The sequence below is a fragment of the Candidatus Omnitrophota bacterium genome, from assembly GCA_018894435.1.
Taxonomy (GTDB): domain Bacteria; phylum Omnitrophota; class Gorgyraeia; order JAHIPI01; family JAHIPI01; genus JAHIPI01.
The window spans coordinates 1-48,660 of the sequence record JAHIPI010000056.1; the positions used below are offsets into that span (position 1 = coordinate 1).

The following is a 48,660-nucleotide window of genomic DNA, read 5'->3' on the forward strand; positions in this document are numbered from 1 at the left end:
ACTCCGTAAGTTGTGGGCTCATTTAGGAGCTAACAAAAATGGAAACAATTCAGCTTAATGCAGAAATAAGAGAGGCCGTAGGAAAAAAATCGACTAAGCAGGCGAGGAATGCGGGATTGATCCCTGCCGTGGTATACAAAGAAGGCAAGGATACCGTGCACCTGAAGATCAATTCAAAGGAACTCATGACCGCCCTTAAGACGAAGGCGGGGGCAAACGTCCTTGTCAATCTTAAAATCGGCGGCGCGGCAAAGGAAAAGCGAAATGAGCGAACCGTGCTGATAAAAGAGATCCAGATCCATCCCTTAAAAGACAAGATCCTGCACGTTGATTTTCAGGAAATATCATTGAGTGAAAAGATGACATTTGATGTGCCGCTTGTGACGAAGGGCGAGGCGGAAGGCGTAGTCAAAGACGAAGGCGTCCTTGAACACGTTCTTTGGGAACTTAAGATAGAATGTCTGCCTACCGCAATACCCGCAAAGATAGAAGTAGATGTCACGTCTCTTAAAATAGGCGATTCGATACTCGTAAAGGATATAGTGGTTTCGCCGGATGTTAAGATATTGAATGCGCCTGACCAGACGGTCATAACGGTCAAGATGCCGCATGTTGAGGAGACCAAAGAAGAGGGTGTGGAAGAAGTCAGCGAACCCGAGCTTATCAGGGAAAAGAAGGAAAAAGAAGAAGCTGAGGGCGAGGAAGAGGCCGCCGGCGAAGAGAAAAAAGAAGATAAGAAGGAAGAGAAGAAATAAAGTTAAGCTATCAGTCATCAGCTATCAGCTATCAGCGAAGAAGCTGAAGACTGAAGGCTGAAAGCTGAAAGCTGAAAAATGAAACTTATAATCGGACTGGGCAATCCGGGGGAAAAGTACAGAGACACAAGGCATAACATAGGCGCAAAAGTAGTGAAAGCGCTGGCGGGCAAAAACGCTATAAACTTAAGAAGAAAAAAGTACTTTTCCAGTTTTGGCGAAGGCAAGATAGGTGATGAAACCGTTCAGCTTATCCTGCCGATGACATATATGAATCTATCCGGAGAGGCCGTTATATCTATTGTAAAGGATAAGGGTATAGCGCTTTCCGATATTTTAGTAGTCTGCGATGACGCGGACCTCGAATTTGGCAGTATAAGGATGAGGCCTTTCGGCTCTGACGGAGGGCACAAGGGGTTGCGGTCCATAATAGAAAGAGTAGGGACGGCTTCATTCGCGAGGCTGCGCATAGGAATAGGATCCGCCAGAGGCTGGTCCCCGCCACAAGGCGTAGGCGGGCACGGCGCCTCGGGCGGGAAAAGTAGAGTCCTTAAAGACTATGTTCTCAGGCCTTTTAACAGAGATGAGGCCAAAAAGATCGTAAAGGTCCAAGAGAAAGCGCTTCTTGCGGTACTATGCTGGATCAAAGACGGCATAGATAAGGCGATGAATAAATATAACGCCAATAGCCCAAAATGATGCCTATTTTAGTATTGCCTTGAATAGTGCGGTGTGATAAGATAAAGAACGAAGACAGCGACCTCAACCATATTAGGAGGAAGTTACATTGAATAAGTACGATGGTATATTCATATTCAAGCCGGATCTGTCGGAGAAGGACGTGGAGAGCGAGTACTCCAAAGCCGAAGAAATGATCCAAAAACACGGCGGGAAGGTAGAGAAAACCGAAAAATGGGGCAAGAAGAGGACGGCGTACGCCGTAAAGAAATTCCATGACGGATTTTTCCTTTACATCTTTTTTGAGGCCCCGCCCGAATCTATAAATGTCTTAACAGAACTCTTTAAACTGAACGTCAATATTTTAAGAGTGCAGTTTGTGAAGAAAGACGATTAAAGAGCTTGCGGCGATACGGTATACAAAGGAGCTACAATGGCTAATCTGAATAAAGTATTTCTGATAGGTAATCTGACGCGAGACCCTGAATTGAGATATGTCCCCTCGGGAACAGCGGTGGCCAGCTTCGGGCTGGCGACCAATAGGACCTATACTGCAGCGTCGGGAGAAAAGAAGCAGGAGGTGTGTTTCGTAAGGATAGTCGTTTGGGGAAGGACAGCGGAGATATGCGGAGAGTATCTTTCTAAGGGAAGCCCCGCATTCATCGAAGGCAGGCTCCAGTACCGCGCATGGGATTCCCAAAACGGCGAAAAGAGAAGCACCCTGGAAGTAAGGGCGGAAAGGGTACAGTTTTTAGGTCGGAAAGAAAAAACGGGCGAAGCGCAGGCCGGGCAGGGTATTCCGGAAGAAGTAGAAAATATAAATCTGGATTCGGAAATAGCAGAGCCCAATATGGACACAGGATCAAAAACGAATAAGAGGAAAGACGAAGTTCCTTTTTAAATTTTGGGAGAGAAAGACATGCCAGGAAGAATGATGATGAGGAGAGATTCCGAAGGACCGCCGAGAAGGCGCAAAGATTTCAAAAAGAGAGAGGGCACTTTTTTCAGGAAGAAGGTATGCAGGTTCTGCGGTGATAAACAAAAAGACATAGATTACAAAAATGTTTTACGCTTGCAGAAATTTCTGACCGAGAAAGGCAAGATAATACCTTCCAGGATATCCGGTAACTGCGCGAAGCACCAGCGCCGTTTGGCACGCTCCATAAAAAGGGCGCGCGCTATAGCGCTATTACCTTACGTAGCGGAATAAATAGTGTTTTAGAGAGGGCCAAAATGAAGCTCATATTGATTAGCGACGTAGACAAACTCGGCAAAATGGGCGACGTGGTAAATGTTGCGGACGGTTTTGCCCAGAATTACCTTTTGCCCAAGAATCTGGCGATAAAAGAGACAAAAGACTCACTCAGGGTGCTGGAAGAGAAAAAAAGAAAATATGCCAAGGAAATTCAGAAAGAAAAGGCAAAATTCGAGGAGATGGCAAAAAAGATAAGCGCCGCCTCTTTCACGATATCTGTAGCATGCGGCGAAGAGGATAAACTTTTTGGCTCTGTTACGGCAGAAGATATCGCGGATGCCTTTTCTTTGGAAAATATTCAAATAGACAAAAAACAGCTTAATCTAAAAGAGCCGATAAAAAAACTGGGCGTTTACCAGGTTGAAGTAAAACTACATCCCGAAATAGTGATAGCAGCTAAGATCTGGGTAGTAAAGAAGTAGTATATGGCAGAAAATAATATAACAACTCAAAAGTTCCATTTAGAGAAGATTCCGCCGCAGAACGTAGAAGCAGAAATGGCCGTTCTCGGCTCTATGCTTATAGAAGAATCTGCCGTAGGCAACGCCATTGAGCTTATAGATGTAGAATCTTTCTACAAAGAATCCCACCGTATAATATACCGCGTTATAATCGACCTTTTTAGCAGAAATTCCGCGATAGATCTGATAACCGTGATAGAAGAGCTGCGCAAAAGAGGCGAGCTTGACTCCGCCTCCGGCGCGGCGTATATTACTTCTCTGACATCATCCATTCCTACCGCCGCGAATATCGGATACTACGCCAAGATAGTGAAAGAGAAGGCCATTCTCAGGAACCTCATAAATAATGCCACCGAAATAGTACAGGACTGCTACGAATCCACGAGCGACGCCGACGGCATACTGGATAAAGCGGAAAGGCTTATCTTTGATGTAAGTTCCAAAAAGATAGAACAGAAGACGGTCCTCTTAAAAGATATCATAAAAGACAGCATCGAGACCATAGATAACCTTTATCAGAGAAAAGAAAACATAACGGGTATACCGACGGGTTATCACGAGTTTGATATAAGGACCGCGGGGTTACAGCCTTCAGACCTGATCGTTATAGCGGGAAGGCCGTCAATGGGCAAGAGCGCCTTTGCCACCTGTATCGCGGAATATGCCGGTGTAGTAGAAAAGATACCGGTTGCTTTTTTCAGCTTGGAAATGTCAAAGGAGCAGCTTGTGCAGAGAATGCTCTGTTCGCACGCAAGAGTCAATGCCCACAATGTGAGGACGGGGTTTTTATCGCAGGCCGATTGGCCGAGACTCGTTACAGCCGCGAGCAGGTTATCGGAAGCGCCCATTTATATAGACGATACGCCGTCAATAAGCGTTCTGGAATTAAAAGCGAAGGCGCGGCGCTTAAAGGCCCAGCACGACATTAAACTGGTGGTTCTCGACTATATGCAGCTTATGAACGGCCCGGCAAAGTCGGAAAACAGGCAGCAGGAGATCTCCGAAATATCGAGGGCGTTAAAGGCCCTTGCGAGAGAGCTGGATGTCCCGATTATAGCGATAAGCCAGCTCTCCAGAGCGGTAGAGCAAAGGCAGGATCACCGTCCGCAGCTTTCCGACCTGAGAGAGTCCGGCGCCATTGAGCAGGACGCGGATCTGGTAGTGCTTTTATTGAGAGAGGAATACTATACTCCAAACGCCGAGGATAAAAAGGGCCTCGCGGAGATTATAATAGCCAAACAGCGCAATGGTCCCGTAGGGACAGTAAACCTCACTTTCATAAGCGAATACACGCGCTTTGAAAACAGGTTTAAAGGAGAAGAAGAATAATGCGCGTAAAAATTTATTTATCTTTATTTCTCATATCTTTTTTTATGCTGCTATGCCAGAATGTTTTACTTGCCGAGGCAGAAACGCCCGCCGAGAATGAGACAGCCGCTGCCGCAGTTTCCGAGAAAGTGGTTGTCGAAAATATAAAAGAGGTGAAGATAATAAACAATAAGATCGTCTCTACCCCCACTATTCGCTCAAAACTGAGGACTACCGAAAGCGCGCTCTTTTCGCAGGAAATATTGAACGAAGACCTGAAGAGGCTTTACGAAATGGGATTTTTTGAGGATATAGCCATAGATGTCAAAGAAGAACCCGATGGATATATCGTCAGTTTTATAGTTTTGGAAAAACCTCTGGTCGAGGGCGTATTCTTTAAAGGCAATAAAGCCATGCCCGAGGCAAAATTAAAGACAGAAATAAGCACCAAGGCAGACGACATGCTTGACCTTTCAAAATTGAACCGCGACCTTACGGTCATAAGAAAATTATACGAAAGCCAGGGGTATCAGCTGGCGAACGTGGATTATACGATACAGAAGGACGAGGAATTAAACAGGGCCACGGTGACCTTTAACGTAAACGAAAAGCAGCGTATAAGGGTAAAAAGTATAACGTTCGCCGGTAATTATTCCGTAAAGCCGGAAGAGCTTTCCAAGTTGATGGTCACGAAAACGGAATTTTTGTTTTTTATCCAGCCGGGTTATTTTAAGACCGAAGAATTTGAAAACGACATGGAGACTTTAAGGGCCTATTATCAGAGTATGGGATATCTTGACGTCGGGGTAGAGCCCGAATTTGATTATAATGCCGACGGGACCCAGATGTATATAACGGTCAAGATAGACGAAGGCAAGAAATACGTTGTCGGCGATATCGCAATAACCGGCGCCGAAAAATTTCCGGAATTTGACATAAGAAATACCCTCAGGATGACGCCCGGTAAGCCATATAGCGAATTGGCAATGCGCGAGGATATTGTGGGCATACAGCAGTTCTATTATGATAAGGGATACATGAGCTGCGATATTACTCCGGATGCGCTTTTAGATGCGGCGACAGGGAATATAAATATCAGCTACGCCATAACCGAGGGAGAGCTGATTTACGTAGATAAGGTGAGGATACTGGGCAATACGAAGACCAGGGATATCGTAATAAGAAGGGAACTGCGCGCTTATCCGGGCGAGCCTTTCAACGGCTCTCAGATACGCAGGAGCAAAGAGAGGCTCTATAATCTCGGTTATTTCGAAGATGTTGTGTTTAATACGGAATCCGGCAGCGCGCCGGATAAAAAAGACCTTAACGTAAGCGTTAAAGAGACCAAGACCGGTGAATTCTCGTTCGGCGGCGGCTATAGCTCCATAGACAGGCTGATAGGTTTTGTCCAGATAGAGCAGAGAAATTTCGACCTGCTTAATTTCCCTACCTTTACCGGCGGAGGGCAGAACCTAAACGTCAGGGCCGAATTAGGTATGGTCAGGCAGAATTATGTGGTCAGCTGGACGGATCCATGGATATTGGGGTTTCCGTATCTTTTTGGATTTGATTTTTACAGGACGGAGCACGCGAGGACGACAGACCTCGGATATCTTTTTGACGAAGCGCGGACAGGCGGCGACTTCCGGCTTGGCAAGGAATTTACCGAACACTTAAGAGCCGACGCTATGTATAAGCTGGAGCTGGTCGACATATCCAATGTCCACGAAGATGCCGCTCAGGATATAAAAAACGAAGACGGCAAGAACTGGTTAAGCAGGCTGTTTGGCGGCATAAGATACGATACGCGCGACAATGTTTACGTGCCCACAAGAGGATTTCTTTTGGGCGGTTCGCTTGAAAATGTAGGCGGATTTCTTGGAGGCGACAAGAACTTTTTAAAATACGGCGCGGATGGCGAAATATATTTCAATTTCTTTGAAAAGCGCATTGTACTTATGTTTGTAACCAGCCTGGATTTGATCCAGAAATACGGCGATACCTCCGAGGTTCCGATATACGAAAGGTTTTACGCCGGCGGCGCGACCACGATAAGAGGCTATAAGGAAAGATATGTAACCCCCAGAGACTCGGCGACGAACGAACCGCTGGGAGGCAACGCGCGCTTTTTGGCTACTCTAGAGGCGACTTTCCCGGTCTTTGAAGACTTAATAAAAGGAGCGCTCTTTGCCGATTCGGGAAATGTCTGGAAAGGTTTTTCGGATCTTGACGCGAAACTCCGATATAGCATAGGGGCGGGCGTGAGGATCAAGACGCCGTTAGGGCCGGTAAAGCTTGATTACGGCTGGCCTCTTACCGAGAATTACGGAGACGCGAAGAGAGGGCGTTTCTACTTTTCGATGGCACATGGATTCTAACGAAAAAGGAGAAGGATAATGAAGGCATTAAAAGTATTTTTGGCGGTGGTTCTTTTATCGGCGTTCATATTTTTTCAAGCAGCGCCGGTGCTTGCGAAAGATATCAAAATAGGCTATGTCTCACTCGGCAAGGCCTTTGATGAGTATGGAAAAACAAAAGAGGCGGATGCGGTGCTGGAAAAGAAGAGCAATGAAAAAGAAAAAGAGCGCGAGAAGATGGTAAATGAGATAAGCAAGCTCCGGGACGAACTGGAACTTTTGAACGAAAAATCCAAAAAGGATAAACAGGTAGTTATAGACGATAAACTGAAGAAATTGCAGGAGTTTGTCAACGCGACGAGAGAAGAGCTGGCGAAAGAGCGCGACGAAATGGTCAAGGATATAGTTCGGGAAATAGACAAAGTCATACAGGATTACGGAAAAGCAAACGGTTATACGGTCATACTGAATGACAGGGTCCTCGTCTACGGCGAAGATGCCCTTGACGTTACTCAGGATATCGTAGATATATTGAATAAAAGTGCAGGTAAGCGCAGGTAGGAAAATTATAATGGCGATTACAGTTAAAGAGATAGCCGAACTTATAAAAGGCGAACTGGTGGGCGACGGCTCTCTTGAGATCACTGGCGTTTCGGGTGTAGAAGATGCCGCAAAGGGCGAGATAACTTTCATAGAAAGCCCCAAGTTCAAAGACCGCGTCCTCAAGACGAACGCATCATGCATAATCGCGTCGTTTGACTTAGAAGGCGTTGATAAGCCGGTCATAAAATGCAAAAATCCCTCTTTAGCCGTAACAAAAATAATAGAATCACACTTTCCACAAAAGATAAACCATCCGCGCGGCATAGCCAAAAGCGCAGTTATCGGTAAAAACGTGAAACTTGCGAAGGATGCCGCCATTGGGGCAAATGCTGTCATAGAAGATAACGCATCTATAGGAGACAAAAGCGTTATCTATCCTTTGGCGTATATCGGCGAAGGCGTGACTATAGGTAAAAATACCGTCATATACCCCAATGTCACCATACGCGAGCGAGTCACGGTCGGAGATAATGTCATTATACACGGAGGCGCGGTCATAGGGGCGGACGGTTTCGGTTTTACAAAAGATGGAGCTACGCTTCGCAAGATACCGCAGACGGGCACAGTCGAGATACAGGACAATGTTGAAATAGGCGCATGCGTTACTATAGACAGGGCGAGATTCGGGAAGACCGTTATAGGTAAAGGATCCAAAATAGACAACCTTGTTCAGATAGCGCACAATGTGAAGATCGGAGAGAGCAGCATTATTGTCGCTCAGGTCGGAGTGTCCGGAAGCGTGAATATAGGCAACAATGTCATGCTGGGCGGTCAGGTCGGCATAACAGACCATGTAGATATAGGTGACAACGTAATGGTAGCGGCAAAAGGTGGTGTCACCAAATCGATCCCCCCAAATACCATAATGAGCGGTATGCCCGCAAGGCCTCATCATCTGACGAAGAGGCTTATTGCATACATAGACAATCTGCCCAAGACGGCCGAGCGGCTGGATGAAATAGAAGAGAAGCTCAAGGGCCTTCTTAATAAATAAAGCACTTACATTATGAGGCTTCAAAGGACGATAAAAAATCCCGTAACTTTGGAAGGAAGGGGCATCCATACAGGCTCCAAGGTAAAAATCACAATAAAAAGCGCCCCTCCCGATGAGGGCATACACTTTGTAAGAAAAGACCTTAAGACTTCTTCCCGCCTTTTGGCAGATGTGTCGAACCTGCGCGATTATTCAAATAAGTTGAGATGCACATCTTTAGGAAAGGGCAGCGCGGGCGTTCATACAATAGAGCACCTCTTGGCCGCCCTTTATGGTTTGAGCGTAGATAACGCGGATATCGAAATAGATAACGCGGAGCCGCCGGCCCTTGACGGGAGCGCTTCAGAGTATGCCGCGGCTATAAAAATGGCTGGCAGCGTAGAGCAGGATAGAAAAAGAAAAGAACTTTTACTAAAAGATATTGTTTGGGAAGAAATGAGGGGTTCTTTTTTAATAGCTCTTCCGTACGCGGGTTTTAAGATATCATATTTGCTTCATTATAGCGGCGCCAATTTGTCGTCGGAATACGCCGAATTTTCATTTGATTCCGAAAAAGAGAAAGAAAAGATATTTTTAGATGAAATAGCTCCCGCCAGGACATTCTGTCTTTATAAGGAAGTTTTTTTAATAAAGGCGTTGGGGCTCGCGAAAGGGGTGGGGCTGGGGAACGCGCTTGTTATAAAAGACGGCAAGCCGATAAAAAATAAATTTCGCCTAAAGGATGAGCCGGCGCGCCATAAGATATTGGACCTTTTGGGCGACCTCGCGCTTTTAAACAAAGACATAAAGGCGCATATAATTGGGATTAAAAGCGGCCATTCGCTGAATAGAAAATTATTAAAAAAGCTGGAAAGGGGTATTTGATGGAAAAGACCAGAAACGCTGGGCTAAGAGTAAAGGAATTCATCGAACCGAAAAATGGTGAGCTTGATATAAACGGCATCATGAAGATACTTCCGCACAGGTATCCTTTTTTAATGGTGGATAAAATAGTCGAGTGGGAAAGCACGAAAAGAATCGTGGGCGTCAAGAACGTGACTATAAACGAGGAGTTTTTTAAAGGCCACTTTCCGGACAATCCCATTATGCCGGGTGTTTTGATACTTGAAGGCCTGGCGCAGGTAGGGGGAATACTGGCGTTCAGCACCAAAGAAACCCTCGGCAAATCCATATATTTTGTAGGCATTAATGACGTCAAGTTTAGAAAGGCCGTTATCCCCGGCGACATACTTAAGCTGGAAGCTACTATTAAAAATTTGAGAAGCCGCCTCGCGATACTGCGCGGCGTAGCGACAGTGGATTCGGAGATAGTCGCCGAAGCGGACATTATGTTCGGCATAACAGGATGATTATATGAAGAGATTAGAAAAGATAGGGCTTTTTGCCGGCGGGGGCGAGCTGCCCCTTGTCTTCGGAGACGAAGTAAGAAAGGGCGGCACAAAAGTCGTAGCCTTCGCAGCCAATGGGATAACCTCAAAGGATCTGGACGGGCACGTCGATAAGATCTATTGGCTCGAACTTACGGAAACGGCAAAACTTCCGTTCATATTTTTAAGCGAGCGCTTAAAAAACTTTGTCATGCTGGGCAAGATCCCGAAGACGATCCTGTTTAAAAAGGACTTATCCAGGAGCAAGGAGATAAGTTCTGTATTAAGTGACGCGAAAGACCATCTTGACGATAACTTGATGAGGGAGATAGCCAATAAAGCGAAGAAATTCGGGATCAACTTTTTAAACCCTGCCGATTTTTTGCAGAATCTCCTGCCGGAAAAAGGCGTCCTTACCAAAAGAAAACCCACGCGCGATGAATTGCAGGATATAGAGTTCGGAAGAAAAATCGCAGCGGCGATAGGTAATCTCGATATAGGCCAGGCAGTAGCGGTGAAAAACAAAGATGTCGTGGCTGTTGAAGCGCTGGAGGGGACAGACGAGATGATAAAACGCGCAGGCAAATTGGCCGGTAACGGCGTTGTCTTTGTAAAAATGATCAAGCCGAAGCAGGATCCGCGCTTCGATATGCCGACGGTGGGCGTAACGACGATAGATTCCCTGATAGAAGCAAAGGCGGCCGTTCTTGCTATTGAAGCGGGTAAGACATTTTTTGTCAACAAAAACGAGGCGGTGAAGAGGGCTGATTCGCACGGCATCAGCATAGTGGCGATCTGACATGCAAAAGAGTAAAAACGAATTAATAAAATTCATAAAAGAGACAGTGCAAAAATCCGGCGCGAAAAAGCTGATACTCGGCCTTTCCGGCGGGGTGGACTCTGCCGCAACCGCTTATCTTTCAGTTTTGGCGCTGGGACGCGAAAATGTCATAGCGGTACTTATGCACTACAAAGATTTTGATAAAGAAGGCGCCGAATTGGCAGACTTAATGGTGAAGAATCTCGGGATAAAGTCGTACAATGTAGATATAGCGCCCGGCGTGGACGCGTATTTTAAGAATTTTCCCGACGCCGATGATATAAGGCGCGGCAACAAAATGGCGCGCGAGAGGATGTCGGTTTTGTACGACCTTTCAAAGAAAGAGGAAGCGCTTGTGATCGGCAGTGGCAATAAGACCGAGATATCACTCGGCTATTGCACCCTGCACGGCGATACTGCCTGCGCGCTGAACCCTTTGGCAAGACTTTATAAGACGGATATTCTTAAGCTGGCAGAGGAATTGGGCGTGCCCGAGAGTGTAATAAAACGGAAACCCACGGCGGGACTCTGGAAGGGCCAGACCGACGAAGAAGAGCTGGGTTATTCTTATAAAGAGATGGACCGGCTTTTGTCTTTAATGTTGGATTCGAAAAAGACGTATGACGAACTTAAAAAAGAAGGCTTCAGCGAAAAATTTATACGCGATATAAGAGAACGCATTACGATGAGCGATTTTAAAAGAAGACCTACTTCTATACCCGAGGCTTAAATTCGAGGAGAGATATAATGAAAACAAAAAAAGAGGTAATAAGTTTCGTAAAAAAACACAAGATCACCAATATACAGCTTTGGTTTACCGATATCCTCGGCGGCTTAAAATGCTGTGTTATCTCTGACAACGAATTGGAAGGCGCGCTTGACCACGGCAAGGGCTTTGACGGCTCAAGCGTCGCCGGTTACGCTGAGGCAGAGGAGAGCGATATTCTTGCTATGCCCGACATCTCTACATTTAAGATCGTCCCCTGGGAGAGTAAAAAAGAGCCTGTCGCGAGGATGTTCTGCGACATACTTACGCCTGAGAAAAAGCCTTATCCCGGAGACCCGCGATATGCGCTTAAAAGGAACCTTGCAAAGGCAAAAAAGATGGGTTTCGATTTCTATGTCGGGCCGGAATTGGAATATTTCTATTTTAAGCGTAATGACAAACCGGAGATACTTGACGAAGGCGGATATTTTGACCTTGTTCCCAATGACGTAGCGAATGAACTGAGAAAAGACACTGTGAAGATGCTTGATGCTATTGGGATAAATGTAGAAACGAGCCACCACGAGTGCGCTCCTTCGCAGCATGAGATAGACCTGCGCTATGCCGATGCTTTGACGATGGCAGATACCGTTATGACGTACAAGATGGTCGTAAAGGAAGTGGCGCAGAGGCGAGGATACCACGCCACGTTTATGCCGAAACCGATATTCGGAGTGGCCGGAAGCGGTATGCATACGCACCAGTCCTTATTCTCCGCCTCCGGCGGAACCAAGGGGAAAAACGCATTTTTCGACAAAAAAGACAAGCATCATCTTTCCAAAATAGCGAAGCATTTTATCGCCGGCGAGCTGAAACACGCCAGAGAAATATGTGCCATAACCGCCCAGTGGGTAAATTCTTATAAGAGATTGGTACCGGGATATGAAGCACCTGTTTATATTTCGTGGGCGACGAAGAATAGAACGGCGCTTATAAGAGTGCCTGTTTACCGTCCAGGAAACGAAAAAGCGACGAGGGCGGAATTACGCTGCCCGGATCCGGCGTGTAACCCGTATCTGGCGTTCAGTGTTATGCTGGCGGCGGGACTCGAAGGCATAGAGAAAAAATATAAACTCCCCGAACCCATAGAGCCCAATCTCTACAAAATGGAGATGGAGGAGCGCGACAGAAAAGGCGTGAAGTCGTTGCCCATCGATCTATTTGAGGCGATAAAGGAGACGGAAAAAAGCAGGCTGGTAAAGGATGCGCTCGGCGAGCATATCTTCAAGAGATTTCTCCACAATAAGATCAAGGAGTGGGAGGAGTACCGCATTCAGGTTACCTCGCAGGAAATAAAGAAGTATTTGCCGATATTATAGGGACGTGTCACAAAGGGACAGACAACCCCAAACATAAAAAAATTTAAAAATAATTGAAAGAAAAGTACCTCCTCATACGTATATATTAGTGAAAGGAGGTATTTTTATGCCTAGAACCAAGAGAATTTTATATGATGGAGCAATTTATCACATAGTAAACAGGGGACACAATAAGCAGGTTTTATTTAAAAATCACGAAGATTATATAAGGTTTAAAAGCATGGTATCTATCTACTTAGAACGGTATGCTTTTAAAATCTTCAATTACTGCCTTATGATCAATCATTTCCATTTTCTTATGCAAATAGGTAAAGCAGCTGATTTACCGCTTATTATGAAAGGAGTTTCGCAAACTTATGCGAATTATTATAAGCGAAAATACGGAACCATAGGATACCTGTTTCAGAATAGGTACAAAAGCATTCTTATCGAGAAGGATGCACATCTATTGGTGTGCGCTCGATATATAGAACGGAATCCTTTGAGAGCAAGCCTTGTAAGCGAATTGTCAGAATATCCATGGTCAAGTTACCATTACTACGCAACAGGTAAGAAAGATGATATCATCACGCCAAATATTTTATATGATAATTTTGGTAACTCCTCGGAAGAAAAGAGGCGGAATTATATTGAATATATATCCGAGGAACAGCCCTATGAATTGTTATTAGATGAGGCAATAGCAAAAATGAAATAGTGGAGTGTCCCAAAGCGACACGTCCCCTATTCACTACTTTAATCAGTGGAACTGGAGGTGCCGTTCGGATCTGATATTACCGGTTTTGTAGTATTCGGGTTGTAAAGTTCAAAATCATTCATTCGGAAAGGTCCTGCTACGTGTCCGTCCACAAAAAGTACCATAACAGGTGTTGTACTACCCACGTTCCCCCTTCCTCCGTGACCCGGTATATTATCGTCGTTATCACGTTCCAGCCAGACTTTATTGCGCGGTGAAGTTATCGTGGAAAGCGGCCTTGTGCTGTAGATGTTTGTGGTGTATAGAAAAACACGTGGGTTGCCATAGTATGAATTGCCTATAGCTTCAAAAATCGTAGTTTTTTCAAAATTCGGAGCCACATACTCTGTCCATGAAACGGGCCTTGCGTCATCGAGGCAGTGAAAAACTTCTGTATTTGGGCTCTCGAAATCCGTAATTTGCAAATAAGGATTTAGCGGGCGGGAGCCCTGCGGTACCTTGCCGCCGAAGTAGAACTCCATCGACCCACCCATTGATGGCGGAAAACAATCATTATGATCATCCAAATATAAATACCACGCAATCCCGTGCTGCCTGAGATTATTTATGCACATTGCCCGCCGCGCGGCTTCTCTTGCCTTGCCAAAAACAGGCAAAAGTATAGCCGCAAGAAGCCCGACGATGACTATTACCACGAGAAGTTCGATTAGGGTAAAGGCTTTTTTATTCATATTCATAATTATGGGGTCAGACCCTCGTTATGTTAACTACAATAATCAGGGTCTGACCCCAATGAGTTTAATCACTGCCTTTGCCGCGCGGCGGGAGGCGCCTTCAGAGCCGAGTGACCTTCTGAGCGCGTCAAGATCTTTTCTTATAGCACCGCTTACCGACGGGTTTGTGAGTATTTTAAGCGCTTCCTCATAAATCTTATTCGGCGTGGCGTCGAATTGGATCAGTTCGGGGACGATCTTCTTTTTGGGAAGTATGTTTACAAGCCCGATGTGGGGAACTCTTATAAAGGGCTTCATCAAAATAGCGTTAAGTAACGATATCTTATATACGATCACCATCGGTACATCCATTATTGCGCACTCAAGCGTTGCGGTCCCCGAACTAACCAGAGCCAGATCCGCAATAGATAAATAATCGTAAAGTTCAGTACCTCTATTTTCCGCTATGCGGCAGGGAAGGTCAAACCCCCTTAAATGCGTGTCAAATATCTCCGGCGCTATGGCTTGCGAACGCACAAGTATTACCTGTATATCCTCGCGCAAGTTGTGAATTTTTAGAGCGGCCGATAACATCATGGGAAGGAGCGCATTTATCTCGCTTTCGCGTGAGCCGGGGAGAAGGATTATGGTCTTCTTTTCCGGGTTGAAGTGCAACTCTTCAAAAACCGCGTCTTTTCCTATGGACGGCTTTGCTATATCCAGAAGCGGGTGCCCCACGCACTCGACGGGAACCCCGTATTTTTTATAAAGTTCGCCTTCAAAGTCGAAGAAGACAAGCATTTTATCGACGTATTTCTTTATTGTGTAAATGCGGTTTTTGCCCCAAGCCCACAACTGCGGGCTTATGTAGTAGATTATCTTCACTTTCCGTTTTTTTAATTCTTTCAAAAGCCGCAGATTGAATCCCGGGTAATCGACCAGTATTACAATATCGGGTTTTTCCTTATCGACCTCTTTTAAAAATAAAAAAAACATCTCTTTTATTTTCTTGAAATGTTTAAAGATGTCCCAGACGCCCACTATGGCAAGCTCGTCCGCCCTGTAAAAGACGCGCACGCCGGCAAGCGACATATTTTGGCCGCCTATGCCCATAAATACGACCGACGGCTCACACGACTTTATCTCTCTCACAAGCCGCGATGCGTGCAGATCGCCGGAGGCCTCGCCGGCGACTATGAATATCTTCTTCATGTCAATTTCGCTTTTATCTCTTCGGTTATGTCTATGGCCACTTTGAGGGCCTTGCGCGCTTCCTCGCCCGAAACGATGGGCCGTTTTCCGTTAAGCGCGCATTCCACGAATGACTCAAGCTCTTTTCTGAGGGGCTCTTCTTTCCTGATTTTGATGTTCTTTTTTTTCATTATATCGCGGTGTCTTCGGTATAAAGTGGCGGATTGCGTGAGGTAGTTTAAAAGGATGTACGAATCTTCCTGAAATATCTTTATGGTGCGCACTGGTTTTTTTGTTACGCGGCTCGCCGTAAGGTCGCACACGGTCTTGTTGGCAAATACCATGCGCACGTTTGCGGTGTCCTCATGCTGTGACACTATCCTTACGCCGACTGATTCTATGGACTCTACGGAACTTTTTATGAGCCCCAATATTATATCTATGTCGTGTATCATGAGGTCGAGTACCACTCCTATATCGGCCGCGCGCGCGACAAAAGGGCCGGAGCGGGTGCATTCTATGAATTTCGGCTCTTTTATATAGGGCTCTATGGCTCGGACCGCTGAATTGAAGCGCTCTATGTGGCCCACCTGGATGATGACATTCTTCTTTTTTGCAATCTCCAGGAGTTCGTCCGCCTCTTTAAGGGTCTTTGTGATGGGTTTTTCTATTAAAACATGGATGCCGTTATTTATGAAATCCTTGGCTATTTTGTAATGGAGAAATGTCGGGACCGATATGCTTACCGCCTGGACCTTGTCGAATAGGTCCCGGTAATCGGCATAGTAAGCCGTACGGTACTTTTTGGCTATCTTTTTGCCGTGGTCCGCGTTTATATCGCACACACCTACAAGGTGGATGCCTTTTAGCCTGGAATACACTTTGGCGTGTTTGGAGCCCAGGTGCCCCGCGCCTATTACCGCTACATATAGCCTGCTCATGAGACTCCTTATAAATTAGTAAAATTATATCATTAAGTGCCGCTTCGGGCAAGGAAAAATTGCTTGTTAAATGAGGCCCAAGCTTACGGAACAAAGTGAACGTAAGCTTGGCAGGCCGAATTTAATCCCGCCAACGGCGGGGCGATGCGAGTCCCACAAATGACTTGTAGGGATACCTCAAATATGCTATAATATCCAGACATATGAAAGACTATTTAAGGCTTTTAAAGTTTCTAAAACCGCATATATGGATCCTGTGCCTCGCCATCATATTTATAGCGCTTTTCAGCCTCTTTGAAAAGGCGTCGCTTGGGACCATCATACCGGTCGTCGATAGCATCATAGCCGGCAAAGAAATAGTCATGCCCGGTGAAAAATACGCGCCCGAGTTCATAGTGGGGCTCGTCAATAAGATCAATATCCTCGCGATGGGTCCCCAGGATTTCAGGCTTAAACTTCTTTTTTGGGTGGTGGGGATAGGCGCCCTTTTCCTGCTTTTGCGGGAGATATTCTCGTTCTTCAAGACCTATTTTATGCGCGACCTTAGCGAGCGCGTAGACAGAGACGTCAAAAACGCCATCTACACAAAATTCCTTTCTTTATCGCTTGATTTTTACAGCCGAAACCCGACGGGGAAAATGGTATCCCACATAACGTACGACGCCACGCTGGTGCGCGATTCTATTACAAGCGGGCTCACCGACCTTCTGGAACAGCCGATGCAGATCTTTATGGGCCTCGTGGTGATAATAGCGCTGAAATTCTATTTTGATATCTCCTGGAGCCTCATAGGCATCAACCTGCTCTTGATACCGACAATATTATATCCGGTCAGGATACTGGCCAAGCGCCTGAAGAAACTGAGCACGCAGAGCCAGGAGAAAATGGGCGACATAAACGTTACGCTCTACGAGACGATATCGGGCATAAAGATCGTCAAGGCCTTTTCAATGGAGCCTTATGAAATACAAAAGTTCGAAAATAACACAAACCAGTTTTATACATTGAGCATGAAGACGGTAAAAAGGCTGGAAATAATAAGCCCGCTTGGCGAATGCGCGATGATATTCTGCATAATGGCGGTCGGCCTGATGGCCGGGAACGAGATATTGAAAGGCTCGCTTTCGCCCGGAGCTTTTGCGGCGTTCGCGGCGGCGATAATGCTTTTGGCCAAGCCCTTAAAGAGGCTGGCAAAGGTTTACGGCGTCATGCAGACCGCGCTCGCGGCCGGAAAGAGGATATTTGATGTCCTCGACGAAAAACCCAATGTCAGCGAGAAGCCGGGCGCAAAAACACTGCCGCATTTCGCGAAAGAAGTCTCCTTTGATAAAGTCGGCTTCAGGTACGGAGCCGCGGATAGCGCCGAAGTGCTTAAGGATGTATCGCTAAAGATCAAAAAAGGCGACATACTCGCCATAGTGGGCCCGAGCGGAGTAGGCAAGACTACGCTCGTAAACCTGATACCCCGTTTTTATGACGCCGCGTCCGGCGCAGTCCGCATAGACGGAATCGACATAAAGGACGTCACCCTAAAATCGCTTATGGACAATATAGGGATAGTCACGCAGGAGACAGTTCTTTTTAATGATACCGCGGCCGCCAACATAAGCTACGGCAATAACACAGTCAACAAAGAGAGCGTAATAAACGCGGCCAAAATCGCCAACGCGCACGACTTTATAATGAAGATGCCGCAGGGCTACGACACCGTAATAGGTGAACGCGGCTTCCGGCTCTCGGGCGGGGAGAAGCAGCGGCTCTCCATAGCAAGGGCCGTATTTAAAAACCCCCCTATTTTAATACTTGATGAAGCCACTTCCCAGCTTGATACCGAGTCAGAGATGCTCGTTCAGGGCGCAATAGACCGGCTGATGAAGGGTAGGACTGTCTTTGTCATAGCTCACAGGCTCAGTACTATAAAGAATGCTACCAGGATAATCGTCCTAGACAGGGCCGGTATAGCCGAAGAGGGTACCCACGAGGCGCTAATGGCTAAAAGCGGCCTTTATAAGCGGCTTTACGAAATGCAGTTCTCTGCCGCCGAAGGCAGATCCGCCCGAAATGGCGGAAGAGACGCAGAAGGCGGATTCGCCCGAAATGGCGGAAGAGACGCAGAAAATGCTTGCAAATAGGCGGGATTTTGGTATAATACTCGCCACTTTTGGCAAAGCCAAAAAATAGGCAAAAACACAAAAAACAACATGGAGGCGACAATTTGGAAGCAAATACCCAAACACTCATAAAACAACTTCTTGAAGCAGGGGTACATTTCGGCCATCAAAAGAACAAATGGAATCCCAAGATGAAGGAGTATATATTTGCCGAGAAAAACGGTATATATATAATAGACCTGCAGAAGAGCGTGGGCTACCTGGCAGCGGCGTGCGAATTTATCAGAGGCATGGCGGCCCAGGGCAAGAATATCCTTTTTGTGGGCACGAAAAAGCAGGCGCAGATCATCATAAAAGAGGCCGCGGAGAAATGCGGCATGTTTTATGTATCGAACAGATGGCTCGGCGGGTGCCTGACCAATTTTGACACTGTGAAAAAGAGTATCACCCATTACGAGAACATAGAAAAGATGAAAGAGGACGGATCCATCGACAAGCTTTCCAAGAAAGAGGCGTCCCAGATAAACAAAGAATATATGAAGATGAGAAAGAACCTGGAAGGCATAAGGGCCATGAAACGTCTTCCGGCGGCGCTCTTCATAATAGACCCGAGCAAAGAGATCATTGCCGTAAAAGAGGCGCGCAAACTCAAGATCCCCATAGTGGCGCTTGTTGACACCAATTGCGATCCGGACCTCATCGATTATATCATCCCGGGTAACGACGACGCCCTAAGGTCTATAAAACTCATGACAGAGATAATTACAGAGAGCGTCATTAACGGCAAAAATGAATTTATGGCGGGAAAGGCCGCCGTGGCAAAGGAAGAAGAGGAGCTGGCGGCTCAGGAAGCGGCGCGCGTGGGAGATGGCGACGAGCTGGTTGAGAGCGCGGAGACCCTGGAACAGCGGGCCAGGCGCGGCAGGAAAGAAGAGAAGATAGAAGAAGATAAGACCATAAAACACAAGCCGGCAAGCAAGCCGATTAACAAATCGATCAAGAATAAGGAATAATAAACATGGTAGATGCAAAGACAGTCCAGAAATTAAGAGAAAAGACAGGCGTTGGCATGATGGTCTGCAAAGAAGCCCTGCGCGAAGCCGGCGGTGATATAGAAAAAGCCGTCGAGATACTGAGAAAAAAAGGCGCGGCCAAGGCCGTGAAACACTCCGGAAGAAGCGCGAAAGAAGGCGTGGTGGACAGCTATATACATCTGGGAGGCAAGATAGGCGTGCTCCTCGAGATGAGCTGCGAGACCGATTTTGCGGCAAAGAGCAAAGACTTTAAGGAATTGGCAAAAGATATCTGCATGCATATAGCGGCGTCAAACCCGCTTTATATAAAACGGGAAGATGTTCCGAACGAACTGATAGCCAAGGAAAAAGAGATATTCAAGGCGCAGGTCCAAAACAAGCCCGCGGCCGCCATCGATAAGATAGTGGAAGGCAAGCTCGAGAAATTTTACGAGGACACGTGCCTTCTTGAGCAGCCGTTCGTAAAGAACCCCGACATGACAATAAAAGAATATATAGTTTCGCACGTCGCCAAAATAGGCGAGAATATCGTCATAAGAAGATTCTCGCGCTACCAGCTCGGAGAAGAAGCTTAGAGTAAACCCAATGAAAAAACCCGCCTTCAAGCGCGTAGTCCTCAAACTAAGCGGAGAAGCCCTGCAGGGGAAATCCGGTTACGGCATAGATTTTGATGTCACCGCTGCCATCGCGAAGCGGATAAAAGAGGTCCACTCCCTCGGCGTTCAAATAGCCATTGTAATAGGCGGCGGCAATATCATAAGAGGCGCGTCAGTCGCAGGAAAAGGCGTGGACCGCTCCACAGCCGATTATATGGGCATGCTAGCCACTGTGATAAACGGCATGGCGCTTCAGGACGAGCTGGAAAAACAAGGCGTTTTTACGCGCGTGATGTCGGCAGTAGAGATGCGGGAAGTGGCCGAGCCCTATATAAGGCGCAGGGCGATGAGGCATCTTGAAAAGCGAAGGATCGTGGTCTTTGTGGCGGGCACGGGCAATCCATATTTTACCACCGATACCACCGCGGCGCTGAGAGCCATAGAGATAGGCGCTGAAGTCATATTAAAAGCGACAAAAGTGGACGGCGTATATTCAAAAGACCCCAAGAAATTCAAAGACGCCAAACGCTTCAAAGAATTGAAATACATCGACGTCCTCAATAAAGGCCTTAAGGTGATGGACGCTACGGCAGTAAGCCTTTGCATGGACAATAACCTCCCCATAATAGTATTTGACCTTTTCAAAGAGGGCAATATCAAAAGGGCAATAATGGGGGAAAATATAGGCACAGTAGTAAAGAGGTGATATATGAACCCCGCTACACCTAAGAATAGGTATGGCGGGTTTAAAGGAGGTGTGGCGGGGTGAATATCGTTATGAATAATGTTAGAGATGTTTTGCACGACGTAGAATCAAAGATGAAGAAGACCGTTGAGGCGACAAGGCGCGAATTCTCAACCATAAGGACGGGCCACGCCTCCACCGCCATTGTGGAGGGCATAAGGGTGGACTATTACGGCACGGACGTGCCGCTAAGACAGCTGGCCGGCATATCGACGCCCGACGCAAAACTGATACTTATACAGCCATGGGACCCGAAGTCTTTGGGCGAAATAGAAAGAGCGATTCTGAAGTCTGATGTCGGCATAACGCCTACAAACGACGGCAAGGTCATACGCCTGAGCGTTCCGCCGCTCACCATAGAAAGGCGCGAGGAGCTCATAAAGATAGTGAAGAAGATGGAAGAGGACGGCAAGGTTTCCATCCGCTCGGCGCGCCACTCCGGCATCGAGGTCGTGGATAAGCTGGAAAAAGATAAGAAGATCCCCGAAGACGAAAAGTTCAAAGGCCACAAAGACATCCAGAATCTTACCGACAAGTACGGCAAAGAAATAGATACGCTTTTCAAAGCAAAAGAAAAAGAAATTACAGGTTAATATCCCATATGCGCAACTGGCAGGCCTACCACAATTTTGAAGAGAAAGAAAAGGCATCTCTTTTAAGAAAGATGTCGGAGAAAGACTCTACAAATATTTTGCGCCAGCTTTATAAATTTGCCGACGGTATGAAAAGAGAACCATATTTCACCCAATCGGACGAAGATAAAATAAAAAGTCTTATAAGAGTGCACCGCATGTTCGGAAAGATAAAGAAATGATTTCGCTGGATTTGCAGTTGAAATCCCTGGCGCAGTGCCTATCGGCGCAAAAGATAAAATATGCGGTTATCGGCGGAATAGCGGTGTTTGTTTACGGCGAGCCTCGTTTCACGGCCGATATAGACGTTAACATAATCCTCGAAAGCCGAAAAATAGAAGATTTTCTTAAGCAGGCCAAGAAATACGGATTTTTACCGCGCTCGCCGAGAGTTAGAAGGATAGCCCAAAAAGACGGCGTTATTCCTCTATTTTTTAAAAAGAGCGGACTAATAGGAAGAATCGATATTATTTTAGCGGAAAATCCGCTCGAATATTCGGGGATCAATAGAGCAGAGACTAGGAAAGTAAGTGCAGTTAAAGTAAAACTGGTGACTCCGGAAGATCTGATCCTGCATAAGATAACGAGCCAAAGGCCGCGGGACAAAGAAGATATAAGAGGCATCCTTATCAGACAAAAAGGCCGGCTGGACTTACGATATATAAGGTCTTGGCTTGTAAAGATAGACAAGGCAAATTCAACGAAGCTCCTCAGTCGTTTCAACGGTTTGCTAAAAAAGATTATTTAAGACATATAAATTTTTGATATGATATTTTGTGTGGGCCGCTAGCTAATGAGCACATAACTTACGGAGCTATCAAACCCGTGTTTGCGACGTAAGTTATAAGTGCGAATTAATCCCGCCACACGAAGTATGGCGGGACTCATCTGGTATGGCATTGTAAGTTTTTTTAATATGGTATTTTGTGTGGGCCGCTAGCTCATCTGGTAGAGCACCGCTCTTTTAAGGCGGGCGTGGAAGGTTCAAGTCCTTCGCGGCTCACCATTTTTTTTCGAAGAAAAAAAATGACCCTGAGCAAGGCCGCCTTCGGCGGCCGCGTCGAAGGGCCATAATTCGACGCGAGGACTTATGTGGTACCTATATATCCTCAGATGCAAAGACGGCAACTTATACACCGGTGTCACAATCGACATTCCTCATCGCATAGCTCGCCATAATGCCAAAAAAGCCTCAAAATATACAAGGGTTCGCACGCCTGTAGCCTTGGCTTATAAAGAAGTTTATAGGACAAAATCAAAAGCGCTCATTCGTGAGGCCCAGATTAAGCGCTGGACCAAGAAGAAAAAACTCGCCTTAGTAACCCACGACAAATCCCAACTTATCGAACTTAGCAAATCCCGCGATTAATCAACTCCCGCCCCTCCAAGCTCGCCCTAATAAGCCGCTGAATCCTATTGCTCAAACAAAATTTTACTTGACAAATGCTATAGCATGTGCTATACTCCTTTTTAGAAATGAGCGATAAGCTAATAGGGGACATCAAGTACTATTTACAGCGCGAGAAGATTAGCCAGGAAGATTTTGCTCATAAGATCGGCGTTTCGTTTTCAACGCTAAACAGGTGGCTTAATAAGAAAACGAAACCGAAATCTAAAGCAATAATCGAAGCAGTAAAAAGAGCAATTGGCTAAGACATATTTTTTTAACCTAAAATATAGCATATGCTATAGCAGGTGAGATAATGGATTTGAGAAAAGTGATCATATTCTCTACTTTGATAAGCCTGAATATTGTAATCTGGCATGAAATACTGGGTACAGAGTTTTTACACCTTGTGTTAGCAGTGATTTTGTTACTACTTTTTATCGTCGGAGAGAAATAGCTATTGGTGGCAGTACGCCAAAAATGAAAATATTTTAAAAAAGTTTGAAAGAAAATAGCTACCCCATACGTATATATAGGTGAGAGATAGAAAGCCAATAAGAATTTTAGCCTTGTAACATATTCGTATATTTATATGTAGAAAATATATGCTATAATACTATATGATGAGGACAAATATGGAACTACTTACTAATACCAGTGAGAAAATGCTAACTCTAAAAGACGTTGCTATTTTGACTGATAAATCCGAAGGCTTTATTAAATCAAAAATAGCGAAAGATGAACTAAAAAAATATGACAAATGGGGTAAACCTCTAGAAGATCCGGTTAAATACAAAGGATATTTCAAGCTCTGTGATATAAAATATGTATTTCATATAGAACCTGATTTAAAACGATTGGCAATTCCTCATTATAATAACAATACTCATTATGAAGATAAAGACGTTCATCCAAAAGAAGTAGTTAGAATTTTTCCTCCGAACGTTTATAAGAAAATAGAGAATGTCAGAACCAATCGATTTGATGTTTGTATAATGACAGCCAAGATTGCAACTAGCGAGCTTCTAGTTCCTTTTAAGTATGAGAACAATCAAAGCATCAACAACAATCTTAAGGAGACTTTTAGGATTATAGAAAGAGCGAGTGGCTTACTTACAGATAACGGTTCACTTTTAATATATGACATTCCTAGATGGTTGCCTTATTATGCCGTTCATTTAGCCGAGAAATTAGTATTCAAATATTGGATTGCCATTCGTACATTTGATATTTATGAGAAGAAAATGTTTGACCCTGTATCATTAGGAGTTTTATTTATGGTAAAGAAGAACGAACGTTTTGTTATTAATACTGTAAGAGAGCCTCATAAATATTGTAAGTATTGCAAAGAAATTCTGAAAGATTATGGAGGGAAAAAACACCTGATGCATCAAAAAGGTGCAGCGCTTTCGGACGTTTGGAAATTTATGAAAACCGACCATCACAATATTAGCCAGTTAAATGAAATACCACGCCCCGTACTCAGGAGACTCATTAACTTAACTTGTACAGATAAAAACCGTTTACTGATGCTGAAATTAGATTGAGAATTCAGACCATGAAAAATGTGGAATTAAATAGAGTATATATAGAAGACTGCATAGAGTTTATGAAGAAAATGCCCGCAGAATCGGTAGACTTAACATTTGCAGATCCTCCCTATAATCTGCAAAAAAGTTATTCACGCTATAAAGATGATAAAACTAGTCATGAGTATATTGCTTGGTGTAATCTTTGGCTTGAACAGATGGCAAGAATACTTAAAAAAACAGGATCGTTATATGTTTTAAATCTACCAAAATGGGCTGTCTATCATGCTGTCTTTCTTGATAGGCTTCTCTGTAGACAGAACTGGATAGTTTGGGATGCTCTGTCAACCCCTCTTGGAAAACTAATGCCCGCACACTATGCCTTACTCTTTTATACAAAACAAAGAAAAGATTACGTTTTTAATCCTCAAACCACGGTCAATGATTATGATTCATGCTATAGAGAAAAATGTGTCAGAATGAGAAAAGATATAGAGGGCCGCCCGGTATCTGATATTTGGTTCGACCTTCATAGGATAAGACATAGTAGAAAACGCGATAAACACCCCTGCCAACTACCATTGAAATTATTAGAGAGGATTATTTTGGCATCAACGAATATGGGCGGTATAGTATTCGATCCGTTTATGGGAGTGGGAACAACCGCTGTAGTTGCAAAGTTATTAAATAGAAATTTTATAGGTTGCGAAATAGACAATAAGTATGAAAAAATTATCAGTGATAAGGTAGAAGATTATAATAACTATAGGAGGGAGCTCAGTACGATAGCAGATTTGGAAAGGTCAGGAAAGTTCTTTTAAGAATTTTTTTCTATCTTTTTTAGGAATATGTTTTATATGTTTCTTTATAATTCTTCTTGATCTATAAACATCTGTTCCACTGCGTAAATCCTCAAATTGTTCCAATGTTGTAATAGGCGAATCAGCATAAAAATCTTTTGGCCTCAAGTTTCCATCCTTCTCTCTATAACGTAACGCCCCATCTTTATTCAAGGCTAAGAATTTATAAAATAAATCAATTTGCACTTCCACAATCTTTTTTATGGTATCATCAAAGTGATATATAACGAAGAGATAGTATATATTATCGCCACCAAACTGTTTTAATTTTTTCTCCCACATATTTAACGTACCCATATCATTTTCACTATTTTTACATTTTATCCATTTCTTATCTTTTAGTTCAACGACATTACCACATTTATATTCAATGGCTAGCTCCGGGGAAGTTTTTAATGTAAAATCTGGAAATTGGTTTTTATCTTTTGCAATGGCATAATTTATAAGCCCCTGCTTTTTGAAATGATCAGCTAAAAATGCTGAAATATAAGGTTGGATTTCTGTACCAAAACTTACGTAATTGAAATCTCTAGTTTGGAGAGTCTTTTGAAGATGATCTTTAAGTGGCTTATGACAGGTCTTCAGAACTTGTTTTGCTTTTTTCAAGTCACCCATATTATCTAGCCTTTTCATCAGTTTATAGAATACTCCATATAAAAGAGGTTGTCAATAGTAGAGGAGCAATATATAATCACTAATAGTCATTTACGATCAATAGGAAGTATGGCATAATTACATTATGGGACGAAAATGGTCTAAACAAGAACTGGATTATCTTACAAAGAAAAAAGGCCGGATGACCTATAGGAATATTGCAAGAGTTTTACACAGATCAGTTCGGTCCATAAAAATGACAACCATTCGTATTGACATAGCTAATCCTAAACCACGTTGGACAGAAAAAGAAGAAATTAAATTAAGAAAATTATTGCAACAATATCTATCTTATACAAATATAGGACGCTTAATGCATAGAAGCAGATTTAGCATTGCTTCAAAAGCAAGGCGTTTGGACTAAAAATAAAGTAAACCATAATCGTTTGGCGCGCAAATCCCAAGCAAATTCTGCTTGGGATTTGGTGTTTTTGGGGGTATAATTTGGGGTAGAAAAGCGCCACCCTGCGAAAAAGTGACCGGTAAAGTCGTATTTAGATACTATGGGTTTCCCTGAAGGGGTAGATACGGTTTCGCTATTTGAGCAGCAGCTCCAAAAAGGTAAGAATTTTGTTCCTATTAGCATCTTAAAAAAGCAAGCCAGGGAGCAAAGAGAACGGCTAGAAACAATCTTCTTGGAAATGATTTATAAAATCCTTGGCAACACAAAGGGAACAGAAAACGCAATTTATTATCCTGTAGCAGAATTTGTATCGAATATATTCGATCATAGTAAAAAAGACGAAGGATTTGTTTTTGGCCAACTGTATCAGTCTAAGAATTTTTTGGATATGTGTATAGTTGATACTGGGAGAGGCCTATCAACGGCTTACAAAGAGGAGAATAAAATAGTATTATCAGACGAAGAGGCCATTAAAAAAGCGTTAGAAGGATATTCAACGAAGCCCGACAAAGAGCGCGGTTATGGAATACGCACTTCAATAAGAGTTGTTTGTGAGGCCTTAAAAGGCGGCTTTGTGTTACTTTCCGGTAGCGCTGCATTTTTATCGATTGAAAATAAAAAGACCATAGTCAGCCTGCCGAATTTTTACTGGCAAGGCGTAATTATTGCCTACAGAATACCAAGACCGATGTATCCTGTCAGTATTATGCCCTATATTGAATAATGCGGCTGAGTATGGTATAATCTTGCGAGGTTAAAAATATGAAAACAGTTAAGATAGCCGTTTCCAAAAAGTTAGCTCCGATTGTGGGATCTCGTGATGTGGCGTATAGCCTTAAGAATCTCATAGAGAAAATCCATGCCCGGGCCATCGATTTAGACTTTCAGGATGTGGAATTTGTTTCTCGCTCTGCTGCGCACGAGCTTTTAGTGTTAAAAGAAAAGTTTAATAAGAGACTTTTTTGGAAAAAAGCAATTAATTTTATTAATACCAGCGATAATGTTGCTGATATGTTTAGAACAGTTGCGGCAAATCGAGCCCTCCCTAAACAGAAAGAAATAGAACTAAATATACAGAAAGTAGACGTAAATTACCTTTCTAAATTAGCTGCCTCATAATTTTGCCCTTCCAAATGTACATTCTAGAGATATGATATATCCAAAATCTGTCCAAAAACAGAGGCAAAGGTAGATATATTTTACTTTAGATTTGCCATTGATAGAGGTATAATGTTGTTAATATATGAGACGACCAAAAATCCTACGTAAGATAAAAAGCATAGTTAAAAAGCGACTTGCTCCAAACCCACCCGCAGAAACCCATATCAAAAGTATAGGCTCTTATAAAAGTGTTACTATTATACGCCTCATGGGCAGCATCACCTCACAAACCATCCATAATGCAAGAAGCGAGTTTTCCGCGAAAACGAAAAACAAAAAGATTAAAAATATCCTATTTGATTTAAAAGAAGTGACAGAGACTGATACATCAGGCATAGCTGTTTTGATTGATCTATTCCGAGTGATGAAGACCCGCCAAATGGGGGACAAGATAGGCCTTATTAACGTCCCTAAGAAGATAAAAAACCTGTTTTTGATCTCAAAGGCCAAAGGATTCTTTAAGGGGTACCCGTCGGAAGAAAAGGCCATAAAGGCGCTAGAGTAAATTTGCATTTTTTATGAGAATTTAGTTGACAAGTCAATAGTTGAGTGGTAAACTATCTGGCAAAAGAGAGGTAGTTTTATCATGAGCATTTTTCGTGAACTTGGTGTACGTGAAGGTAAAGACAGAGTAAATGAAGAGGTTATTTATAATATAGCGAAGGCCTACACGGTTATTGATGGTGTTATTTCAGGCTTTCTTTCCAAATACGATTTAAGCCCCGCAAAATTCAATATCCTCCTAATGGTCAAGCATGTCGGTAAAGATAAGGGCATATCCCAGAACGAAATATCGAAGCTCCTTCTCGTGACTACCTCTAATATTACGCGCATGATAGATAAACTTGAAAAAGATAAATATGTTGAGCGCATATCGCAGAAAGGTGATAGGCGGGTAAATCTTATAAAGATTACAAAGAAAGGCTCTGATTTGCTGGATAAAGTTTGGCCTCATTATAAAGAGAAGATAGATAAATTAATAGGTAATAGTTTTTCTGGCAGCGAGAAAAAAATACTGAATGATTCCTTGTGTAAAATAAAAAATATTATAAAGGAGGCATAAGATGATAACGTGCCCAAAATGTAAAAAGGAATACGACGCTAGCTGGAAGGTGTGCATAAAATGTAACGTTTCGCTTATTGACGATAATATGACACCGGAGGCAAAGAACGAAATAATTTCTATAAAGACAGCTCTAACAAAATTAAGCGAAAGAATAAATCTCCTCGAATATAGTCTAAAGGCGAGGAAAGCTGAATCCGTACCGGCGCCTAAAGCTGTACCAGAAGTAACGCCTGAAATCGAGGCAGCGAGAAGGGAACTTCGCATCAAGGAGAAGCCTACATTTAAAGAAGAAATAGTAGAAGAAGTGATAGAAGAAGCAAAAGAAGTAAAAAGAGAACCGGTAATCCCCAAAAAGAAATGGTCCGAAAGCTTCGAGCAAATGCTTGGAGGCAAGTTATTTAATAAATTAGGCATTCTTGCCGTTGTGATCGGCGTAGCGCTTTTAATAGGGTATTCCTTTAAATACCTGGGCCCTATCGGAAAAATCGCCATAGGATACGCATTCGGCCTCGGGATCCTTATTTTCGGAAATCATATCGAAAAGAGGGAGAATTTCTCTATTTATGGCAAGACTCTAATCGGAGGTGGCTGGGCAATAACGTATTTTACTACATATGCCATGCACCACATTCCTGTAGTGCAGTTAATACAAAGCCCGATTTTAGGTATATTGTTATTAATGGGCGTTTCAATCGCTACGGTCCTACACATCTATAGGTATAAATCCGAACTAGCGACAGCATTCTCATACCTATTAATTTTTATCACCCTGATGATATCACCGGTCACTTTGTATACCATGCTAACGGCGGCCTTAGTGGCAATATCGCTTATTTTCTTTATGTATAAGGAGAGGTGGGCGAAGTTTGGTTTCTATGGCATGGCGATGACCTATATTACCTATGCCGGCTGGCTTTTTTCTGTTCAGAATACCACTACCGGCATGAGAGAGTTTCTTGTCGCATCGGGGTTTTTAGGGCTTTACTGGACAATATTTATCATAGCGACCTTCCTTATAAGGGACGAAGATAACGGGGATGAATTTTTCGGAATAAGAGAAAAGATCCATCTTCTTAATACGTTAGCCGCGTCATTTTTGATGTTTCTTGTATTGGAAAACGGCTTTATGCGCTACGCGCAACCTTCCTTATTAATACTGGCAGGGCTATATCTGGGCCTTACCGCGATTTCTTATCTTATTAAAAGGAGGTCACTATATATCATCAGTTCAACATTCTCAATCTTATTTACTTTAATTTTCCTATCAATGAAATATACGGGCTATCCCCTCACAGCGTCTTACATAATACTCGCCCAGGTCATATTACTGGCAGGAATAATGTTCAAGGAATCCTACTGGAGAATCTTCTCTTTTGGGTTTTTGCTATTGATTATAGGAAAAATATTCTTTATTGATTTCTATGTCGCGAAGAATGCGATATTGCTTAATAACATAAGCAAAAGGACACTGTTGCTTACATTTGCCTTCGCCGTTTATTTAATAGATCACATCGTATATACAATCCTTCAGAAAAAAAACCTTCTCACCACCACAGAAAAAGACCACCCGGCTATATTATCATATGCCTATGTCCTTATTTATATGGTAGGGACATGGCTTGATTTGCCGAAAGTTCTAACGGCTCCGGCATGGGCCGGCCTTGGTGTAGTACTTTTGCAAATAGGCATTTCGACGAATAATAATCATCAAAGATTGCAAGGTTATATACTCGGCATAGGAAGCTTTGTGAGACTGCTTATGTCCAATATGACTATAGAAGGCGGCATGGGATCCATAAGCTACAGGCTCTTAAGTACAATACCGGTTCTGATGCTCTTCTACTATTGTCTTATGATTTTAAATGATGAAAAGACAAAGGCAATCTTAAAAGACGCGGAAAGGAAGATGGGCGTACTTTATCCTTATATGGTATTTGTCGCTCTTATGTTCTTAACGCGATATGAAGCGCCTGAGGGCATGGTAGCGCCCACATGGGGCATTATAGCCTTGATATATTCGTTTGTTGGGGTTAAGTCTAAACAAGCGCATTATCTTTCAATAAGTTCTCTTGCCGCCATTTCGGCTGCCGTAAGAGCTATTTTTATAAACCTGTTTGCGGGGCGATATCTCGTGGGTGTTTCGACCGTCAATATAATGTACCCCATTTTCACTATCGGCGCATTATATATAGGTAATATCATTTATCTCACCGGAAAAGAAAAATTGATCGGCATAGAGGCTGTCGGAGAAGGCCCAAAGAAGCACTTGCGCTCGCCAAGACTCATATTTGGCCTGGCGGCTACGATTCTTTTAACTACACTCTTAGCGGTGAAATTAAAGGATGTAAGCCTTACGATAGGTCTGGGCTTGGAAGGCCTGATGCTATTTTTGGCCGGATTTGGACTAAAAGATAAAAATTGGAGAATATACGGATTAATAGTGCTTCTTCTCACGCTTTTAAAGGCATTCCTGGTAGATCTGAGGCAACTTAGCACTCTGTACTATATATTGTCACTTATCGCGCTTGGGCTGGCCTTACTATTCGTATCTTTTATATATACTAAATATAAAGATAAGATCAAAAAGCTGATATAGGATCCAAAAAATGAAACCACGACACATATTCTTAATATTCAGCATTTTGGTAACTGTTTTTGCAATAGCTCTTATCATGTTTAAAGGGCACCCTACTGACAAGGTAAGCTTTGATTCCGTTGCGCAGGTTTTTGAGAGCGCCTTGCATCATATCGATAAGACGGGCCATATACTGACCTCAGTTACCGATCAGGAAGAGATGCAAATAGGGGATGGGATAGCCAAGGATATCGCAAGAAATTATTCTTTTAGGCAATCCAAGAACGCACAGTTGGAGAAATATGTAAGTGATGTCGGCAAAAGAGTCGCGAGGGATGTAAATAGAAAGGGCATAAAATATACGTTTCACATTGTGGAACAAGACTACCCAAATGCGTTCGCCCTTCCCGGCGGGCACATTTATATTACCACAGGCTTATTGAAGGAATTGAAATCTGAAGCTGAATTGGCGTCTATTCTGGGCCACGAGATAACACACGTAGATGCCAAGCATTGTATAGAGGCGATACAGTATAAGATTGCCGCTGAAAAAATAACCGGCGCAAATATGGATACTTTTGTCGATATCGGATATCAGATTTTCCTGAGGCCTGGGTATTCGGAGTTTCAGGAGCAGGAGGCGGATAAAGGGGGCGTATATCTTTCCTATATGGCTGGTTACCATCCTTTAGGCGCCATCGCTGCCCTTGAATGCCTGAAAAAACACGAGTCGGGCTATGATTACGGAGCAATGACGCCCATAGGGGATACGATAAGCGCAACTGTAGGATTATTGGGAAGGTATTTCGATACTCATCCGCCGGTTCAATCCAGGATAGAGTACCTTACCAGATATATTGCCGATAACGGATTAGTCGATAGTAAAAGAAAATATTACATCGGTCAGAAAAACTACAAAGAAAAGAAATGCCGCACCGGAAAACCTTATTCTGGCGAATTAAAAATTGACTATGTACTGGTAAAGTAAAGGAGAGTTAAAATGACCCAAAAATTTGTAATAATAATTATAATTGCGATATGTACATTATTTTCTCCTTCCGAAATTAAAGCTGAGATATTAAATGCCAACACGACTGTTCAAGGAATAACTTTTCCAAAAGGAACCGATATATATTTTTATAAATCCGGCAAGCCTCGTAGCGCAATTATTCCATATGACCAAGTAATACAGGGCATTCCTTGCGCTAAAGGCACCATATGGCTATATGAATCCGGCAAGCTTAAAAATGCTACACTAGCCCAAAACGAAAAGATTCAAGGTATCGTTTGTGCTAAAAATCGCCAAGCACTTTTTCATGAATCCGGGAAACTTACACAAGCAATATTGGCTGGTGATCAAAAAATACAAGGCATATTATTTAATGACGGAACTGAAGTATGTCTTTCCGAAGAGGGCAGGCTTTTAGTTGTGGTTCTTGCTCAAGAACAAGAAATTCAACAGATTCCTTGTGCTAAAGGTAGCCAAATACATCTTTCTGGTACCGGTAAACTTGAGGGTGCTGTTTTAGCCAAAGAACAAGTCATACAAGGCATCCTTTGCGCAAAAGCCCCTATAGAACTGTATGAATCCGGTAAGCTTAAAAAGGCAAGGCTAGCCCAGGATCAGGAAATCCAGGGTATAAGATTTATCGCGGGTAGTGATATGTCATTTACCGAATCCGGCGCGCTCGAAAATGCTAAATTAGTTCAAGCGCAAGAAATTCAGGGCATAAAATTTATCAAAGGAAGTCGCATTAACTTTGATGACTCGGGAAAAATTTTACTCTCAAATCTAGAGCGAAGCCCCGACATCCAAGGTATTATATGCGAAAAAGGCTCAATAGAACTTTATGAATCAGGCAAGCTTAAATCGGGGCGATTACTTCGCGACCAAAATGTTCAAGGTGTGCAATTTCCTCGTGGTACCGGTATTCATCTCCTTGAATCAGGAGAGCTGATGAGTGTATGGTTAGGCCAAGATTATGAAAAAGATGGTATAAAATTTGCCAGAGGAAATTCCCTTTCTTTTTATAAAAGCGGCAAGATTTCAAGTGGAGTTCTGTCTGGCGACCAGATAGTGCAAAATATTCCGTGCGCAAAGGGCGCGATAACGCTTACTGAAGCAGGCAAACTTACGTATGCACTGCTGTCTCAGGATGCAAAAATCGATGGTATTCTATGTGCTAAAAATAATAAGTTGTTTCTTTATGAATCCGGCAAACTAAAACAAGCGACGTTAGCCCAAAATCAGGACATTCAAGACATTCCTTGCGCGAAGGGCGAGGTAGAGTTTTATGAATCCGGCAAGCTCAAAAATTGTATCCTAGCCCAGGATAAAGAGTTGCAAGGAGTTCGTTGTTTTAAAGATAGTAAGATATCTCTTTCTGACTCCGGGAAACTTGATAGTGATACTTTAACAGTACAAAAATATTTAAAGGAATACGACAATGTGACTATTAAATTTTCAGTACCAAAATTTTTAGAAAACAATCGCATTGCGTGTTTGAAAACTATTAACTGTTGGAATATATGGGGCAAAAAGGCCTCGCTAAAAGAAATTAAAATAGTAGAAATAAATTTAAAAGATCCACAAGAAAAAATATTATTTCAGATAGCCCCCAAAGCCGGCACTGATCGCTGGGAATTTGATGACTTCCCTCGATTTGATATTAATCCAAAAGGGCAGATTTGTATTTTAGAACCAGCCTTAGATTTTAGTAATCCGGAGGCGATGAAAATTACAATTATTAATTTAACTTCTAAAGAGACATCTACCATTACGCGTAGAGGCACAAATTATCGTATCTCGCCAAATGGAAAATTTATGATTTATGGGGACGTGGGGAATTCCTCAAATAATTATTCCGATAAAAAGACATTATATTTGACCGATATCCGAGGGACAAGTAGGGAGGCAGTATATGAAACTCAGGATTCTATTTTATCTTTCTGCTGGATTAATGAGGAAACAATAGCAGTGTATTGCGATTCAAAAGAAGGCCCCTACGTTAAGTTTGTAGATACACAAACCAAGGGAATACTCGATTCGATTGTGAGCGAGTATTATAAAGGATCAATACTTGTAAGTTCGGATGGAAGCGCTATTATTCTGGATGATAATAAGTTATTCGTGAAAAAAGATGCCACTCGGCCATTGTTAAAAACGGTTCAGAATCTGCCATATTTAAATTCCAACGAAAGATTGAATGGGATAAACAAGAAATGGAATTGCTATACGATCATAGCGCGGTATATAGCGATATCATCCTGGTCTCCGGATAACGAATTTACTGTGGGATCAAATCTTGACGGCAACCTACTGTTAACAGATTTTAAAACCTTTGAAACTAAGGTATTGAAAAGAGGATATAAAAAATACTAACTAAAGGAGTCATAATATGCTAAGATTAAAAATTTTGATAATCGCTGTAGCTATTTTTTGCAACACTTCATCCTTTGCCGATGAAATAGACAATTATATAGAAGATTCTAAAAGCGAAAACCGCCAAGTAAGGGCTGGTTATGCCGAAACACTGGGAAACTATAAAGATGAAAGAGCATTTAAAAGATTGCTTGAATTGGTCCAGGATAATGACGCCTATGTCCGATGGAGAGCGGCTGAGTCGTTGGCAAAATTTGGCGATAAAAGGGCAGTGCCAGTCCTTAAAGAAGTTATTATAAAAACAAAGGATTCAAAAGATGATTTAAGGGGCTACTTGGTAGAGGCGCTTTATCAATTAGACGACGAATCGCTGATGCCTTTTTGGATAGAATGCCTCCAAGAACAAGATAGGACCTTGACAGAAACATTTGTAAAAGCAATGGTAAAATATGATTATCGCAGTAAGGTTGCTTCGGATATTTTGATAAAAGATCTACAAAATGAAAATGAATGGATAAAGAAGTGCGCGGCTTACGCATTGGCGTATACTCACGAGACCAAAGCATTTGACGCCCTATTGCCACTTCTAATAGATTCTTCCGCAGAGGTTCGCGAAATGGCAATTTTGGCTTTAGGCTTCCTGGGGAATAACGAGGCAACGCCCTATATAGTCTTAGCCCTGAAAGACGATAATTGGCGCGTGCAACAGGCAGCATTTTATAGTCTTTATCGTCTTGTCGACCCCAGAGCTTCATTTGGTCTTATCGATGCTTTAAAATTGCCTAAAGATAGTTATTTTAGGGCATATGCTGTAGTTGCATTGGGCAGAATAAAAAGCAAGGAAGCCGTTCCTGTTCTATTGGCTATTCTTGAAGAACCCGTGCCTGACAATCTATCTAAGATGCCTCCTAGAGCTGATGCAGTAAAAGCTCTGGGAGAGATCGGTGATGAGAGGGCCATGGAAAAGCTAGAGAAGCTCTTTAAAGATGTAACATCTGATAATGCACGGTTCTTTTCCTCTTCCGGAAGCGGCGGCAGCGATAGCGGTAGTCCTGGTTATGGTATACCACCTTTGGAAAAAGGTTATCCCATAACAAGCCATGTTTCTAATAGCCCGGCCCTATTCAAGTATTCTTCGGAAGATAGCATTTTGAACGATCCTGATTACTCAAATGAAATAAGTGTAATTATTAAAAAAGCCATATTGAAAATTAAAGCAGCCAAAACCGAGCCAAATTCCGAAAACTTTACCAGAGAGCAGTATGATGAAATGATGAAAAATGCGCAGGCTAAACTTGAAAGCTTTAAACCGGCTTATTCTGACTCACTAATAAATCAGTTAAAAAACAGCAAAGAAGAATGGTTAAGAGCAGATGCAGCAAAAAAATTGGGTGACTTAAGAGAAGCTAAGGCGCTTCCTTATTTAATGGTAGCTCTTAAGGATTCAACAAGCGACAATGTTCGAGGTACAGTGGCGACCGCTTTGGGTAAATTAGGCCAGAAAGAAGCAATTGCTCCATTACAAGAGACTTTTCAGACAGACGACGAAAAGTTTGTTAGAGAAGATGCAGCAGAGGCGTTGTGTCTAATAGCAGACACCCATAACGACATAGAGTTTTTACGGAAGATGATATTAGAGGGGAAGGATGATGAAATAGCCGCTAATTGCCTCTGGAAATTAGGCGAAGAGAATAGAAAAAACTATAGATCAATTTTGCCGGAATGTCTAAATAGCAACAAACAGATGCTCAAACAAAATGCCGAACGAATTATAGCTAAAATCAGTGATGAAGAAAAAAGTAAAGTAACAAAGGCGGCTAAGCCAGAAGAAAATTTGAGCGCTATTCCTCCGAAAGATTCCAATCTAGAGAAAATTAAAGTGGATTTAAAGAGTAATGATGTTAATGTGCGAAGAGATGCCGTGCAAGAACTTACGCAACTTAGCGATGGGAACTTAGAAGCATCTCGATTGCTTGAAGGATACTTAAGGGATCCTGATATAAGAATACGGAGACGAGCAGCAGTAGCAGCGGCGTTAAGAAACAAAACCGCTATTCCCATTTTGCTTGAAATGTTAAAGGATGAAAAGGTAATAAACAATTATTTTTCATATGAAAAAATTATGACCGGTCCTTCGAGAGAATATAATAGCGCAGATATCGAAGAAATAGGCGACGATTTTGATATGGTAGGATCGGCTATAAGCGTACTGGGGATTATGAAGGTGCATGAAGCGGCTAATGTTGTAACTAGATTTCTCAAGAAAGAATCCTCTTTTTCTCCCATTATTATACAGGCTTTAGGAAGTATGAATAACCCGGAAGTTATTTCTGCGATACGCCCGTTTTTAGATAATAAAGAAACACGAAAAGAAGCAATTGTAGCCCTTGCGAAACTCGGAGATGCAACAGTTCTCCCATTATTAATGGAGGAACTTAAAGGTGAACTTCGTGGCATATACTGGTACGAATTACAAACGGCTTTCATTGGCATAGGCAAGCCTGCCGTGCCCGAATTAATAAAATTATTAAAAAACGACAATCCAAAAATTAAAGAAATGGCAATTTTAGCTTTAGGAGCCATAGGTGATAAATCTGCTACGGTACATTTACTGAAAATGATCGATGAAAATAACCCTAAAGTTACAGGTGATGTTGTGCTAGCACTCGGGCGATTAGGCGATAAAGATGCATTACCCAAGTTGATCGAGCTTTATAATAATAAAAAAGTAAATCTTCGTAAGGAGCTATTGATTGCTTTTAGTAATTTAGCCGATACGAGAATTAAGCCCATCCTTATCGAGGCAGCACAAGATCAAAACCTAGATTTCGAATTTAGATGCGCGGCTATTCAAACACTGGGGAAGATAAAAGACGAAGATATTGCGCCTCTTCTAGAAGGTTATTTGAAGGAAGATAATAAAATGTTGGGATTAAACGCTGCATATGCCCTTTGCAAAAGCGGAAAGATGGAATACGAGTCTTATTTATGGAATGCCTTAAATGATGCACAACTTAGCATGCAGAGCATGATGTTTCTTATCGATTTAAAGGGCGAGCCAGGAATAGAGCAGATTGTCGAAAAGACCTCTAAAAATAAGACTGCGGATGAAAAAGATATTATGCGGCAGCAACTGCAACAAATGTACAATATGATGAAAAGAGAAAATATATAGCTAATTTGGTATCATAGACATGATAAAACATGGAAAATTCCTAAAAACTCAGGATAATCATAAAATTGCATATGCTCATTATGATGAAGGGCATAAGAAAGCTGTTATCATTGCCCCAGGCTTCTTTAATAGCAAAGACGCGATTCTTCTCAAGAAGCTCAAAGATCATCTGATCGATACTTATGATGTAGTGATGTTTGATTTTCGGGGCCATGGCGAGAGTTCAGGGCTTTTTACATGGACCGCAAAGGAGAGTTTGGATTTAGAGCGGGTAATAGATTACGCCAAGACTCGATACAGTAAAATCGGGCTTATAGGTTTTTCCTTTGGCGCGGCAATAAGTATCCAGGTAGTAGCAAAAGATAAGAGCATAGCGAGTTTTATCTCAATAAGCGCCCCCCAAGATCCCGCCAAGGTAGACTACCATTTCCTGGACCTCGATATCGAAAACGATATTATTTATAACCTCCGTGAAGGCAGAATAGGTAAAGGCGTCCGGCCGGGACCCTTTTGGCATGCGAAGAAAAAGCCGATCGATTTAGTAGATAAAATTATGTGCCCCATACTGTATATTCACGGTGACAATGATTGGGTTATCAGGCATGCGCATTCCCAAAAGCTATACGAAAAGACCAAGTCAAAGAAGAAAATCGCAATAATTAAAGACGGTCCTCACGCAGAGTATCTTTTGCGGAAAAACACGGGTGAGACCATACCTCTTATACAAGAGTGGTTTAAAGAGACGTTGTAGAAATAAAAGAACAGTTTAAGAAAGAAAATAGATGAAGTGCCCTGTTTGTAACATTGAAATGAAACTCTTCAGCCTAGAACATGTCGACGTGCATCTATGCGAGAAATGCCACGGGATATGGTTTGATAAAGACTCCTTTCATGCTGTATTAAAATTTCTTGAAGAAGACCCTACGGTCCTCCATGATACATACAATCCCTTTACTAAAAAAATCTGTGTTATCGATCCTAAACTTTACGTTCGCAGAAACTGCCCGCGATGCAGAAAGGCCATGGAGCAGTTTAATTACGCATATGATTCCAATATATTTCTGGATAAATGCGCATCATGCGGAGGCATATGGACCGATAAGGGCGAGATACTGAAAGCGGCAAGGCATAATAAAGGTTATCCCAAGCTGGAAGCCATCGGCAATGAAATGATAAAATCCGCAAAAAATGACGAGACTTTAAAAGAACTAAGCCAACTGGCCGATGATCTAAGCTCCTCTGGAACTCTTGCTATACTTATGCCCAAGATTATACTGCCCCTAAGCGATGATACGCCGCGGCAGCGATTTCCGGTAGTAACTTTGTCTATAATATTGCTGAATATTGTAGCATTTATAGGAGAGATTACCGCGATTGGCAGAGGCGTGGATCTCACGCCCCTAACCGTCGTCCCGTCCGCAATAGCGCAAGGCAGGAATCTCTATTCGCTTATTACGGCTATGTTTATGCATGCGGGTTTTTTGCATTTGTTTTTTAATATGTTTTTCTTCTGGATTTTTGGAGATAATGTAGAAGATTATCTTGGGCATATAAGATATCTATTCCTATATTTAGTTTTCGGAATATGCGGCGGCCTGCTTTTTACCCTTACAAGCTTAAATACTCCATTAGCTGCAGTATCTTGCGTAGGCGCAAGCGGAGCCATATCCGGTATTGTGGCGGCGTATTTTCTCATTTATCCTCACGCGCATGTAAACATCCTCTTTTTTACCAAAATCATTAGGGCACCCGCATTCTTATATATCGGCTGGTATATAATAATGCAAATTATTTTTGTAGGAAGTAAGCTGGCAACCGGTTACGAGACAGTTGGTTACTCCGCGCATTTGGGAGGAATAATAAGCGCTTTAATCATAGTATATCTGATCAAGCGTCTTAAGGAAAAGACCAAAACAGATAATGAGGAAATGGCGGAGATATCTTAGCAAAATTGTGAAACTTTTTCTGTTCTCGCACGTTATACTCTACGGAGAAAGGCAAAGGGCTTGAGAGCGTATGCAGAAGCTTGGTGACGAAGCTGTAATGCTGAAATACCAGGATGGAGACGTGTCGGCTATGGACGAATTATTGATCCGCTACAAAAGGCCGGTTTATCAATTTGCTTTCCGCCTCAGCCGGAATGAGGCAGAAGCAAAGGATATTGCGCAGGAGGTCTTTTTGCGGGTTCATCAATACCGCGCCGCCTACAGGCCTACAGGCAAGTTCTCTACATGGATATTCGGCATTGCGCACAATGTCTTCGTTGACAGGTTTCGCAAAGCTAAGTGGCTTATCAGTTGGCCGAAACGCCATGGATTACAAGAGGAAGACATAGAAGTTGAAAGCCCGGACCCTTCTCCGCTTGAAGTAGCAACGCAGAACGATCTGCAGGAAACAATTAAAAAATGCATACAGTCCCTGCCTTTTCTCCAAAAAGAAGCGATCATTCTGCGTGAGTATGAAAATCTGGATTACGCTGAAATAGCGAAAATCCTAAAAAAACCCGAAGGCACAATCAAAACCTTAATATATCGGGCAAGGCAGCGCCTTAAAGAGAAACTTCTTCCCTATATAGAGGGAGGTTTACAATGAATAAATGCCGTTTTCAGAAAGAATTGAGCAGCTATATCGACAACCAGCTTCCGGAGCAAGATAGGCGGAACCTTGAGGAACATATCAAGACCTGCTCCTCATGTACTCAGGAGCTCAAGCAGCTGAGGCTGGTACAAGACGCAGTCAGAAAATGGCAGGCGCCTGAGCCTGGAGCGTTTTTCGAGCATGCAGTTAAGGAAGAGATCGCCGGAGGGGCTAGGGAAAGAGGTGCGACTGAAATGAAAACAAAAACTATGACTAGATGGATCCCCGTAGGGGTTCTGACCAGTATACTGCTTGTGGCTTTTGCAGGTTTGCTTCTTAAAAGTGGGTATTTCAATACCGCTTTGACAAGAATAGCCCTGGAAAACAAGCAGGCTGCTGCGACAAAAACAAAAGAGCAAGAAAAAACCTTGACCGATAAAATCAGCCTGGCGGCACAAGCTCCCATATTGGCTAGGACCGACTTAAAGTCTTTCGTGGCAAAAGAAGAAAGACTTGGTTATGATTATGAAGGCACAGTTACCGGGGGGTGGGACCAGTATCAGCAGGTAGGCGAATTTAATACAGAGCAGTATAACCGCATCTACGATAACGAGTTTCTTATGGCAAAGGATAATCCTTTGTCGACGTTCTCTATAGATGTGGACACTGCATCCTACTCCAACATCCGCAGGTTCCTTAATAGTAACCAGCTTCCGCCGAAAGATGCCGTACGAATTGAGGAGATGATAAATTACTTCAGCTATGACTATCCACAGCCAAAGGGAGACGAACCGTTCTCGGTTACGACCGAAGTAGCAGGCTGCCCGTGGAATAAGGATCATCAGTTAGTGCTTATAGGCTTACAAGGGAAAAATGTTGAGACAGCAAATTTGCCGCCGAGTAACCTTGTATTCCTTATAGACGTCTCCGGTTCGATGAATACTCCAAATAAACTGCCGCTTTTGAAATCCGCGTTCAAGCTGCTAGTAGACCAGCTCAGGCCGCAGGATAGAATTTCTATGGTTGTTTACGCGGGTTCATCGGGGCTCGTGCTTGATTCCACTTCGGGAGACCAGAAGCAGGTAATACTTCAGGCGATAGATAACCTTAAAGCCGGCGGCTCGACTGCCGGAGGAGAAGGCATAAAGCTTGCCTATGAAATCGCAAAAAAGAATCTCATGAAAGACGGCAATAACCGTATTATTCTTGCCACGGACGGTGATTTCAACGTGGGTATATCAAGTGACGGCGAGCTCATAAGGATGATAGAAGAAAAAAGGAACGACGGTATATTCCTGACCGTTCTTGGTTTCGGTATGGGCAATTACAAAGACGCCAAGATGGAGCAGCTTGCCGATAAGGGTAATGGCACAATCGCCTATATAGACAATTTGCTGGAGGCGAAGAAAGTTTTCGTGAGTGGACTGAGCGGTACATTATTAACAATAGCCAAAGACGTGAAGATCCAGGTAGAATTCAATCCCACAAAGATAAAGGCGTATCGCCTGATCGGCTACGAAAATAGGATGCTTAAGAAGGAAGATTTCAATGACGATAAAAAAGACGCCGGCGAAATCGGCGCGGGCCATTCCGTGACTGCTTTATATGAAGTCGTTCTTGCCGATTCAAAGGAAGAATTTGCGAACGTTGATGACCTAAAATATCAGCAAGTTACTACAAAGCCGAGCAAAGAGCTCATGACGGTGAAACTGCGATACAAAGAGCCGGACGAAGACGTGAGCAAGCTGATCACGAAGGAGCTTTCAGATACGCCAGTGAAGGCCATGTCAGAGAACATGAATTTTGCCACGGCAGTTGCCGAATTTGGGTTAATCCTAAGAGATTCACAGTATAAGGGAGATTCGTCTTATAAGGATGTTATGGAACGTGCCAAAACATCTATCGGTAAGGATACATATGGCTACCGCGCAGAGTTCATCAGACTTGTCGAAATCGCGGAGTTACTGACAGGAGGCACAAATTAAAGCAGAATTAAGGGTGATTCCAAGTATACAGGAATCATCCTTAAGGTTCTAATACTCATAAAATCCTTACCGAAAGGGGCAAAAATGTTAACAAAATTTCTTAGATACTGTTTAATATTAGGAGTGATAAATTTTATAATTTCTCCAATTTTTACAGTTGGCATGGCAGAAGAAGTTAATACGCCAAATTATGTTAGTCAGCCAAAAGAGATGATGATCCATGAAAGCGGTTTCGCCATTGTTAAGGATATCGCGAAGATAGATGCGCAAGACACGGTACAAGTAGAATTACCCAAAGAGACCATATTAAGAACATTAATTATTCTTGATGGCGGGAAAAGGGTTAAATCATTTAATTCATCAAATATTGAGAATTTCCCACCGCCTACGATTATGTACGGAAGAGCACCAGAAAGTTCTGTTCGCAGTGATTTATCTCCCCAAAAAACGCCGACAACACCTTCTCCCCAACCTTCTCAGGAGAACATAATAAGCTGGAAAACGGATATTAAAGGTCAAAGAGAGGTTACCTTGGAATATTCGGTTAGCGGGATCAGTTGGTCTCCGATTTATGATCTAAATTTGTCAAATAAAGAAAACTCTATGCTAGTTTACAGTGCGCTTATTACCAACACAGTTATGCCATTTAAAGAGGTAAAGATAGGCCTAACTGCTGGTGATAGTAAGCAATGGCAAGATAACCCTTACTATGACCGACGCCTGCCGGCCGAGGTAGCTATTATATATGATATTACGTTAGATACCCCGATTCGCCAAGCACCTTCTCCACGTATTAATGTTGGCTGTAAGTACGAAGTAGGTAAGCGTAATTTAGACATTGGGACAACATCTATCGAGATATTAAGCGCAGATTTAAAATACAGAAAAGAGTTTGTCTGGGTGACTCTTTTTGGGCAGAGGGTAGATATTCACTATGAAATAAAGAATACGACCGCGCAGACATTAGCTAAAGGCGGGGTGGACGTCTATCAAAACGGTACATATCTAGGGAAAGATAATATTCTCCTAACGTCTCCGGGCGAATTGGCGCATATCACTTTTTCCGGCGCGGATGCCATCAAAGTCAGTAAAGATATAAACTTGACTACCGTTGAAGATAGAAGCCAGAATAAAAACCGTCATGAAGTATCGTTAAATATAGGAAATATTAGCAAAGAAGACGTAGCCGTAAAGATTTTTGATATGAAATATCCATATACTTCGGATATCGAGTATAGCGTGAAACCCATAAAAGAAAGCGGTAACACGGTAATATGGGAAATAGCCCTTCCTCCCGCGGGAAAGAAATCAATTCTTTATGACTTTTATTCTGACGGTAGATATACCAATCCTTATGATGCGTCATATTAAGCCGCTATTTTAACTGAAAGGACATGTTATATGATAAGGAAAAATAATATATTTTCTATCCTTATTTTTCTAGGGATAGTTTTGGTAACTACAATTATCTTTGCTGAAAGTTCCCCATCATCTAAAGATAACGCAGATGCGCAGGAGCAATATTATATTGCCGTGAAACATTTTCGTGACAAAGAATATAAAATCGCTCTAGAGGAGCTTACCAAGATAATAAATGACTATCCTAAGACAGAAATAGCGGCAAAAGCGCAGTATACAATTGGCGAAATTTATTTAATACAAGACAAGCAAGATGAGGCGTTATTGGCATATAAGAAAGCCGCAGAATTAGATCCTTCGAATGAGTCTGCATGGCGAAGCATTGCTGAAATTTATGAAAAACGCAGGAAATATGACGATGCAGTAGAGGCATACAAAAAAGTAATTTCATTAATAATCGAAAACAAAGAACCGGATGAAGAACTTATCCCTTTATACGAAAAAATCGCCGGTATACTACTAGATCGCAAAAAATACGAAGAGGCACTTGGTTGTTATAATAAGATACTAGCACTTGATAAAAACCAGCGTTATACTAGCCGGCGTTCAATAAAAGGCAAAATAGCTTCTATATACGAAAATTTAAATAAACCCGAAGAAGCCGAAAAAATTTATAGGGAAATAGTAAATGAGACCGGGGACACCGACTATATGTTGCGTCTCGCGAATATTTTGGTTAATCGGAAAGCAGATGCGGAAGTTTTTGATTTGTGCGCTATTAGCATGAATAAACATGGGCATACTTTCCTTTATCATAGGGGAACGGGAATTCAAGTCGAAGTCGGAAAATATTATATAGCTCATAATAGAACAGACGATTGGCTAGCTTTTTTACAGAAAAAATCCGAAGAATCCGAAAATAATGTCTATGCTTATATATTAATCGCAGGTGCCTATGAAGCAAAAAAGGACATGGATAATGCCGCCCACTATTATGAACTAGCGTTGCAAAACATTTCGGCAAGCGATAAATATAGTTCATTAAGAGTAGGTGTATTAAAAATGGCAGCAAATTCGTATTTAGATGCTTCTAACTATGCAAAAGCTGCTGAACTATTCTTAGAACTGTCCAAATCGAACGTACAAAATTATTTTAATTCATACAGTATATCAGAGGATTTAGCGGTTTGTTATCTTAAGAACGGCGAGGTTGATAAGGCAAATTCAATTTTTGACGAATTAAATAAGAAATATCCCGATCGAGACGTCAAAGATAGATATCGCAGTGATTATTTAAAAATATATATTAGCCAGGGAAATTACGATGGCGCAATCGATGTAACGGTAGAACCCATGAGAAAATCAGAGCGATATTCTTATTCCCACAGCCCGAAAAGCATAATAGAACTAAGCAAAGCCAACGGTAAATCGGAGTTATTAATCAGCGCTTTGCAAAAGAGAATTGAGGCTGAGCCAAGTAATGCATTTTTATATGTTATTTTAGCCGCAGCTTACATGAGTCAGGAGAAATATACGTCAGCAGCGGAATGTTACGAAAAATTGCTGGAACTTATGCCGAATGAACTTGAAATTTATAAGTCGATATACTTTAGTAAAGTGTATGCCTGGACGAGTAATCCTGAAAAACAGATTTGGTGTTATAAAAAGATGATCGAACTGGATCCTGAGAATACAGATAACATACGCTATTATCTTGATATAGTACGGCAGTATAGCGCGAAACATAAAGAAGAAGAAGCGCTGGCAACGCTTACTGAGTTATTGAGCCGCTACGAGATCCAGGATGGAGATAATGCTAGAGAAATCGCTGAAACATATAAGTGTGTTTTTCATATGTGGAAAGAGGCGATCCCTTTTTACAAGAAAGCGATAGACTTAGGAGTTTATGACCCGATAAGGCGCAAACTAGAGATGGGGGAATGTTACTACTATATTAAAGACTTTGTTAATGCAAAAGAGGTGTTGCAGGAAGTGGTTGCAACAACAGACGATGAATATTACAAGAATGAAGCCTTGGCGAAGTTATGGAACATAGATCATCCGGATAAAAAACCCATAGTAGCATTTCCGCCGCCGAAACAGAGTTTCCATTTTAAGTCCACAGATGTTGATAGGATAAAAAAAACATACGAAAAAATGGTGCTTGAGTATAAAAGTTTATCCGATGACGAAAAGATTTATAAAAAACAGGAAGTTATCGCTACGGGATTATACCTGTCAAAGAAAATGATTGAACAGTCGCGAGCATCTGAAGCGTCAGAAGTTTTAACGGAACTCTCAAAGGTTGCCCCTGATCGCCCAGATATTTATTGTACTATCGGAGATGTATATTTTTATGGTACTCCGAAAGGAACGGATAAAGCCATAGAATGGTACAAAAGGGCATTGGATCATAAAAATGATGATGTCGATATACTTTTACATCTTGGCTATGCGTATGAGCGTAAAGGCGATTATAAAAATGCCGCCAAGTGCTATAGCGATCTGGTTAATGACAAAAATAGAGATAAAAAATTCTTCTGGTATAAGCATGGGGAAACGCGGCTTAAGACATTGGAACTTATAAATCAAAAACAGTTAATCAAAGATTGGCTAGTAATAGGCCCTTTTGCGAATGACGATGGCAAAGGGTTTGAAACAGCTTATCCGCCGGAGAAAGGTATTGATATAAAGGTTTCATATAAAGGCAAAAATGATATGACAATAAGCTGGACAAGGCCGTATAAAGGTGAATATGGCTATGTGGACTTAGATAAAATTTTTGCACCCAACAATGATAAGACGGTAGCATATGCCTTAATCGATATCGTTTCTCCTGCAAAAAAGCAGGTACAATTCAAAGTTGGAAGCTGGGATACTATGACAATTTGGCTTAATGGCAATGTTATATGTAACCAGCGAAGCGGATTTTGGGTGATATTAGACCAGTTTGTGGTTAACGCAGAATTAAATGAAGGTAGCAATCAGGTTCTTGTAAAGATTTGCGAGGACACAAAGGACTGGGGATTTTATTTCAGGGTTACGGATATGAATGGAAATCCAGTAAGCGACTTGAAATATGCCGTACCTTCGAAATGATAGAATAAAACATTTCACCCGTACCAAAGTAAAGGAGTTGTTTAAATGAAAAAAAGGAATATTATATTAGTAACTATGCTTTTAATAGTTATGGTGATTTGTGTTGCCATTAAAGCAGAAAATAAACCAACTACTGGCACACATGCTTTAAGCGTCAAAGAACGAATTGAAAGAATAAATGATATTCTGGGGCGGATAACCGCGAAATATAAAGGACAATCGCAATATGGTGTAGATTTAAGTTTAATCTACTCGATGACATATTCAAAGGCTATAGAAAATGTTGCAAGTACGGCCAATGAAAATGATATAAAAGAAATTATACAAGAGTTGAATAAAGCTAACCCTAGTTACAAAGGAACGATAATAAGCTTTTTGGGGTATACAAAAAATAAATTTGCTCAAGAAGCCTTATTGAAATTGATGAATGACGAAAATGAGCTGATACGGAGTCAGGCGATTAGAGCGTTAATAATCAGCGGCAATAGGGATGAAAATGTGGTTGAAAAGGCAGTTGAAATCCAAAAAGCAAAATTAAAAAGCGAAAATTGGCAAGAGAGATTAGGCGCTGTATCGATGTTGCGGATAATTGGCGGCAAAAAGGCAGCCAAGGCTTTATTATTAGTGATAGATGACAGTGAACCCCAGGTGCGGCAGCAGGCTATATATGCTTTACGGGTTTTACATGAAGATAATATTGTAAAAGATCTAATATTGTATTTAAATACTAAAAAGGATAGTCCAAAAGCAGCGATTTTCCGTATTTTTGGCGAAACTGACAGCAAAGAAGCAGTACCCACGTTGATTCAGAGTTTACAGGATATGGACTCTAACGTGAGCCAAGTAGCGTCACGTCAAGAAGCTGCAATAGCCCTGGGCAAAATAAAGGATGAAAGAGCAATACCTTCTCTTATAAAAGCTCTTGAAGATGAAAATAAAAAAGTCCGTATTTATGCAGCGCGGTCTTTGGGCTTATTAGGAAGTAAAGAAGGTTATGATACTGTTTTAAAATACAAAGATGATCCTGATTGGATGATTCGAGAAGAAGTGGCGAAGGCCTTAAGATATATCGGCGATGAGAAAGCATTACCTATTTTGGAAGAAATGAAGAAAAGAGCAAGTGGAGCAACATATGAGCAAATCTGTGCAGCAATAATATCTATAAAATCTAAAAATATAAATGATATTGGAAAGATTAAAGTTGATATAGAATTCGAAAAAATGTTAGTCAGTTTTCGTGCCTGGGATCTTCCCGATAAAAGTTTACAAGAAGATATTGAAAAGATTACCGGCATGAAAATGAGAGATATTTTAATTAAAATGATAGAAGATTTCAAGGGGCCTGAAGGTTCGGATTGGTCCTTCCGGGAAAGTACAATTGCTCTTTTAAGTAAAGTAGAAGGCGAAGCAGCTTACCCTGTGCTTTTCAAGCTGCTTAAAGATGAAAATGGGGCAATCAGGAGGCGAGCGATTATAAGTTTGCAAAGATTAAATTACCGGAAAGAAGAGGTATTGCAGGAAATAGTAACTAATGAAACTGACGATACTGTACTAGGTGATGCTATTAAAGACAGTATAGGCATAGGTAACGATGCAATTCTTAAAAAATACCTCGAAATATTAGAAATGGAAAATTATCCTTACACCAAGAGTGTTATACTCGATACACTCTCTATAATAGGAGATAGAAAAACAGTACTACGCATATTCACCGCTAATACAAATAATACCAATCAGCTTATTCGAGAGAAAGCCATACGGCTTGTTGATTTATTTAAATAATTGGCACTACACCTCATAAGCGCCACCAAAGCAAAGGAGCGATTTAAGTGAAAAAACGTACGAAGTTATATATCCTACTTATTCTTATTGCGTTAGGCATTACTATATTTACACTTCGGCCCCATCCTTTGCCAATCCTTGAAAATGAATTTGATAAAAGTAATCTTAAGGGAAAAATACTATTTTGTGATGTCAAGGAAGAAAATTATTACCTGATTAACGCAAATGGCACCAACATGATTAATATTAATGCTGATGATATACATAATCCAGTTCTCTCTCCGCAATCAGACAAAATAGCATGGCTCCTTAGAGATAAAGAT

At 42.2% G+C, this 48,660-nt stretch carries 48 protein-coding genes and 1 tRNA gene; 45 read left to right on the plus strand and 4 right to left on the minus strand.

The features are described from left to right. Nucleotides 1-38: 38 nt before the first annotated feature. From KKI13_04095 to KKI13_04170, 16 genes are all read left to right on the plus strand, one after another. A complete protein-coding gene (locus tag KKI13_04095) occupies nucleotides 39-755 on the plus strand; it encodes a 50S ribosomal protein L25 (GenBank protein MBU4488229.1) in 717 nt (238 codons plus the stop codon). A gap of 78 nt (nucleotides 756-833) precedes the next feature. After that, nucleotides 834-1,454, plus strand: coding sequence for an aminoacyl-tRNA hydrolase (gene pth, locus KKI13_04100; GenBank protein ID MBU4488230.1), 621 nt, complete (start codon nucleotides 834-836; stop codon nucleotides 1,452-1,454). Nucleotides 1,455-1,542: 88 nt separating this feature from the next. After that, nucleotides 1,543-1,830 (plus strand): 30S ribosomal protein S6, encoded by a 288-nt coding sequence (rpsF, locus tag KKI13_04105; GenBank protein MBU4488231.1) that lies wholly within the window; start codon nucleotides 1,543-1,545, stop codon nucleotides 1,828-1,830. 36 nt (nucleotides 1,831-1,866) lie between these two features. Then, on the plus strand, nucleotides 1,867-2,334 hold the full coding sequence (locus tag KKI13_04110) for a single-stranded DNA-binding protein (GenBank protein ID MBU4488232.1): 468 nt from the start codon (nucleotides 1,867-1,869) through the stop codon (nucleotides 2,332-2,334). An 18-nt stretch (nucleotides 2,335-2,352) separates the two neighbouring features. After that, the gene (rpsR, locus tag KKI13_04115; protein MBU4488233.1) at nucleotides 2,353-2,643 is read left to right on the plus strand and encodes a 30S ribosomal protein S18; all 291 of its coding nucleotides are present in this window, start codon (nucleotides 2,353-2,355) and stop codon (nucleotides 2,641-2,643) included. A gap of 23 nt (nucleotides 2,644-2,666) precedes the next feature. Continuing rightward, entirely contained in the window at nucleotides 2,667-3,110 is a 444-nt protein-coding gene (gene rplI / locus KKI13_04120; GenBank protein MBU4488234.1) for a 50S ribosomal protein L9, read from the plus strand. A gap of 3 nt (nucleotides 3,111-3,113) precedes the next feature. Continuing rightward, nucleotides 3,114-4,478, plus strand: coding sequence for a replicative DNA helicase (gene dnaB / locus KKI13_04125; protein MBU4488235.1), 1,365 nt, complete (start codon nucleotides 3,114-3,116; stop codon nucleotides 4,476-4,478). Further along, the gene (gene bamA, locus KKI13_04130) at nucleotides 4,478-6,835 is read left to right on the plus strand and encodes an outer membrane protein assembly factor BamA (GenBank protein MBU4488236.1); all 2,358 of its coding nucleotides are present in this window, start codon (nucleotides 4,478-4,480) and stop codon (nucleotides 6,833-6,835) included. The genes dnaB and bamA overlap by 1 nt, the downstream gene beginning before the upstream one ends. Before the next feature lie 18 nt (nucleotides 6,836-6,853). Then, nucleotides 6,854-7,375, plus strand: a complete 522-nt coding sequence (locus KKI13_04135; protein ID MBU4488237.1) for an OmpH family outer membrane protein — start codon at nucleotides 6,854-6,856, stop codon at nucleotides 7,373-7,375. A gap of 10 nt (nucleotides 7,376-7,385) precedes the next feature. Then, the gene (gene lpxD, locus KKI13_04140) at nucleotides 7,386-8,411 is read left to right on the plus strand and encodes a UDP-3-O-(3-hydroxymyristoyl)glucosamine N-acyltransferase (protein ID MBU4488238.1); all 1,026 of its coding nucleotides are present in this window, start codon (nucleotides 7,386-7,388) and stop codon (nucleotides 8,409-8,411) included. 12 nt (nucleotides 8,412-8,423) lie between these two features. Further along, nucleotides 8,424-9,275, plus strand: coding sequence for a UDP-3-O-acyl-N-acetylglucosamine deacetylase (gene lpxC / locus KKI13_04145; protein ID MBU4488239.1), 852 nt, complete (start codon nucleotides 8,424-8,426; stop codon nucleotides 9,273-9,275). Further along, on the plus strand, nucleotides 9,275-9,760 hold the full coding sequence (fabZ, locus tag KKI13_04150; GenBank protein MBU4488240.1) for a 3-hydroxyacyl-ACP dehydratase FabZ: 486 nt from the start codon (nucleotides 9,275-9,277) through the stop codon (nucleotides 9,758-9,760). The genes lpxC and fabZ overlap by 1 nt, the downstream gene beginning before the upstream one ends. Nucleotides 9,761-9,764: 4 nt before the next feature. Further along, nucleotides 9,765-10,577: a UDP-2,3-diacylglucosamine diphosphatase LpxI gene (gene lpxI, locus KKI13_04155; protein MBU4488241.1), complete on the plus strand. Its 813-nt coding sequence runs from the start codon at nucleotides 9,765-9,767 to the stop codon at nucleotides 10,575-10,577. 1 nt (nucleotide 10,578) lies between these two features. Further along, nucleotides 10,579-11,328 (plus strand): NAD+ synthase, encoded by a 750-nt coding sequence (locus tag KKI13_04160; protein ID MBU4488242.1) that lies wholly within the window; start codon nucleotides 10,579-10,581, stop codon nucleotides 11,326-11,328. A gap of 17 nt (nucleotides 11,329-11,345) precedes the next feature. Further along, on the plus strand, nucleotides 11,346-12,683 hold the full coding sequence (locus KKI13_04165) for a glutamine synthetase family protein (protein MBU4488243.1): 1,338 nt from the start codon (nucleotides 11,346-11,348) through the stop codon (nucleotides 12,681-12,683). A 106-nt stretch (nucleotides 12,684-12,789) separates the two neighbouring features. Next, nucleotides 12,790-13,380, plus strand: coding sequence for a transposase (locus KKI13_04170; protein ID MBU4488244.1), 591 nt, complete (start codon nucleotides 12,790-12,792; stop codon nucleotides 13,378-13,380). Between the two features lie 38 nt (nucleotides 13,381-13,418). Here the strand turns inward: KKI13_04170 and KKI13_04175 are convergent, their stop codons facing one another. From KKI13_04175 to KKI13_04185, 3 genes are read right to left on the minus strand one after another with little or no spacing between them, the layout of a single operon-like run. Further along, nucleotides 13,419-14,117: a type II secretion system GspH family protein gene (locus KKI13_04175; protein ID MBU4488245.1), complete on the minus strand. Its 699-nt coding sequence runs from the start codon at nucleotides 14,115-14,117 to the stop codon at nucleotides 13,419-13,421. Between the two features lie 39 nt (nucleotides 14,118-14,156). Then, nucleotides 14,157-15,305 carry a lipid-A-disaccharide synthase gene (gene lpxB / locus KKI13_04180; GenBank protein MBU4488246.1) on the minus strand — a complete coding sequence of 383 codons (1,149 nt, stop codon included), beginning with the start codon at nucleotides 15,303-15,305 and terminating at the stop codon, nucleotides 14,157-14,159. Then, complete coding sequence (locus tag KKI13_04185) at nucleotides 15,302-16,225, minus strand: Gfo/Idh/MocA family oxidoreductase (GenBank protein ID MBU4488247.1); 924 nt, start codon at nucleotides 16,223-16,225, stop codon at nucleotides 15,302-15,304. The genes lpxB and KKI13_04185 overlap by 4 nt, the downstream gene beginning before the upstream one ends. Nucleotides 16,226-16,428: 203 nt before the next feature. On the opposite strand from KKI13_04185, the gene KKI13_04190 reads away from it, so the two are divergent. The 13 genes from KKI13_04190 (at nucleotide 16,429) to KKI13_04250 (ending at nucleotide 25,080) form a co-directional block, all read left to right on the plus strand. Beyond that, the gene (locus KKI13_04190) at nucleotides 16,429-18,357 is read left to right on the plus strand and encodes an ABC transporter ATP-binding protein/permease (GenBank protein ID MBU4488248.1); all 1,929 of its coding nucleotides are present in this window, start codon (nucleotides 16,429-16,431) and stop codon (nucleotides 18,355-18,357) included. Nucleotides 18,358-18,440: 83 nt separating this feature from the next. After that, nucleotides 18,441-19,349 (plus strand): 30S ribosomal protein S2, encoded by a 909-nt coding sequence (rpsB, locus tag KKI13_04195; GenBank protein ID MBU4488249.1) that lies wholly within the window; start codon nucleotides 18,441-18,443, stop codon nucleotides 19,347-19,349. Between the two features lie 5 nt (nucleotides 19,350-19,354). Then, entirely contained in the window at nucleotides 19,355-19,945 is a 591-nt protein-coding gene (tsf, locus tag KKI13_04200; GenBank protein MBU4488250.1) for a translation elongation factor Ts, read from the plus strand. A 10-nt stretch (nucleotides 19,946-19,955) separates the two neighbouring features. Then, nucleotides 19,956-20,672: a UMP kinase gene (pyrH, locus tag KKI13_04205; GenBank protein ID MBU4488251.1), complete on the plus strand. Its 717-nt coding sequence runs from the start codon at nucleotides 19,956-19,958 to the stop codon at nucleotides 20,670-20,672. 71 nt (nucleotides 20,673-20,743) lie between these two features. Then, nucleotides 20,744-21,304: a ribosome recycling factor gene (frr, locus tag KKI13_04210; GenBank protein ID MBU4488252.1), complete on the plus strand. Its 561-nt coding sequence runs from the start codon at nucleotides 20,744-20,746 to the stop codon at nucleotides 21,302-21,304. A gap of 8 nt (nucleotides 21,305-21,312) precedes the next feature. Next, complete coding sequence (locus KKI13_04215) at nucleotides 21,313-21,525, plus strand: hypothetical protein (GenBank protein MBU4488253.1); 213 nt, start codon at nucleotides 21,313-21,315, stop codon at nucleotides 21,523-21,525. Next, nucleotides 21,522-22,091: a nucleotidyltransferase gene (locus KKI13_04220; GenBank protein ID MBU4488254.1), complete on the plus strand. Its 570-nt coding sequence runs from the start codon at nucleotides 21,522-21,524 to the stop codon at nucleotides 22,089-22,091. The genes KKI13_04215 and KKI13_04220 overlap by 4 nt, the downstream gene beginning before the upstream one ends. A gap of 182 nt (nucleotides 22,092-22,273) precedes the next feature. Beyond that, nucleotides 22,274-22,349, plus strand: a tRNA-Lys gene (locus KKI13_04225). A gap of 84 nt (nucleotides 22,350-22,433) precedes the next feature. Further along, the gene (locus tag KKI13_04230) at nucleotides 22,434-22,712 is read left to right on the plus strand and encodes a GIY-YIG nuclease family protein (GenBank protein MBU4488255.1); all 279 of its coding nucleotides are present in this window, start codon (nucleotides 22,434-22,436) and stop codon (nucleotides 22,710-22,712) included. A gap of 107 nt (nucleotides 22,713-22,819) precedes the next feature. Then, nucleotides 22,820-22,996 (plus strand): helix-turn-helix transcriptional regulator, encoded by a 177-nt coding sequence (locus KKI13_04235; protein MBU4488256.1) that lies wholly within the window; start codon nucleotides 22,820-22,822, stop codon nucleotides 22,994-22,996. Nucleotides 22,997-23,046: 50 nt separating this feature from the next. Continuing rightward, nucleotides 23,047-23,187: a hypothetical protein gene (locus KKI13_04240; GenBank protein ID MBU4488257.1), complete on the plus strand. Its 141-nt coding sequence runs from the start codon at nucleotides 23,047-23,049 to the stop codon at nucleotides 23,185-23,187. A 178-nt stretch (nucleotides 23,188-23,365) separates the two neighbouring features. After that, nucleotides 23,366-24,277 (plus strand): hypothetical protein, encoded by a 912-nt coding sequence (locus tag KKI13_04245; GenBank protein MBU4488258.1) that lies wholly within the window; start codon nucleotides 23,366-23,368, stop codon nucleotides 24,275-24,277. Nucleotides 24,278-24,288: 11 nt separating this feature from the next. After that, nucleotides 24,289-25,080, plus strand: coding sequence for a site-specific DNA-methyltransferase (locus KKI13_04250; GenBank protein ID MBU4488259.1), 792 nt, complete (start codon nucleotides 24,289-24,291; stop codon nucleotides 25,078-25,080). Here the strand turns inward: KKI13_04250 and KKI13_04255 are convergent. After that, complete coding sequence (locus KKI13_04255) at nucleotides 25,063-25,752, minus strand: hypothetical protein (protein MBU4488260.1); 690 nt, start codon at nucleotides 25,750-25,752, stop codon at nucleotides 25,063-25,065. The genes KKI13_04250 and KKI13_04255 overlap by 18 nt on opposite strands. 524 nt (nucleotides 25,753-26,276) lie before the next feature. Between KKI13_04255 and KKI13_04260 the strand changes: the two genes are divergently transcribed. The 16 genes from KKI13_04260 to KKI13_04335 form a co-directional block, all read left to right on the plus strand. Beyond that, nucleotides 26,277-26,900, plus strand: coding sequence for a hypothetical protein (locus KKI13_04260; protein ID MBU4488261.1), 624 nt, complete (start codon nucleotides 26,277-26,279; stop codon nucleotides 26,898-26,900). A 38-nt stretch (nucleotides 26,901-26,938) separates the two neighbouring features. Then, nucleotides 26,939-27,295 (plus strand): hypothetical protein, encoded by a 357-nt coding sequence (locus tag KKI13_04265; GenBank protein MBU4488262.1) that lies wholly within the window; start codon nucleotides 26,939-26,941, stop codon nucleotides 27,293-27,295. A gap of 124 nt (nucleotides 27,296-27,419) precedes the next feature. Next, nucleotides 27,420-27,842 carry an STAS domain-containing protein gene (locus KKI13_04270; GenBank protein ID MBU4488263.1) on the plus strand — a complete coding sequence of 141 codons (423 nt, stop codon included), beginning with the start codon at nucleotides 27,420-27,422 and terminating at the stop codon, nucleotides 27,840-27,842. A gap of 81 nt (nucleotides 27,843-27,923) precedes the next feature. Continuing rightward, entirely contained in the window at nucleotides 27,924-28,400 is a 477-nt protein-coding gene (locus KKI13_04275; GenBank protein MBU4488264.1) for a MarR family transcriptional regulator, read from the plus strand. A gap of 1 nt (nucleotide 28,401) precedes the next feature. Then, entirely contained in the window at nucleotides 28,402-30,999 is a 2,598-nt protein-coding gene (locus KKI13_04280) for a DUF2339 domain-containing protein (GenBank protein ID MBU4488265.1), read from the plus strand. Between the two features lie 10 nt (nucleotides 31,000-31,009). Continuing rightward, the gene (locus KKI13_04285) at nucleotides 31,010-31,966 is read left to right on the plus strand and encodes a M48 family metalloprotease (GenBank protein ID MBU4488266.1); all 957 of its coding nucleotides are present in this window, start codon (nucleotides 31,010-31,012) and stop codon (nucleotides 31,964-31,966) included. Between the two features lie 12 nt (nucleotides 31,967-31,978). Next, complete coding sequence (locus KKI13_04290) at nucleotides 31,979-34,360, plus strand: hypothetical protein (protein ID MBU4488267.1); 2,382 nt, start codon at nucleotides 31,979-31,981, stop codon at nucleotides 34,358-34,360. A 16-nt stretch (nucleotides 34,361-34,376) separates the two neighbouring features. Beyond that, nucleotides 34,377-37,535, plus strand: coding sequence for a HEAT repeat domain-containing protein (locus KKI13_04295; GenBank protein ID MBU4488268.1), 3,159 nt, complete (start codon nucleotides 34,377-34,379; stop codon nucleotides 37,533-37,535). 19 nt (nucleotides 37,536-37,554) lie between these two features. Next, complete coding sequence (locus KKI13_04300; protein ID MBU4488269.1) at nucleotides 37,555-38,286, plus strand: alpha/beta fold hydrolase; 732 nt, start codon at nucleotides 37,555-37,557, stop codon at nucleotides 38,284-38,286. Nucleotides 38,287-38,344: 58 nt separating this feature from the next. Next, a complete protein-coding gene (locus tag KKI13_04305) occupies nucleotides 38,345-39,481 on the plus strand; it encodes a rhomboid family intramembrane serine protease (GenBank protein ID MBU4488270.1) in 1,137 nt (378 codons plus the stop codon). 70 nt (nucleotides 39,482-39,551) lie between these two features. Next, on the plus strand, nucleotides 39,552-40,127 hold the full coding sequence (locus KKI13_04310) for an RNA polymerase sigma factor (GenBank protein MBU4488271.1): 576 nt from the start codon (nucleotides 39,552-39,554) through the stop codon (nucleotides 40,125-40,127). Then, nucleotides 40,124-42,097, plus strand: coding sequence for a von Willebrand factor type A domain-containing protein (locus KKI13_04315; GenBank protein ID MBU4488272.1), 1,974 nt, complete (start codon nucleotides 40,124-40,126; stop codon nucleotides 42,095-42,097). Before KKI13_04310 ends, KKI13_04315 begins: the two co-directional genes overlap by 4 nt. A gap of 123 nt (nucleotides 42,098-42,220) precedes the next feature. After that, entirely contained in the window at nucleotides 42,221-43,468 is a 1,248-nt protein-coding gene (locus KKI13_04320) for a DUF4139 domain-containing protein (GenBank protein MBU4488273.1), read from the plus strand. Nucleotides 43,469-43,498: 30 nt separating this feature from the next. Further along, a complete protein-coding gene (locus KKI13_04325) occupies nucleotides 43,499-46,555 on the plus strand; it encodes a tetratricopeptide repeat protein (protein ID MBU4488274.1) in 3,057 nt (1,018 codons plus the stop codon). 45 nt (nucleotides 46,556-46,600) lie between these two features. Then, complete coding sequence (locus KKI13_04330; GenBank protein ID MBU4488275.1) at nucleotides 46,601-48,337, plus strand: HEAT repeat domain-containing protein; 1,737 nt, start codon at nucleotides 46,601-46,603, stop codon at nucleotides 48,335-48,337. Nucleotides 48,338-48,384: 47 nt separating this feature from the next. After that, nucleotides 48,385-48,660: hypothetical protein (locus tag KKI13_04335; GenBank protein MBU4488276.1), on the plus strand; the 276-nt coding region annotated here is incomplete at its 3' end.

What these genes read in the sequence shown, in the direction of transcription:
- KKI13_04095 (MBU4488229.1), top strand. Translation starts at nt 39, where the DNA reads ATGGAAACAATTCAGCTTAATGCAGAAATAAGAGAGGCCGTAGGAAAA.
- pth (MBU4488230.1), top strand. Translation starts at nt 834, where the DNA reads ATGAAACTTATAATCGGACTGGGCAATCCGGGGGAAAAGTACAGAGAC.
- KKI13_04110 (MBU4488232.1), top strand. Translation starts at nt 1,867, where the DNA reads ATGGCTAATCTGAATAAAGTATTTCTGATAGGTAATCTGACGCGAGAC.
- rpsR (MBU4488233.1), top strand. Translation starts at nt 2,353, where the DNA reads ATGCCAGGAAGAATGATGATGAGGAGAGATTCCGAAGGACCGCCGAGA.
- rplI (MBU4488234.1), top strand. Translation starts at nt 2,667, where the DNA reads ATGAAGCTCATATTGATTAGCGACGTAGACAAACTCGGCAAAATGGGC.
- dnaB (MBU4488235.1), top strand. Translation starts at nt 3,114, where the DNA reads ATGGCAGAAAATAATATAACAACTCAAAAGTTCCATTTAGAGAAGATT.
- bamA (MBU4488236.1), top strand. Translation starts at nt 4,478, where the DNA reads ATGCGCGTAAAAATTTATTTATCTTTATTTCTCATATCTTTTTTTATG.
- KKI13_04135 (MBU4488237.1), top strand. Translation starts at nt 6,854, where the DNA reads ATGAAGGCATTAAAAGTATTTTTGGCGGTGGTTCTTTTATCGGCGTTC.
- lpxD (MBU4488238.1), top strand. Translation starts at nt 7,386, where the DNA reads ATGGCGATTACAGTTAAAGAGATAGCCGAACTTATAAAAGGCGAACTG.
- lpxC (MBU4488239.1), top strand. Translation starts at nt 8,424, where the DNA reads ATGAGGCTTCAAAGGACGATAAAAAATCCCGTAACTTTGGAAGGAAGG.
- fabZ (MBU4488240.1), top strand. Translation starts at nt 9,275, where the DNA reads ATGGAAAAGACCAGAAACGCTGGGCTAAGAGTAAAGGAATTCATCGAA.
- lpxI (MBU4488241.1), top strand. Translation starts at nt 9,765, where the DNA reads ATGAAGAGATTAGAAAAGATAGGGCTTTTTGCCGGCGGGGGCGAGCTG.
- KKI13_04160 (MBU4488242.1), top strand. Translation starts at nt 10,579, where the DNA reads ATGCAAAAGAGTAAAAACGAATTAATAAAATTCATAAAAGAGACAGTG.
- KKI13_04165 (MBU4488243.1), top strand. Translation starts at nt 11,346, where the DNA reads ATGAAAACAAAAAAAGAGGTAATAAGTTTCGTAAAAAAACACAAGATC.
- KKI13_04170 (MBU4488244.1), top strand. Translation starts at nt 12,790, where the DNA reads ATGCCTAGAACCAAGAGAATTTTATATGATGGAGCAATTTATCACATA.
- KKI13_04175 (MBU4488245.1), bottom strand. Translation starts at nt 14,117, where the DNA reads ATGAATATGAATAAAAAAGCCTTTACCCTAATCGAACTTCTCGTGGTA.
- lpxB (MBU4488246.1), bottom strand. Translation starts at nt 15,305, where the DNA reads ATGAAGAAGATATTCATAGTCGCCGGCGAGGCCTCCGGCGATCTGCAC.
- KKI13_04185 (MBU4488247.1), bottom strand. Translation starts at nt 16,225, where the DNA reads ATGAGCAGGCTATATGTAGCGGTAATAGGCGCGGGGCACCTGGGCTCC.
- KKI13_04190 (MBU4488248.1), top strand. Translation starts at nt 16,429, where the DNA reads ATGAAAGACTATTTAAGGCTTTTAAAGTTTCTAAAACCGCATATATGG.
- tsf (MBU4488250.1), top strand. Translation starts at nt 19,355, where the DNA reads ATGGTAGATGCAAAGACAGTCCAGAAATTAAGAGAAAAGACAGGCGTT.
- pyrH (MBU4488251.1), top strand. Translation starts at nt 19,956, where the DNA reads ATGAAAAAACCCGCCTTCAAGCGCGTAGTCCTCAAACTAAGCGGAGAA.
- frr (MBU4488252.1), top strand. Translation starts at nt 20,744, where the DNA reads ATGAATAATGTTAGAGATGTTTTGCACGACGTAGAATCAAAGATGAAG.
- KKI13_04215 (MBU4488253.1), top strand. Translation starts at nt 21,313, where the DNA reads ATGCGCAACTGGCAGGCCTACCACAATTTTGAAGAGAAAGAAAAGGCA.
- KKI13_04220 (MBU4488254.1), top strand. Translation starts at nt 21,522, where the DNA reads ATGATTTCGCTGGATTTGCAGTTGAAATCCCTGGCGCAGTGCCTATCG.
- KKI13_04230 (MBU4488255.1), top strand. Translation starts at nt 22,434, where the DNA reads ATGTGGTACCTATATATCCTCAGATGCAAAGACGGCAACTTATACACC.
- KKI13_04235 (MBU4488256.1), top strand. Translation starts at nt 22,820, where the DNA reads ATGAGCGATAAGCTAATAGGGGACATCAAGTACTATTTACAGCGCGAG.
- KKI13_04240 (MBU4488257.1), top strand. Translation starts at nt 23,047, where the DNA reads ATGGATTTGAGAAAAGTGATCATATTCTCTACTTTGATAAGCCTGAAT.
- KKI13_04245 (MBU4488258.1), top strand. Translation starts at nt 23,366, where the DNA reads ATGGAACTACTTACTAATACCAGTGAGAAAATGCTAACTCTAAAAGAC.
- KKI13_04250 (MBU4488259.1), top strand. Translation starts at nt 24,289, where the DNA reads ATGAAAAATGTGGAATTAAATAGAGTATATATAGAAGACTGCATAGAG.
- KKI13_04255 (MBU4488260.1), bottom strand. Translation starts at nt 25,752, where the DNA reads ATGAAAAGGCTAGATAATATGGGTGACTTGAAAAAAGCAAAACAAGTT.
- KKI13_04260 (MBU4488261.1), top strand. Translation starts at nt 26,277, where the DNA reads ATGGGTTTCCCTGAAGGGGTAGATACGGTTTCGCTATTTGAGCAGCAG.
- KKI13_04265 (MBU4488262.1), top strand. Translation starts at nt 26,939, where the DNA reads ATGAAAACAGTTAAGATAGCCGTTTCCAAAAAGTTAGCTCCGATTGTG.
- KKI13_04270 (MBU4488263.1), top strand. Translation starts at nt 27,420, where the DNA reads ATGAGACGACCAAAAATCCTACGTAAGATAAAAAGCATAGTTAAAAAG.
- KKI13_04275 (MBU4488264.1), top strand. Translation starts at nt 27,924, where the DNA reads ATGAGCATTTTTCGTGAACTTGGTGTACGTGAAGGTAAAGACAGAGTA.
- KKI13_04280 (MBU4488265.1), top strand. Translation starts at nt 28,402, where the DNA reads ATGATAACGTGCCCAAAATGTAAAAAGGAATACGACGCTAGCTGGAAG.
- KKI13_04285 (MBU4488266.1), top strand. Translation starts at nt 31,010, where the DNA reads ATGAAACCACGACACATATTCTTAATATTCAGCATTTTGGTAACTGTT.
- KKI13_04290 (MBU4488267.1), top strand. Translation starts at nt 31,979, where the DNA reads ATGACCCAAAAATTTGTAATAATAATTATAATTGCGATATGTACATTA.
- KKI13_04295 (MBU4488268.1), top strand. Translation starts at nt 34,377, where the DNA reads ATGCTAAGATTAAAAATTTTGATAATCGCTGTAGCTATTTTTTGCAAC.
- KKI13_04300 (MBU4488269.1), top strand. Translation starts at nt 37,555, where the DNA reads ATGATAAAACATGGAAAATTCCTAAAAACTCAGGATAATCATAAAATT.
- KKI13_04305 (MBU4488270.1), top strand. Translation starts at nt 38,345, where the DNA reads ATGAAACTCTTCAGCCTAGAACATGTCGACGTGCATCTATGCGAGAAA.
- KKI13_04310 (MBU4488271.1), top strand. Translation starts at nt 39,552, where the DNA reads ATGCAGAAGCTTGGTGACGAAGCTGTAATGCTGAAATACCAGGATGGA.
- KKI13_04315 (MBU4488272.1), top strand. Translation starts at nt 40,124, where the DNA reads ATGAATAAATGCCGTTTTCAGAAAGAATTGAGCAGCTATATCGACAAC.
- KKI13_04325 (MBU4488274.1), top strand. Translation starts at nt 43,499, where the DNA reads ATGATAAGGAAAAATAATATATTTTCTATCCTTATTTTTCTAGGGATA.
- KKI13_04330 (MBU4488275.1), top strand. Translation starts at nt 46,601, where the DNA reads ATGAAAAAAAGGAATATTATATTAGTAACTATGCTTTTAATAGTTATG.